This window comes from Prochlorococcus marinus str. MIT 9314 (assembly GCF_000760035.1).
GTDB classification, from domain to species: domain Bacteria; phylum Cyanobacteriota; class Cyanobacteriia; order PCC-6307; family Cyanobiaceae; genus Prochlorococcus_A; species Prochlorococcus_A marinus_B.
In genome coordinates, this window is record NZ_JNAO01000002.1 from 54,591 (window position 1) to 111,110 (window position 56,520).

53 protein-coding genes, 2 tRNA genes and 1 pseudogene (1 of these 56 cut by a window edge) are annotated in these 56,520 nt (G+C 30.6%); 25 read left to right on the top strand and 31 right to left on the bottom strand.

Annotation, left to right across the window (positions count from 1 at the left end; all coding sequences use genetic code 11):
- On the top strand, positions 1–769 hold the 3' portion of the coding sequence (locus tag EU98_RS07715; protein WP_032515048.1) for a 2-isopropylmalate synthase. 872 nt of this gene lie to the left of the window's left edge; only the last 769 of its 1,641 coding nucleotides appear in the window; its start codon lies beyond the left edge, outside the window; its stop codon occupies positions 767–769.
- Positions 770–851: 82 nt separating this feature from the next.
- Entirely contained in the window at positions 852–1,244 is a 393-nt protein-coding gene (locus tag EU98_RS07710; RefSeq protein ID WP_032515049.1) for a hypothetical protein, read from the top strand.
- Positions 1,245–1,253: 9 nt separating this feature from the next.
- On the opposite strand, the gene EU98_RS07705 is transcribed toward EU98_RS07710, so the two are convergent.
- On the bottom strand, positions 1,254–2,726 hold the full coding sequence (locus EU98_RS07705) for an HDIG domain-containing metalloprotein (RefSeq protein ID WP_032515050.1): 1,473 nt from the start codon (positions 2,724–2,726) through the stop codon (positions 1,254–1,256).
- Positions 2,727–2,800: 74 nt separating this feature from the next.
- Here EU98_RS07705 and folD point away from each other — a divergent pair, with 74 nt between their 5' ends.
- Genes folD through EU98_RS07690 form a run of 3 tightly spaced genes read left to right on the top strand, consistent with a single transcriptional unit; the run spans position 2,801 to position 5,129 of the window.
- Positions 2,801–3,697 carry a bifunctional methylenetetrahydrofolate dehydrogenase/methenyltetrahydrofolate cyclohydrolase FolD gene (folD, locus tag EU98_RS07700; RefSeq protein WP_032515051.1) on the top strand — a complete coding sequence of 299 codons (897 nt, stop codon included), beginning with the start codon at positions 2,801–2,803 and terminating at the stop codon, positions 3,695–3,697.
- Between the two features lie 36 nt (positions 3,698–3,733).
- Entirely contained in the window at positions 3,734–4,636 is a 903-nt protein-coding gene (gene crtE / locus EU98_RS07695) for a geranylgeranyl diphosphate synthase CrtE (RefSeq protein ID WP_032515052.1), read from the top strand.
- A 13-nt stretch (positions 4,637–4,649) separates the two neighbouring features.
- Positions 4,650–5,129 (top strand): divergent PAP2 family protein, encoded by a 480-nt coding sequence (locus EU98_RS07690; RefSeq protein ID WP_032515053.1) that lies wholly within the window; start codon positions 4,650–4,652, stop codon positions 5,127–5,129.
- Here the strand turns inward: EU98_RS07690 and EU98_RS07685 are convergent.
- From EU98_RS07685 to EU98_RS07670, 4 genes are all read right to left on the bottom strand, one after another.
- The gene (locus EU98_RS07685) at positions 5,126–6,517 is read right to left on the bottom strand and encodes a cobyrinate a,c-diamide synthase (protein ID WP_032515054.1); all 1,392 of its coding nucleotides are present in this window, start codon (positions 6,515–6,517) and stop codon (positions 5,126–5,128) included. The two genes, EU98_RS07690 and EU98_RS07685, sit on opposite strands and share 4 nt — an antisense overlap.
- 3 nt (positions 6,518–6,520) lie before the next feature.
- The gene (locus tag EU98_RS07680; RefSeq protein ID WP_032515055.1) at positions 6,521–7,822 is read right to left on the bottom strand and encodes a glucose-6-phosphate dehydrogenase assembly protein OpcA; all 1,302 of its coding nucleotides are present in this window, start codon (positions 7,820–7,822) and stop codon (positions 6,521–6,523) included.
- Positions 7,823–7,824: 2 nt separating this feature from the next.
- Entirely contained in the window at positions 7,825–9,348 is a 1,524-nt protein-coding gene (gene zwf, locus EU98_RS07675) for a glucose-6-phosphate dehydrogenase (protein WP_032515057.1), read from the bottom strand.
- 110 nt (positions 9,349–9,458) lie between these two features.
- Positions 9,459–10,586 carry an FAD-binding oxidoreductase gene (locus EU98_RS07670; RefSeq protein ID WP_032515058.1) on the bottom strand — a complete coding sequence of 376 codons (1,128 nt, stop codon included), beginning with the start codon at positions 10,584–10,586 and terminating at the stop codon, positions 9,459–9,461.
- Positions 10,587–10,766: 180 nt separating this feature from the next.
- Here EU98_RS07670 and EU98_RS07665 point away from each other — a divergent pair, with 180 nt between their 5' ends.
- The gene (locus EU98_RS07665; protein ID WP_032515059.1) at positions 10,767–11,309 is read left to right on the top strand and encodes an SRPBCC family protein; all 543 of its coding nucleotides are present in this window, start codon (positions 10,767–10,769) and stop codon (positions 11,307–11,309) included.
- Between the two features lie 11 nt (positions 11,310–11,320).
- Here EU98_RS07665 and EU98_RS07660 read toward each other — a convergent pair.
- Both EU98_RS07660 and EU98_RS07655 read right to left on the bottom strand, forming a co-directional pair.
- Positions 11,321–11,393, bottom strand: a tRNA-Glu gene (locus tag EU98_RS07660).
- A 41-nt stretch (positions 11,394–11,434) separates the two neighbouring features.
- The gene (locus EU98_RS07655) at positions 11,435–12,553 is read right to left on the bottom strand and encodes a histidine kinase (protein WP_032515060.1); all 1,119 of its coding nucleotides are present in this window, start codon (positions 12,551–12,553) and stop codon (positions 11,435–11,437) included.
- Between the two features lie 106 nt (positions 12,554–12,659).
- On the opposite strand from EU98_RS07655, the gene EU98_RS07650 reads away from it, so the two are divergent.
- Positions 12,660–13,199, top strand: a complete 540-nt coding sequence (locus tag EU98_RS07650) for a hypothetical protein (protein WP_032515061.1) — start codon at positions 12,660–12,662, stop codon at positions 13,197–13,199.
- 34 nt (positions 13,200–13,233) lie between these two features.
- Positions 13,234–13,701 carry a Villin headpiece domain-containing protein gene (locus EU98_RS07645; protein ID WP_241466371.1) on the top strand — a complete coding sequence of 156 codons (468 nt, stop codon included), beginning with the start codon at positions 13,234–13,236 and terminating at the stop codon, positions 13,699–13,701.
- 15 nt (positions 13,702–13,716) lie between these two features.
- Here EU98_RS07645 and EU98_RS07640 read toward each other — a convergent pair whose 3' ends face one another.
- Positions 13,717–14,712, bottom strand: a complete 996-nt coding sequence (locus EU98_RS07640) for a ribose-phosphate pyrophosphokinase (protein ID WP_032515062.1) — start codon at positions 14,710–14,712, stop codon at positions 13,717–13,719.
- 246 nt (positions 14,713–14,958) lie between these two features.
- On the opposite strand from EU98_RS07640, the gene malQ reads away from it, so the two are divergent.
- Complete coding sequence (gene malQ, locus EU98_RS07635) at positions 14,959–16,479, top strand: 4-alpha-glucanotransferase (RefSeq protein ID WP_032515063.1); 1,521 nt, start codon at positions 14,959–14,961, stop codon at positions 16,477–16,479.
- A 13-nt stretch (positions 16,480–16,492) separates the two neighbouring features.
- On the opposite strand, the gene EU98_RS07630 is transcribed toward malQ, so the two are convergent.
- Together EU98_RS07630 and EU98_RS07625 are read right to left on the bottom strand one after the other, a co-directional pair.
- A complete protein-coding gene (locus EU98_RS07630; RefSeq protein ID WP_032515064.1) occupies positions 16,493–16,987 on the bottom strand; it encodes a helix-turn-helix domain-containing protein in 495 nt (164 codons plus the stop codon).
- A gap of 103 nt (positions 16,988–17,090) precedes the next feature.
- Positions 17,091–18,746: an ABC1 kinase family protein gene (locus EU98_RS07625; RefSeq protein ID WP_032515065.1), complete on the bottom strand. Its 1,656-nt coding sequence runs from the start codon at positions 18,744–18,746 to the stop codon at positions 17,091–17,093.
- Between the two features lie 64 nt (positions 18,747–18,810).
- Between EU98_RS07625 and EU98_RS07620 the strand changes: the two genes are divergently transcribed.
- Both EU98_RS07620 and EU98_RS07615 read left to right on the top strand, forming a co-directional pair.
- On the top strand, positions 18,811–20,202 hold the full coding sequence (locus EU98_RS07620) for an aminotransferase class I/II-fold pyridoxal phosphate-dependent enzyme (protein WP_032515066.1): 1,392 nt from the start codon (positions 18,811–18,813) through the stop codon (positions 20,200–20,202).
- Positions 20,203–20,217: 15 nt separating this feature from the next.
- On the top strand, positions 20,218–21,075 hold the full coding sequence (locus EU98_RS07615) for a phosphatidate cytidylyltransferase (protein WP_032515067.1): 858 nt from the start codon (positions 20,218–20,220) through the stop codon (positions 21,073–21,075).
- 12 nt (positions 21,076–21,087) lie between these two features.
- On the opposite strand, the gene EU98_RS07610 is transcribed toward EU98_RS07615, so the two are convergent.
- The 4 genes from EU98_RS07610 to rimI form a co-directional block, all read right to left on the bottom strand.
- On the bottom strand, positions 21,088–21,987 hold the full coding sequence (locus EU98_RS07610) for an alpha/beta fold hydrolase (RefSeq protein ID WP_032515107.1): 900 nt from the start codon (positions 21,985–21,987) through the stop codon (positions 21,088–21,090).
- A 7-nt stretch (positions 21,988–21,994) separates the two neighbouring features.
- Entirely contained in the window at positions 21,995–23,086 is a 1,092-nt protein-coding gene (locus EU98_RS07605; RefSeq protein ID WP_032515068.1) for an iron-containing alcohol dehydrogenase, read from the bottom strand.
- Between the two features lie 15 nt (positions 23,087–23,101).
- Positions 23,102–25,627, bottom strand: a complete 2,526-nt coding sequence (locus EU98_RS07600) for an ATP-dependent Clp protease ATP-binding subunit (protein ID WP_032515069.1) — start codon at positions 25,625–25,627, stop codon at positions 23,102–23,104.
- Positions 25,628–25,806: 179 nt separating this feature from the next.
- Entirely contained in the window at positions 25,807–26,247 is a 441-nt protein-coding gene (gene rimI, locus EU98_RS07595) for a ribosomal protein S18-alanine N-acetyltransferase (protein ID WP_032515070.1), read from the bottom strand.
- A gap of 88 nt (positions 26,248–26,335) precedes the next feature.
- On the opposite strand from rimI, the gene lysA reads away from it, so the two are divergent.
- Genes lysA through EU98_RS07565 form a run of 6 tightly spaced genes read left to right on the top strand, consistent with a single transcriptional unit; the run spans position 26,336 to position 31,907 of the window.
- Positions 26,336–27,709 carry a diaminopimelate decarboxylase gene (lysA, locus tag EU98_RS07590; RefSeq protein WP_032515071.1) on the top strand — a complete coding sequence of 458 codons (1,374 nt, stop codon included), beginning with the start codon at positions 26,336–26,338 and terminating at the stop codon, positions 27,707–27,709.
- A gap of 28 nt (positions 27,710–27,737) precedes the next feature.
- Positions 27,738–28,646 carry a diadenylate cyclase CdaA gene (cdaA, locus tag EU98_RS07585; RefSeq protein WP_032515072.1) on the top strand — a complete coding sequence of 303 codons (909 nt, stop codon included), beginning with the start codon at positions 27,738–27,740 and terminating at the stop codon, positions 28,644–28,646.
- Positions 28,647–28,649: 3 nt separating this feature from the next.
- Positions 28,650–29,453, top strand: coding sequence for an isoprenyl transferase (locus tag EU98_RS07580; RefSeq protein WP_032515073.1), 804 nt, complete (start codon positions 28,650–28,652; stop codon positions 29,451–29,453).
- A 5-nt stretch (positions 29,454–29,458) separates the two neighbouring features.
- Entirely contained in the window at positions 29,459–30,466 is a 1,008-nt protein-coding gene (gene bioB, locus EU98_RS07575; protein ID WP_032515074.1) for a biotin synthase BioB, read from the top strand.
- Entirely contained in the window at positions 30,463–31,395 is a 933-nt protein-coding gene (locus EU98_RS07570; protein ID WP_032515075.1) for a rhodanese-related sulfurtransferase, read from the top strand. The genes bioB and EU98_RS07570 overlap by 4 nt, the downstream gene beginning before the upstream one ends.
- A gap of 11 nt (positions 31,396–31,406) precedes the next feature.
- Positions 31,407–31,907: a hypothetical protein gene (locus EU98_RS07565; protein WP_032515076.1), complete on the top strand. Its 501-nt coding sequence runs from the start codon at positions 31,407–31,409 to the stop codon at positions 31,905–31,907.
- On the opposite strand, the gene lipA is transcribed toward EU98_RS07565, so the two are convergent.
- A complete protein-coding gene (gene lipA, locus EU98_RS07560) occupies positions 31,904–32,803 on the bottom strand; it encodes a lipoyl synthase (protein ID WP_032515077.1) in 900 nt (299 codons plus the stop codon). The genes EU98_RS07565 and lipA overlap by 4 nt on opposite strands.
- Before the next feature lie 3 nt (positions 32,804–32,806).
- Positions 32,807–33,406, bottom strand: coding sequence for a recombination mediator RecR (gene recR, locus EU98_RS07555; protein ID WP_032515078.1), 600 nt, complete (start codon positions 33,404–33,406; stop codon positions 32,807–32,809).
- A gap of 103 nt (positions 33,407–33,509) precedes the next feature.
- Between recR and psbP the strand changes: the two genes are divergently transcribed.
- The gene (gene psbP / locus EU98_RS07550) at positions 33,510–34,067 is read left to right on the top strand and encodes a photosystem II reaction center PsbP (protein WP_032515079.1); all 558 of its coding nucleotides are present in this window, start codon (positions 33,510–33,512) and stop codon (positions 34,065–34,067) included.
- Positions 34,068–34,082: 15 nt separating this feature from the next.
- Here psbP and EU98_RS07545 read toward each other — a convergent pair whose 3' ends face one another.
- The 9 genes from EU98_RS07545 to EU98_RS0108720 form a co-directional block, all read right to left on the bottom strand.
- A complete protein-coding gene (locus tag EU98_RS07545) occupies positions 34,083–35,852 on the bottom strand; it encodes an ABC transporter ATP-binding protein (protein WP_032515080.1) in 1,770 nt (589 codons plus the stop codon).
- A gap of 10 nt (positions 35,853–35,862) precedes the next feature.
- Positions 35,863–36,018, bottom strand: coding sequence for a hypothetical protein (locus EU98_RS10080; protein ID WP_241466372.1), 156 nt, complete (start codon positions 36,016–36,018; stop codon positions 35,863–35,865).
- Positions 36,019–36,165: 147 nt separating this feature from the next.
- Complete coding sequence (locus EU98_RS07540) at positions 36,166–37,947, bottom strand: DEAD/DEAH box helicase (protein WP_032515082.1); 1,782 nt, start codon at positions 37,945–37,947, stop codon at positions 36,166–36,168.
- 137 nt (positions 37,948–38,084) lie between these two features.
- Entirely contained in the window at positions 38,085–39,788 is a 1,704-nt protein-coding gene (locus EU98_RS07535) for an AAA family ATPase (RefSeq protein WP_032515083.1), read from the bottom strand.
- 1 nt (position 39,789) lies between these two features.
- Positions 39,790–43,416, bottom strand: a complete 3,627-nt coding sequence (locus EU98_RS07530) for a UvrD-helicase domain-containing protein (RefSeq protein WP_032515084.1) — start codon at positions 43,414–43,416, stop codon at positions 39,790–39,792.
- Between the two features lie 12 nt (positions 43,417–43,428).
- On the bottom strand, positions 43,429–43,902 hold the full coding sequence (locus EU98_RS07525; RefSeq protein ID WP_032515086.1) for a methyltransferase family protein: 474 nt from the start codon (positions 43,900–43,902) through the stop codon (positions 43,429–43,431).
- A 3-nt stretch (positions 43,903–43,905) separates the two neighbouring features.
- Entirely contained in the window at positions 43,906–47,088 is a 3,183-nt protein-coding gene (locus EU98_RS07520) for an exodeoxyribonuclease V subunit gamma (protein ID WP_032515087.1), read from the bottom strand.
- A 17-nt stretch (positions 47,089–47,105) separates the two neighbouring features.
- Positions 47,106–47,423, bottom strand: coding sequence for an MgPME-cyclase complex family protein (locus EU98_RS07515; protein WP_032515088.1), 318 nt, complete (start codon positions 47,421–47,423; stop codon positions 47,106–47,108).
- Between the two features lie 8 nt (positions 47,424–47,431).
- Positions 47,432–48,148, bottom strand: a complete 717-nt coding sequence (locus tag EU98_RS0108720) for a pyridoxine 5'-phosphate synthase (RefSeq protein ID WP_032515089.1) — start codon at positions 48,146–48,148, stop codon at positions 47,432–47,434.
- A 160-nt stretch (positions 48,149–48,308) separates the two neighbouring features.
- Here EU98_RS0108720 and EU98_RS0108725 point away from each other — a divergent pair, with 160 nt between their 5' ends.
- The 4 genes from EU98_RS0108725 to grxD are packed head-to-tail and all read left to right on the top strand — an operon-like array spanning position 48,309 to position 50,052.
- Positions 48,309–48,923, top strand: a complete 615-nt coding sequence (locus tag EU98_RS0108725; protein ID WP_032515108.1) for a lysophospholipid acyltransferase family protein — start codon at positions 48,309–48,311, stop codon at positions 48,921–48,923.
- A 43-nt stretch (positions 48,924–48,966) separates the two neighbouring features.
- Positions 48,967–49,482 (top strand): hypothetical protein, encoded by a 516-nt coding sequence (locus EU98_RS07510; protein ID WP_032515090.1) that lies wholly within the window; start codon positions 48,967–48,969, stop codon positions 49,480–49,482.
- A 12-nt stretch (positions 49,483–49,494) separates the two neighbouring features.
- A complete protein-coding gene (locus EU98_RS07505) occupies positions 49,495–49,725 on the top strand; it encodes a BolA family protein (RefSeq protein ID WP_032515091.1) in 231 nt (76 codons plus the stop codon).
- Between the two features lie 3 nt (positions 49,726–49,728).
- Entirely contained in the window at positions 49,729–50,052 is a 324-nt protein-coding gene (grxD, locus tag EU98_RS07500) for a Grx4 family monothiol glutaredoxin (protein ID WP_032515093.1), read from the top strand.
- A gap of 48 nt (positions 50,053–50,100) precedes the next feature.
- Here grxD and EU98_RS0108730 read toward each other — a convergent pair whose 3' ends face one another.
- Entirely contained in the window at positions 50,101–50,370 is a 270-nt protein-coding gene (locus tag EU98_RS0108730; RefSeq protein WP_032515094.1) for a DUF6761 family protein, read from the bottom strand.
- Between the two features lie 86 nt (positions 50,371–50,456).
- Between EU98_RS0108730 and EU98_RS07495 the strand changes: the two genes are divergently transcribed.
- A complete protein-coding gene (locus EU98_RS07495) occupies positions 50,457–51,194 on the top strand; it encodes a response regulator transcription factor (protein ID WP_032515096.1) in 738 nt (245 codons plus the stop codon).
- On the opposite strand, the gene EU98_RS07490 is transcribed toward EU98_RS07495, so the two are convergent.
- Genes EU98_RS07490 through EU98_RS07475 form a run of 4 tightly spaced genes read right to left on the bottom strand, consistent with a single transcriptional unit; the run spans position 51,191 to position 54,816 of the window.
- Complete coding sequence (locus EU98_RS07490) at positions 51,191–51,697, bottom strand: hypothetical protein (RefSeq protein WP_032515097.1); 507 nt, start codon at positions 51,695–51,697, stop codon at positions 51,191–51,193. The two genes, EU98_RS07495 and EU98_RS07490, sit on opposite strands and share 4 nt — an antisense overlap.
- 15 nt (positions 51,698–51,712) lie before the next feature.
- Positions 51,713–53,257, bottom strand: coding sequence for a carotenoid isomerase (crtH, locus tag EU98_RS07485; protein ID WP_032515098.1), 1,545 nt, complete (start codon positions 53,255–53,257; stop codon positions 51,713–51,715).
- Positions 53,258–53,280: 23 nt separating this feature from the next.
- Positions 53,281–54,693 carry a methylenetetrahydrofolate--tRNA-(uracil(54)-C(5))-methyltransferase (FADH(2)-oxidizing) TrmFO gene (gene trmFO, locus EU98_RS07480; RefSeq protein ID WP_032515099.1) on the bottom strand — a complete coding sequence of 471 codons (1,413 nt, stop codon included), beginning with the start codon at positions 54,691–54,693 and terminating at the stop codon, positions 53,281–53,283.
- Positions 54,694–54,699: 6 nt separating this feature from the next.
- Positions 54,700–54,816, bottom strand: a complete 117-nt coding sequence (locus EU98_RS07475; protein ID WP_002807463.1) for a photosystem II protein Y — start codon at positions 54,814–54,816, stop codon at positions 54,700–54,702.
- Between the two features lie 177 nt (positions 54,817–54,993).
- On the opposite strand from EU98_RS07475, the gene EU98_RS07470 reads away from it, so the two are divergent.
- Together EU98_RS07470 and EU98_RS0108735 are read left to right on the top strand one after the other, a co-directional pair.
- A tRNA-Lys gene (locus EU98_RS07470) sits at positions 54,994–55,065 on the top strand.
- 437 nt (positions 55,066–55,502) lie between these two features.
- On the top strand, positions 55,503–55,610 hold the full coding sequence (locus tag EU98_RS0108735) for a high light inducible protein (protein WP_011132751.1): 108 nt from the start codon (positions 55,503–55,505) through the stop codon (positions 55,608–55,610).
- Between the two features lie 622 nt (positions 55,611–56,232).
- Here EU98_RS0108735 and EU98_RS0108740 read toward each other — a convergent pair.
- Positions 56,233–56,520: pseudogene (locus EU98_RS0108740) on the bottom strand (oligogalacturonate-specific porin KdgM family protein); the annotation flags it as partial.

Sequence of the window (56,520 nt, forward strand, 5' to 3'; positions counted from 1 at the left end):
TAACCTAACTGGAATGACTGTACAACCTAATAAAGCAATTGTGGGTGCTAATGCTTTTGCACATGAGTCAGGTATTCATCAGGATGGTGTTTTAAAAAATAGACTAACTTACGAAATTATCGATGCAAAAACTGTTGGTTTGAGTGAAAACAAAATTTCTTTAGGGAAACTTAGTGGAAGAAGTGCGGTAAGAGCAAGATTAGAAGAGATGGGATATGACTTGAGTCGAGAAGATTTAAATGATGCTTTTGCTCGTTTTAAGGATTTAGCTGACAGGAAAAGAGAAATTACTGATAGAGACTTAGAAGCAATTGTTAGTGAACAAGTTCAGCTCCCAGAAGCTAAATTTCAATTAAATCTTGTACAAGTAAGTTGTGGTAACGCCTCTAAACCTACTGCCACTATTTCGCTTATAAACACGGAAGATAATAGTGAAGACACTGCTGTATCAATAGGGACTGGACCTGTTGATGCTGTATGCGAGGCTTTAAATAAATTAGCTAAAGTTCCTAATGAATTAATTGAATTTTCTGTTAAGTCGGTAACAGAAGGAATTGATGCTTTGGGCGAAGTAACAATAAGAATAAGAAGGGATAATAAAATATATTCTGGTCATTCTGCTGATACAGACGTTGTAGTTGCTGCAGCGAATGCTTACGTTAATGCTTTAAATAGACTTGTATTTTCTGAGAAAAAAAATTCAATTCATCCACAATTTGATAATTTAGAGAATTCTGATAATAAATTTCTATCCAATCCTGCAAATTAAATTATTTTCTTAGGATTATTAAGTAGCATTAAAAGTAGTCTCACAATACTGTAGATTAAATTAATAGTTAAAGCAGTAAATAATGAGAGAAAGGGTACTTGGATATTGGGCACTTTCGTGGATTGGCTTAATCGGCAACATAATTGCACTTCCAATAATCGCATTAATAATAAGTTATGGGCCTCCACTAAAAGTTGCGAATATAACTCTTGCCATAAGTCTTGGATGGCCTGCTGCAATTGTTGGAATAGTTTCTTCAGCAGCTCTTTTAGCAGAAAGAAAATGGGGAGTAACTTTAACTCTAGTATCCTTAGCAATGGTAATTTCTGGTATGGGTCCTTATTCAGTTGTAAGGCTCATAACTCTTCAAGACATTTATGGAATTGGTGGGTTTACCCTTTTAACAACATTATTGAGTACGTTAGCTCTACTTTATTGGTGTAATCCAAAACATCGAAGAAGTATTAGGTTATAAAATTTAAAATTAAGAAAAAGTATTATTCTTGCTAGTTGGATACTGAATTCTTCTATGTCTAATTCTTTTCCACACATTCAAAAATGCCCTTTTTATTAGAAAAATTTCTCCTTTCGATAAATTACTATCATCTAATTGCCCATCTTTCTTTCGCGAGTAGATAATATTAGAGATTGTTGCCAAAGCTTCTTTATCAGATGCATTAATATTCATAGCTCTTAGTGCTGCTTCACATCCATCCGCAAGCATTAAAATAGCTGTTTCTTTTGACTGAGGGATAGGGCCTTTGTATCTAAAATAATATTCATTAATATCGAGATTTTTTTCTTTAGCTTTTTGAAAAAAATAACCCATTTTTAGGGTGCCTTGATGTTCAGGAATAAAATTAGCTATCAGTTTAGGTAGTCTATTTTTTCTTGCAAATTTCAATCCTTCATCAACATGAGCCTGTAATACTTCTGCACTTTTAATCGGATCATCTAATTCGTCATGCGGATTTTTTGAACCATCCTGATTTTCAATAAACCAGTTAGGTGCATGCAATTTGCCAACATCATGATATAAAGCCCCAGTTTTAATTAGATCAATATCACCACCAATCATTCTTGTTGCTTCCTCTGCTAAACCACATATAAGTAAGGTATGCTCAAAAGTACCAGGAGCTTCTAGAGACAATCTTCTAATTAAAGGTTTCTCCTTATCAGCCAATTCAAGTAATCTTGCTTTAGTTAATAATCCGAAAATCGATTCAAAAATGGGAATAAATAAGATCGTAAAAAGCATAACTATTGCCAAAAGCAAGGAATCAGAAAATATATCTCTATTAGCTAAAACAAAATCTTGTTTGTTAATAAGAGATATATTATCCTTACCTATCAATATCCATTGACTAAAGAACGATCCTAAGGGTACAAAAATTGATAGTTGAAGTAACTGAGCTCTACTTCTTATTCTTCCTCCAAGAAGAGATACTATCGAAGCGCAAACTAATAAAATAAAAAATAAATTGTTATTGATAACAATTTCTGGATCAGGCCAAATAAGACTCGCTATTGATACCCAAGTTAAAGCTGTTATGCTTCCCATTCCTTGAGATATTATTAATGCCGGTGGAATTATCATAGATAATGGACTTATGCTTGAAGCTAAGGCTAATTTCGTAACTTGAACTGCTAAAAGAAGAGTAATGATCAAGAAGATCTGTCTTGAAGAAATTGTGGGATTCTCTTTTTTTGAAACTAATATCAAAACTCCGGAACTAATAAGTATTTCAGTAAAGGTCAAAAGCCAAGAAACAATATCTGGGATATTTAAAGGAGAGATAAGAAGTAGTTTATAAGAAGAAATTATTGAAATTAGAATGCATACTAAAAAAATTATGAGATTGTCTATTCTTGAAATTTTAATTGGTTGTTTTACTGGGACTTGACTTCGCCTCCACAGATAAAACAATTTCTTTAAGGTAGTTGTGATGTTTTGCACAGAATATAGATTAATCTATTTGAATAATTTAAAATTATAGGCATGCTAGGTATAAAAAGGAGATGTTTTTCTAAATGTCCTTAAAATTAGATGGTAAAAAATTATCTCTTGAAATAGAAGAAAGATTAAATTACTATATCTCTAATAATAAAAAATTTGCAAAAAGAGTTCCCGGTTTAGCTGTAATAAGAATAGGGGAAGACCCTGCTAGTGGTGTTTACGTCAATAACAAAGAAAAAGCATGTTCAAGGATTGGAATAAAGAGCTTTATCTTTCATTTAAAAGATAGTGTAGAACAAAAAGAAGTTGAACAATTAATAATCAAACTTAATTCTGATAAGAATATTGATGGCATACTACTACAACTTCCCATCCCAAAGAAGTTTGACGAGCAAAGACTGATCAGCCATATTAATCCAAGCAAAGATGTGGATGGATTAAATGAGATAAACATTGGCAAATTAGTGAAAAATGAGCCTGCGATGAGATCATGCACACCAGCAGGAATTATTAATTTATTAAAATCCCAAAATATTACAATTGAAGGTAAGAAGATTGTCGTTATTGGGAGAAGTTTGCTTGTTGGGAAACCTCTATCGCTTATGTTTTTGAATCTAAATGGCACGGTAACAATTACTCATTCTAAAACATTACATTTGAATAAAGTCTGTAAAGAAGCAGACATTCTAATTGCGGCTGCAGGGAAACCTAATCTTGTAGATTCGAGTTTTGTGAAAGAAGGAGCAGTAATTATTGATGTTGGAATACATAGATTAAAAAGTTCTGATAAAAAACAAACCAGATTATGTGGCGATGTATTATTAGAAGATGTAATTTCTAAAGTATTTGCTTACACACCTGTACCAGGAGGTGTTGGTCCAATGACAGTAACAATGTTACTTGTAAATACTATTTTTAGCTGGCAAAAACAATTTGGTTTATCATCAACTCTTAATGATCTTTTGCCATAAAATCTATGATGAAAAATTTTTTACTAAAGGTATAAAATGACTGAAGTTATAAATAGTATTTCTGATTTTGAAAAATATCTTAAAAACACAAAAAAGGTTGTAGAAGAAGCACTTGATTTTTCCTTGGGCCCTGAGAATCCAGAAATATTAAGAGAATCAATGAGATATTCCCTTTTAGCTGGAGGGAAAAGAATACGTCCAATTTTATGTTTAGCATCCTGCTCACTGGCCGGAGGAGAACCTTCTCTTGCTGTTCCTACTGCGGTAGCAATAGAAATGATCCATACAATGTCCTTGATTCATGATGATCTGCCCGCAATGGATAATGATGACTTGAGGAGAGGTAGGCCGACAAATCATAAAGTATATGGAGATGCGATAGCTATTCTTGCAGGCGATGCTTTATTAACAAGGGCCTTTGAAATGGTCTCTTTAAGAAGTCCTGGAGTCGATCCAAATAGATTATTAAATGTAGTTGGCGAATTATCCTTAGTTTCTGGCGCACCAGGGCTAGTCGGAGGACAAGTTGTTGATTTGGAATGCGAAGGCAAAGAAGTCGACCTTGAAACTCTCGAATATATTCATCTTCACAAGACTGGGGCTTTACTAAAGGCCTGCGTAAGAACTGGCGCAATGATCGCAGGCGCTAACGAAAAACTTTTACAAGCTCTCACAACATATGCAGAGGGAATAGGGTTAGCCTTTCAAATCATAGATGATATTCTTGATTTAACTTCCAGCAGTGAAAAGCTTGGTAAAACTGCTGGCAAAGATCTTTTGGCTGATAAAACTACTTACCCTAAATTACTTGGAATGGAGGAGTCAAAGAAAAGAGCATTTGATTTAGTTGAAAAAGCCAAAAAAGCAATTGAGCCTTGGGGTGCAGACGCAAAGTATTTAATATCATTAGCCGACTTTATTACAAATAGAGATAAATAATTGTTTTTAATTTATGTCAGAGTTTTTTTCCTTTTTTAATAATTCAGTTCTTTTCTGGAGCTTATTATCCTGTTTGCTAGCTCAATTTTTTAAAATTGTATTTAATTTCTTTTCAACTGGTGAGATAAGATTTGGAATTATGTTCGAGACAGGTGGTATGCCTTCAAGTCATTCGGCCTTAATAACTGGCGCCACATCTGGTATAGGTTATGAATTGGGATTTGATAGCTCAATATTTGCATTATCAGTTGCTGTATCACTAATAGTTTTGTATGACGCTAGTGGCGTTCGAAAATCAGCTGGAATTCAAGCTGCAGAAATCAATAAAATATCAAAAAGACTAGACCCTCAATCTGAATTACTTTTAAAAGAAACCTTGGGCCATACAAAAATTGAAGTCATGGTAGGGAGTTTCTTAGGACCATTAATCACATTGCCTGGGATGTTTTTTTTAGGTTCTCCTCTCAAAATATTTAATTTGATAATAAATTAAGAATGTTTTGAAGAACTAATTTGGGTGGCATCTATAAAGTTTTTTGCGACTTCTGGAGAACTTGGCAAATGTAAGTGAACCCAACTTGCATGTAACTTTTCATCAAAAAAGCCTTCATTTTTGTATTCAGTTTCCCAAGATTTAATTTTCCATGGGGAAGAAAGTTTCTTCTGATTCTCAGCTTTTCCGAAATCAAGTTCAGATAAATTATTTTCAATTCCCCAATAATGAAATTCATGTCCTCTAATTAATTGATTTTGTTTAATGATCGGAGTATCTTTTAAACCTTCAATGTATCTATAACCTACTGAAAGTTTACTTTTGCTTGATCTAAAAGGCAGGATGCCACTCATTTTATGATTATTACCATTTTCGTCTTTTATATAGTCTCCTAAAATCATCATCCCTCCGCACTCAGCATATATAAATCCATTTTTGCGGAATTTCCTCAATGAATTTAAGCTTTTTATAGAGCTACTTATATGATCAGCATATTTTTCAGGGAACCCCCCAGGAATAATTAAAGAAGAAGCCTCATTAGGTATTTCTTCATCATCATAAATACTCCATGAAATCAATGGTATGCCTATTTCACTCAAAAATTCCTTAGTTTCAGGGTATTGAAAATGAAAGATTTTATCTTCTGCTATTGCAATAGGCTTACTTTTATCTATTTTCAAATCTTTAAAATTGACAGAATTAAATATTTTCTTTTGAGGAGATTTCAGGAATTTAATAAGAGAAAATACTTCAAGATTTCTTTCGGCGAAATTTGCAAAATATTCAACATCAATTTCTTTTCCACTATCCATTGGAGATATCAAACCTAAATTAGCTTTGTTTAAAGTTATTTTTGAATCAGATGGCAAAAATCCAAGAATTTCAATGTCTTCATTTTTAAAAACTTCTTTGATTAATTTTTTATGCCTATCTGAATTAACGTTGTTAAATATAATTCCTGAAATTGACAACTCACTATCAAAATCTCTAAAACCTCGAATGGTTGCCAAAAGAGAGGCTACTTGACCTCTAGCATTAACAATAAAAATTATTGGAGCATTGAGAAGTTTAGAGATATTTGCTGTACTGGAATAGGTTGTTGAACCTAATCCATCAAATAGACCCATTGCGCCTTCAATTAATGAGTATTCATATTTCAAAGAATGTTTAAAAAAACTTTCTTGAACCCATTCCTCACCACTTAAAAAAATATCTAAATTCCTACAAATAGGTTGGCCAATTGAACTAAGTTGTTGTTGATCAAGATAATCAGGGCCTACCTTGAAAGTTTGTATCTTTATACCTTTTGAGAACGCCCAACAAGATAGTAAAAGGGATAATGTAGTTTTCCCACTATCAGTTGAAGGAGAAGATATTACACAAGGCATCTATTAGTTATTAAAACCATTAAATATTTGAAGGGCTATTTTAATAGAATTTTCAAAAAGAGGGCTGGTATTTCCTCTACTACTTCCCAATAATTTACTAACATCGTATTCTGATGTAGAAAAAGAATTTGGAACAACTTGTTCTATTAATTCCATATTAGCCATTCCCCCTGCTTCAAGTCTCATACATTCCACTGATTCACAGCCAAGTATTACACAAGTGTTATTTTTTTGAACCTCACTAATTTTTGAAATCAGCCTCAATCCAATAACTTGTCCTAAATGTATACTTGGATTTCCCAAAGATAAGGGATTAATTGATGCAGAAATTATTTCGCCATTAATTCTTTCAAACTCTATTTTTGTTAATTCTCTATCCCTTTCAACTCTTAGAAAAGACCACCCAAGTTTATCGCTAATCCAGGCAATCAAAAACAAAGCTTGAATCATATGATCTCCTGCGATATCAATGTCAATATCAGTAATATGATCTAAAATTGGTCTCCTAGAAGGCGGATCAAAAATCATTGCCAATGATTCCCTCCAATTTTTCAATCTAACCCAATTCAAATCATTAATAGCTTTATTTGAATTATCTAATTGATCTAAAACTTTTAAACATCTTTGAGGCGATCCAAGAGCAGTATCAATTATCAGCCTTATATCATAATTAGTAAAATATTCGAAGATTTCAGGCGATTCATCTAAGCTTCCATTCCACCATAACCATGAAGGCAATTCATCAAAAGTTAATTCATCAATTATTTTTAATCCTTTATTAGATATTGAGGCCGAGTCCCCTCTAATTACGACTAAATCCCCACATATAGGTTGCATTGATGGAGTATCACTTAATGGACAATAAGCGGATACAAAAGTTTTGATATCTGAATTTTTATTTAATGTTGGCGCTAGAGTTATTAATCTTCTTGGATTCAATGTACTTATTGATGATTCAAAAAATTGTCCTCTAAAATCTTCAAAGTCTTTATTAGATAAATTTTCCTTCAACAAATTCAATAATTCTTCACTATTAAGGGAAGTAGTGATAGGAAGTCCTTGATCTAACATAAATTTTTTTGCAACTTCAATTATCTCTGGACTTAAATTCCCCGTAATTGGTCCATTTACTAATCCTTTTTGAACCAAACATTGTTCTAACCAAGCAGGCTGCCAGACCATTAATGTAAAAGTATTAGCTCCACTATTATCTTTATCTTCTGATATCCATAATTTATTGAGGTAATCTGAAATTTCCTGATAAGGCAGCTCTAAGGGGGTTTGGAGTGTTAGTTGAGGTTTCATTTTTAAGGTCTACGCCAGAAAATATTATCTTTTGAAATTAATTGATCAGACTCAGGAGGTCCCCACGTCATAGATTCATAATTATAAATAGGTAACTTCCAAGGAGAATTATCCATCAATTCTATTAAAGGCGTATAAAGTTTCCAGGCTGCCTCTACTTCATCACTTCGCGTAAATAAGGTTGGGTCAGAAAGCATTGCATCAGCTAATAATCTTACATAGCCTTCATCTGAGGGTTCTCCAAATGATTCATCATAAGAAAATTCCATCTCAACAGGTCTTGATTTCATACCAGAACCTGGAGATTTTACCTCAAATTTGAATGTAGCACCTTCATTTGGCTGAATTCTAAGGATAAGTTGATTTGGGGCAGGATTTATTATTGTTGATTCAAATAAATGTACAGGAACGTCTTTAAAAGTCAAGACTATTTCTCCAAGTCTTTTAGGTAGTCTTTTACCTGTTCTCAAATAAAAAGGAACCCCTTGCCAACGCCAGTTATCAACGAAAACTTTTGTCGCAATATAAGTTTCTGTCGTACTATTACAATTAACACCATCTTCCTGCCTATATCCTTTGAGTCGATTTGAAATATTTCCTCCCTCTCCATATTGACCTCTTATGCAACAATTCCACGGTTCATTTTCGTCAGCAAGCTTTGAAGCTTGAAGGACCTTAGCTTTTTCATTTCTTATTGCTTCTGGTTCAAACTTTCCAGGAGGTTCCATAGCAGTAACAGCAAGCATTTGAGTCATATGATTTTGTAGCATATCCCTTAAAGCACCTGAGCTTTCGTAATAACCTGCTCTATCTTCGACACCCACTGTTTCAGATGAAGTAATTTGAACACTTGATATATAGTTTCTGTTCCAAATTGGTTCAAAAATTGTATTAGCGAACCTCAAAACAAGAATATTCTGAACTGTTTCTTTACCTAAATAATGATCAATCCTATAAATCTGACTTTCTTCAGCGCAACTTTGAACGATCTTATTCAATTTTTTTGCACTTGAATAATCTCTTCCAAAAGGTTTTTCAATCACTAAACGACTTTTCTTCGGGTCATCTAAAAGGCCAGCTTCTTTAAGAGCTTTACATCCACTTGCATAGAAATTCGGAGATACTGATAAATAGAATGTTCTATTTCCATGAGTAGCTTGTGTTTTATCAATTTCATTTAATCTTCTAGAAAGCCGTACGACATGATCACTTTGCTGTAAGTCAACTGGTTCATAGAAAAGATAATTAGAAAATTGTTCCCACTCTCTTTCTTTACCAGAAATTTGATTTGATAGCTTTACTTTCATCTTTTCTCTAAACTCATCATCAGTCCAAGGTCTTCTCGCACAACCAACTATTCCAAATTCACTCGGAATTCTTCTTTGCATGTAGAGTTCAAATAAGGCTGGTATTAATTTTCTATGAGTAAGGTCCCCACTAGCACCAAATATTACTAAGCATTGTGGAGATATGACTCTTTCTTGACGTAAACCTAATCTTAGAGGATTACTTAAAATTGAAGGCATATTTTTAGTGTTCTTTATTTAAAATCCTCTTTTTTTCAAATATTAGCTACAAATTGTGTCTAAACCAAAAAGTATTTAGTAGTTAAAACTTAAATCTAAATATTAAAGATTTAGTAAGTTTCTACGTGCCATCTTCCTGCTTTTTTTAATTGAGGTCTTAATTCTGACCAATTCAAGCCTTTTTCTTCTGCTGCCTTAGTCATTGCTTCATCTATTCCAGGTTCCATACCCTTTAATCCACAAAGATAAATGTGTGTCTTTTCATCTTCAATCATATTGAAAAGTTCATTGGCTGACTCTAAAACTCTGTCTTGAATGTACATTCTTCCACCTTTTGTATTTTGCTGCTCACGACTAATCGCTTTTGTATATTTAAAATTATCTGGATTATCAGCGAGGTATCTTTGAAGATCTTCTTCGTATAACAAATTAGCCGATTTTGGTGCACCCATAAATAACCAAGCTTTACCCTTGAAATTCCATTTATTTTTTTCTTTTTCAGTTGGTTCGAACATTCTTCTTAAATAAGCCCTCATTGGAGCTATTCCAGTTCCAGTGGCCAACATAACAATATTCGCATCCTCCTCATCAGGGAGAAGCATTTCTTTACCTACAGGACCCGTTATTTTTACTTTATCTCCAGGCTTAATATCGCATAAGTAAGTGGAACAGACACCATTAATTGTTTCACCATCTTTTTCATATTGAAGCTGTCTTACACAAAGAGAAACTGTATTCCCATTAAAGTTATCTCCATGTCTGGTACTAGCTATTGAGTACAGTCTTAATTTGTGAGGTTTTCCATTAGCATCTTCACCAGCAGGCATGATACCAATACTTTGACCTTCTACATAATTTAAAAATGGATCACTATCTTTAAGGTCGAAAGTTATGTGATTAACTCTACCAATTGCTCCTTCTTTGAGAAGACTATAATTTTCAATGACTGTTCCTTCGAATGGTGTCTTAGGACGATAAATATTGACTGGAACATCTGCATGTTTTTTCTTTGTCACTTTTGGAGTTTCTGTTTTCTGAGCTTCTATTTTTGAATTTTCTGCTTTCGAAACAACCGGTTTTTTTGGTTCCAAAGCTTTTGATTCAGGTTTTTTTGTTTTTGCTTGTTCAACAAATTTTAAAGCTCTTTTATTAAAAGTTGTGAGTATAAAATAAAAAACAGCTATTACCACTGGTATATGAGCTAATCCCCCCGCGATTACTTTTGCTTGTGAATACATTTTTTAAATTTCTTTAATAAAAGATTATCAATTTGTAGTTTAATTTGTAGTGATTTTACAAAAATGGTTACGTTTTGAGATCGGAATAAATAGGTGAAATTATTTTTATTTTTCAGTTTTTATTGTTTTTATCAGTATAGTTACACAGAAATAATTTTTATCTAATTAAAAATTTATTGTATGAACAACCCTCAAGAATCAATGAATCATTGCAAAGACAATGATATCAGGACAATTGAGCAGACGATGGAAAAGCTTTCTGGCGGAACAAGACGTCTGGCAGCTCAACTAACAACTTCTGCAAGTTTCGATTCTTTGTGGAGTGTTTTAACAGATTATGATCGACTAAATCTTTACATACCAAATCTCTTATCGAGCAAAAAAATATTTCAAAAGGACAATAATGTACACCTTAAACAAGTAGGTGCTCAGGATTTCCTAGGCATGAAATTTTCAGCTGAAGTAACTATAGACTTATTTGAAGATAAGGAGCTTGGCCTATTGAAATTCAATTTGATAAAAGGAGATTTCAGGAAATTTGAAGGTAGTTGGCAAATACGAAATATTAAAAATACTTCAAAAATTTCACTAGTTTATGATCTTACTGTTCAAGGTTGTCAGTGGATGCCGATAAGGATGATAGAAAAAAGACTGAAAAAGGATCTTTCAGAAAATTTAATTGCCGTAGATAGGCAAGCAAAATCATTAAAAAGATCGTTATAAATTTAAATTAATAGCCCCAAGGGGATTCGAACCCCTGTCGCCTCCGTGAAAGGGAGGTGTCCTAGGCCTCTAGACGATGGGGCCAGGAAATTAGCATGACAGCTTATTAAAAACTAAGAGTAAGGCTAGCCTTTCGTCAAGTATTGTTGCTCTTTGTTTTGTCCTTGCCACACAGGAACTGTGAAATGGAAGCAGGAACCTTCACCAATTTCAGATACGACCCATATTCTTCCTCCATGGACTTGTACTATTCTTCTACATACTGATAACCCTATTCCAAATCCTGAAGTTCCTTCAGAAGTCTGGGGAAGTCTTACCCTATCAAGAAAAATTCTTTTTTGTTCGCTCAAAGGAATGCCTGCACCTTTGTCACAAATTGTTATTTCTACCCATTGATTTGTCTTATGAATCATAGTGATTTTTATAGATCCAGAGTCTTTAGAAAATTTAATAGCATTTTCAATTAAATTTAAAAAAACTTGCCTCATTCTTCTTTGATCTGCAAATACACTTGGCAGATCAGATGGAATATCAGTATCAATTTCAATATTTCTTAATCTCCAGAATTTTTCTAATTCGAGTATTACTTCAGCACTAATATTACCTAAATCAATTTTTTGAGGATTAAATAATGCTTCCCATTTAGTTGTTCCAACCTCTAAAAGATCCTGCGATAAGAGTTCGATCTCTTCAAGACGTCTTTTAATTACCTCCTGCAATTTTGAAATATCTATTTGTCCTAGTTTTTGACTTTGAACAGCCAACGTTGCAGCAGTTAAAGGAGTTCTTAATTCATGCGCGACCATTCTTAATAATCTTTCCTGAGATTCTATTCTTTTTGTTAATGTCTCATTTTCTTGTCTTAAAACAAGAAGTTCGTCTTCCAATAGAAATTCTTTTTGAGTTCTTATTGAATCAATTTTGGATGGTTGCAAATTAATTCCAAGATTTTTTGTTAAGCCTTCCTGAGTCCACCTTGGCAACCATTTTTGCAACTGAGAAAAAATATTACTTCCAGCAAATATTTGCTTTGGAGCTGGGGAAAGCTTTATAAGAGCAGGAATAGCGACTAATCTATGTAATTCAAGTAATTCTGGCTGTTCTGTTGGCTCAGAGATCTGAAGAGATATCTCAAATTCACAATCATCTGATTCCAAATAAGATATTAGGGACTTAATATCATTACTAGAAAGTTGATTTCTAGCTGCCACAAGTATTAATTTTAACTGTTTTTTATCATTCAAAAGAATTCCTCTGAAGTGTTGAAAAGCTGTTAATCCTTATAAACACCTTAAGATATTTTTTTTTATTTTACAGATCGGCTATTAAATAAATAGGACTTTTTTATAAATGGTTGCTATTAATCCAAAGAAAAATTTACATTTTGGTGAAAACTCTCCAGAAATCAATTTAAATAGTAATTTAAAAAGGTGGTTTTCAAGGAATATTGGATTTTGGCAATCTAATAGAACATATTTTCTCGATGAAGCACAAAAAACTTATAATTTAATCATGAATATAAATATTCAAGCTCTCGAGAGTAAATCTGAATGGGAGTCTCACTATAAATTTACTTGGTTCCCAGAAAAAAAATATAATTTCTTTGACGAAAATCCCCAGTACAAAGAAAGTGGAGAAATGCTTGCATTTTTAAAAGGCCATCAACTTATGAGGGAAAATTTTTATTTAAGTAATGATGAAGGGATTTCAAATATTAAGCAAGTCGACGAACACGAAATGATTTTTGAATCTTCTTATAAAGATTGGTATATAATTGAACATACAAGGCTTGTAGATTCTGATAATTATAGATTTAGGGTTATATATTCATGGAAAAAAAATAAACTAAAAATAGTTGAGAATCATCACGAAATTAAAATTATTAAATAACTTCTGTAAGCAGATTAAGTTTAAAAAATAAATAATGTTATCTTTAATATTATTAACTAATAAATCAAATATGGGTTTTAAGATATCAAGAGTTTTTCTAATTCCTTTAATTTTTTCATTTTTTTTGTTTGATATAAATAAAACTAATAATGCAAGTGCAAATGTTAAAAATTCCCCTGCTAACAAAAATGATTTAGATTTATATCATGGAATGGGAGTTTCATTCCTATGTAATGCAACAAGAAAAGGATTTGATTTGGATTTCCCAAAAACATTAAACGTTGCTTCATCAACTTTCGCATCAGTAGTTTCACAAAAACATGGAGGGAAAATAATAGAAAAAAAGAAAGAACAAAAAGTTGATATTAAGCAATTACAATTTATTGCATCTCTGCAATTAGTAGAATCTGCTCTTCAAGTCTGTCCTGATAACGTTCCTGAAAAAATTGAAAACCAATTTAAGATTGAAACTGAGAGACTCAAGAAATTACAAGGATTGTAAAATAAATAATTCCTTTTATCTAAACATTGAACTAACGGAACTTTCTTCGTGGATTCTCCAAATAGCTTCCCCCAACATATTTGCGACAGAAAGTATTTTTAACTGTGGAAAATCATCTTTATTTTTAACTGGTATGCTGTTAGTCACAATAACCTGTTCGAAGAGATCCTTAGTGCTTAATCTTTCATAAGAAGGAGGGGAAAATACAGCATGTGAGGCACATGCAAATATCCTATTAGCTCCTTCCTTTTTTAGCAAATGAGCTCCAGAACAAATTGTGCCTCCAGTGTCTATCATGTCATCTATAAGAATGGCCGTTTTACCTTTGACTTCACCAATAACCGTTAGACTTTCAGCGATATTATGCGCAGATCTCCTTTTATCAATGATCGCCAACGGCGCATCCTTCATTAATTTTGCAAATGCTCTAGCTCTCGCCACTCCTCCTACATCAGGGGAGACTACAACTATTTCTTCTAAATCTAAAGTTTCTAGATAATCAATTAACACAGGTGAACCATAAATATGGTCGCATGGTATATCAAAATAACCTTGAATTTGAGCCGAATGTAAGTCCATAGCAAGAACTCTATCAACTCCTGATTTCTCTAGTAAATTAGCAGTTAGTTTTGCAGTTATAGACTCTCTTCCAGAGGTCTTTCTATCTGCCCTTGCATATCCAAAATAGGGGATGACAGCCGTTATTTGTCTTGCTGAAGCTCTCTTACATGCGTCAACCATGATCATAAGCTCCATTAAACTATCGTTTACAGGAGCGCATGTAGGTTGTATGAGAAATACATCACAACCTCTAATAGATTGCTGGATCTGGACATAAAGTTCTCCATCTGCAAATCTTTTAGATATTAAAGGTACATTTTCAATTCCTAAGTATGATGCAATTTCTTCAGCTAATTTAGGATTTGTTGTCCCACTTACTAATCTTAATCTACTATTAGTAAGATTAAAGTTAGATTCTTTATTCTGCATTGCCGTGATAAAACTTGTCACGTAATTTGCAACATAGAACTATATTCTTATCGTAGTCGTTTATGTGAATTTCGCAAAAGATAATGAATAGATGTTTTTAAAAGTCAAATCCAATTAAGAAAAAAAATTTTTGATTAAAAATTAGAATTTATATTTATTCATACTAAAAATCAGGTAATGATATTTGTCAATTAAAAAAAATTTGTATATGGTTGAATTTAGAGAATTAAAAACACGTTAAGTGTAAAAAATAAAATATATTTAAACATGCCTATAGAGTCAATTATTCCAAGAAAATCATTAGGCGTACTTATGCATCCAACATGTATTCCAGGAGGAAGAGTATGTGGAACTTTTGGAAGAGGAGCTAAAGATTGGATAAAAAAACTTCATAAGCATGGAATTGAATACTGGCAATTTTTACCTCTTACTCCTACTGACTCGACAGGTTCTCCATATAGTTCCCCATCTAGTTTTGCACTAAACCCATGGTTTTTGGATATAGATAATTTAATCGAAAAAGGTTTTATCTTCATTTCAAATAAAGATAATCTAGGTCCAACAAATCAAGATAAAGATCATTTTGATTTTAATATCGCGGAAGACTTAACAAAAAAAATAGGTCTTCTCCTTTTGCAAGGTTGGAGTTCACAATCTGAAGAAAGAAAAATTAATTTTAACCAATGGGTCAGTAGGAATTCTTGGGTTGAGGATTATGCAACATTTGTTGTTATCAGAGAGGAATTTAATATGTTGCCTTGGTGGGAATGGCCTCAAGAATTTAAAATAAAAAATAACAAGTTCTTAGAATCATGGATAAAGAAAAAAAGTGAAGAGATACTTATAAAAAAATTAATACAGTGGCATCTTGATGAGCAATGGAGCGTCATTAAAAACTTTGCAAAATCGAGAAATATTAAGTTAATAGGAGATTTGCCTTTTTATGTTTCCAGAGACAGCGCTGACGTATGGAGTAATAAATCATTATTTTCAATTTTTAAAAATGGAGATTTAATCTTTCAAAGTGGTGTACCACCTGATTATTTTTCATCAACAGGACAATTATGGGGTACCCCAACTTACTTTTGGTCAAAGCATAAAAGAACTAATTTCAATTGGTGGAGAAAAAGATTTCAAAGACAATTTGAACTTGTTGACATATTGAGATTTGATCATTTCAGGGGTTTAGCCGGTTACTGGAGGGTTAATGGCAGTTCTAAAACGGCAATTAATGGAAAATGGATAAATTCTCCAGGTAAAACACTATTAAATAAAGTGAAACAAGATCTAGGGGGTAACTATCTACCAGTTATTGCAGAGGATCTGGGAGTAATAACTCCAGATGTGGAGAAATTAAGAAAAAACTTCGAACTGCCTGGCATGAAAATATTACAATTCGCTTTTGATGGCAATGAAGATAATCCTTATTTACCTAAGAATATTGAAGGAGAAAATTGGGTTGTTTATACAGGTACTCACGACAACTCTACTTCTGTTTCCTGGTGGAAATATTTAGATTATGAATCCAAAAAAAGAATAAAAGATGAGTATAAATTTTCAGAAAATCCTTCTTGGGATTTAATAAAAATTGGCATGAAAACTAATGCTAATCTTTTTATTGCTCCATTACAAGATCTATTATCTCTAGATGATTCAAGTAGATTAAACAAACCTGGTACCACAAAAAATAACTGGAAATGGAAGTTAAATCGTCCTTTAGAAGAAATAGATGATAATATGAGAAGCTTTAGTGAGCTAGGAAATAATTTTGGAAGAACTCCAAAGTAAAATTTATTAAAAATTATTTATCAACAACATGATTTTCAATATTTTCAATCTCAATAACATTTACATTTAAAATAAAGTATCTTTTTAAAATAAATATAGTAAAAACTAATATAAAAAAATACAAAAAGCTTCCTTGCCATGTATTGATAAGATCGAATTTCCTGAAAAGAAAATCCTTTCCCTCTTTCCTTAAAATTTTTCTTTCTTCAACTGCTAAATTTAATAATGTATTTTTTTTTAATACTAAGCATTCCTCTAATTTAATTAATATAGATCTTATAAAAGGATACTCTGGCCTAATATTTTTATTATTATTTTCAATAGAGTTTATTATTCGTTCAGGAATTTTTGAAATGTATGACAATTCTTTAATTGTAAGGTTTTGTTGCGTTCTTGCTTCTTTTACCAAATTTGCAATTTCAATATATTGGTCAACAAGTTCATAACTATAGTCTTTATTTTTTTCAGATTTTTTGTTAAGTAAAAAGAGATTTTTCAAAATATTCATTTAATTTCCAAAAATAAATAATACTTTTTACTTCTTATTTTTAAAACATTACAACCAATTCTAATCGAATTACAATCATAAGTAAGTTAATTAGATATAAAAACTAGACTGTAGAGATAATATTTTGTACTGCACTTTTTGCAATATTCAGAGGGCTAAAAGTATCTCTAATTAAAGCTAAGAGCTTTTTTGCATCATTTAATTCTAATTTTTCATCTTTTATAAGACTTAAAAGAAGATTCTTCCTAACTTCGGATCCTTTTTTACTGACAAATAATTTCAATCCAGCATTCGCAACTGGTATGAGATCTGAATTAATATTCTCTGAATCTCTAAATAAAATGTTTAATAAACTTTCAACTTTTTCTATTTGAATATGACCTTTTTTATCAAAAACGACTTCTATAAGTATGTCTAAAATCTCTTCAGAATTATCAGTCAGGAGTTTTTTAGCAATATATGGATAAGCTATTTTTAAAATTTTAAATTCAGGATCTAACCTTAGTGCTAAACCTTCTTGACTAACAACGGCTCTTATTATTAAGGCAAACCTACTGGGAACTCTGAAGGGATAGGAATACATTAGTTTTGAGAATTTGTCAGTTACATTTTTAAGATTAAAATTACCAACCTCAGCGCCAAAAGATCCTCCCAGAACTTCTTTTAATGGTTCAACAAGTTTTTGAAGATCTTGCTCTTTGGTTAAAAAACCTAATTTCTGAAAATCTTCTGCAAGAAGATAATATTCTTCGTTTATTATGTGAACAATTGCCTTAATAAGAGTAAGTCTATCTGAATTTGTGATTGTATCCATCATTCCGAAATCAACATAAGCTAAATTCCCACAATCTGAATTGCCTCCTTTTAGAGCAAACATATTTCCAGGATGTGGGTCTGCATGAAAATATCCAAATTCAAATAATTGCTGAAGACCACTAATGACACATGTTTTTATAAACGATGCAGGTATTAAGTTATTTTCCTCCAGTAAAGCTCGATCTCTTAACTTAACTCCATCAATCCAAGAAGTTGTGATTACCCTTTTGGATGAAAACTGTTTTTCTAGTTTAGGGATAAATATATTTGGGTTTTCTTTAAATAAATTTGCAAACTTCAAGGCATTTTCGGCCTCTTTTTCATAGTCAATTTCATCAAAAAGTGCATTACCGAATTCATCAATTATTTCTCCAATTCCAACACCTATATTTAATGGTAAGAGTGGTGATAAAAAACTTCCTAAAAACCTTAAGATTACAACGTCCCTTCTTATGAGAAAGTACAAATTTGGCCGCTGTACTTTCACCGCTAAATAAGAATTATTTATCTTTGCTTTATAAACTTGACCTAAACTTGCTGAAGCAATAGGTCTATCTGGAAACTCTTCAAATAATTCATTAGCTGGTGATCCAAGTTCCTCCTCAATGATTTTTAAAGCAATTTTGTGGTCAAATGCAGGGAGATTATCTTGTAAGTTTGTAAGTTCTGTAAGCCAATCTTGTCTAACAAGATCTGGCCTAGTTGAGAGTGCTTGGCCTAATTTGATAAAACAAGGTCCTAAATCTGTTATTACATCAAAAAGATATTTCGAGAGATTTTTTTGTACATTTTTATTTTTACTGTTACCTTGAAAAAGTATTCTTAAAAAAAGAAAAATAAAAGTTAAAAGGATATATAAAACTCTTGGGATAAAAATCCATGGTCTCAAAATCAACCAAAGTAAGTCATCTTTTGCTGAATATTTCGAATAAGATCTTTTCATTAAAGTTAAAAAAATCAAAAAAAGATTGCCATGTAGTCCATTCTATATATGTCAATAATACTTTATGAGCATTTCATCTTTTCTTACTAAAAAGTTTTTAAAGTCTTTATTCTTTCCCGCTCATAACAGAGGGGCAGCTTTACCAAAGAAATTAGTAAAGCTATTAAAAAATCACCCTGGGTATTGGGACTTGCCCGAGCTACCAGAGATAGGTTCACCACTATCCCAAAGCGGATTAATTGCTAAATCTCAAAGAGAATTCTCTGACAAATTTGGGGCTAAAGGATGTTTTTTTGGAGTTAATGGGGCTTCGGGATTAATACAATCAGCAGTAATTTCAATGGCAAATCCAGGCGAAAATATCCTGATGCCTAGAAATGTTCACATAAGTGTTATAAAAATCTGTGCGATGCAGAATATAAATCCAATATTTTTTGATCTAGAATTTTCAACCGTTACGGGACATTACAAACCAATTACAAAAATTTGGTTGGACAACGTATTTAAAAAATTAAATTTTGATGAGAATAAAATTGCAGGGGTGATTCTTGTAAATCCCTCTTATCATGGTTATGCCGGAGATTTAGAGCCTTTAATAGATTGTTGCCATCAAAAAAATTTACCTGTTTTAGTTGATGAAGCCCATGGTTCATATTTCCTTTTTTGTGAAAACCTTAATTTACCAAAACCCGCCTTATCATCAAACGCTGATTTAGTCGTTAATTCATTACATAAGTCGCTCAATGGATTAACTCAAACGGCGGCACTTTGGTACAAAGGGAATTTAATAAATGAAGGCAATTTAATCAAAAGTATAAATTTGTTGCAAACTACTAGTCCAAGTTCCTTATTACTTTCTTCTTGTGAAGAGTCTATTAGGGACTGGCTTAATAAAAAAAGTTTATCAAAATATCAAAAAAGAATTTTAGAGGCAAAAATTATTTACAAAAAATTAATTCAAAAAAATATTCCTCTCATAGAAACTCAAGATCCCTTGAAAATTGTATTAAATACCTCCAAGGCTGGGATTGATGGTTTTACTGCTGATAAATTTTTTTATAGAAATGGCCTTATTGCTGAATTGCCAGAAATGATGACTCTCACTTTTTGCCTAGGATTTGGTAATCAAAAAGATTTTCTTAATTTATTTGAAAAGTTATGGAAAAAATTACTATTAAATTCCAAAAAATCAAAAAGTTTAGAAGTACTTAAATCGCCCTTTAAATTTATTCAAGCCCCCGAAATCGAAATTGGAATTGCTTGGAGAAGTGAGACTAAGAGTATTCCTTTCTCAGAATCATTGAATAAAGTATCCGGAGATATTATTTGCCCTTATCCTCCAGGGATACCTTTACTAGTTCCTGGAGAAAAAATTGATTTAGATAGGTTTAATTGGATAAATAATCAAAGTTTATGTAACAAAGATCTGGTAAATTTTAATATAAAGGTCTTATAAACATAGCAATTTCATATGAGATTAAAAAGCGGATTGATTATAGGAATTTTTGGTTTAATTGTTGTTTTGTTGGGGGGATGGTTTTTTACATTAGCAACTGCGTTGCTTACATATTTAGCATTATTAGAATTTTTTAGAATGGCAGAATTCAAAGGAATAAGACCAGCTACAAAAACCACATTATTTTCATCCTTTATTATTATAGTATCTACTTATCTTGAGACCATTGGTGTGCTTGAAGGAGAAATTTCAAATTCAATTTTGCCCATCTGTTCAGTTGGGATATGTACTTGGTTACTTTTGCAACCAAAACCTGGGACGATTTCAGATATCGCAGCATCTATTTTTGGATTATTCTATTTAGGTTTTTTACCTAGTTACTGGATTAAGTTAAGGGGATTAGATTCAGTGATAATAGGCTCAAATCAGGGTTTTATGTCTCTTGAGAACTTATCAAATACTACGGGTCTACATTTAACTTTAACTTCTTGTTTTTTAATTGTGGCTAGTGATATTGGTTCTTATTTTATTGGGAAGTCATTTGGTAAAACATCTCTTTCTCCAATATCTCCGAGCAAAACTATAGAAGGTTTAATTGGAGGAATATCCTGTTCAATTTTACTAGCAATATTTTTCGCATTTTTAATGAATTGGGAAAACCCATTAATTGTTGGAATAATTTATGGAATTTCAATTTCTCTTATGGCATTAGTTGGAGATTTAATTGAATCTATGATGAAGAGAGATGCAAAAATAAAAGATTCCGGAACTTTTTTGCCCGGACATGGAGGGATTCTTGACAGAATTGACAGTTACATCTTTACTCCATCTGTTTTGTATTATATTTTTATAATTCTCAAGTATCTAAATTAATTAAGAAATCTTTTATTCCAAAAAATAATCTTGGATAATTTTACTAGATAATGATGGAAGATCTATATGCGGAAGATGACCACAATTTTGTAACCCTACAAAATTTAATTTTTCAATATTTCCTATTTTTTTAAGCTCTTTTTTTCCAAGAATTCGATCATTTTCTCCACATAATGTTTTGATTGGTATATTTTGGATATATTTTTGAGTTCCTGCAAACCCACCACTTTTTGCAAATGATGCAAGTGAATTCCTCCATCCTTTACAACCTAGATGAATTGAAGCAATTTGCTCTTCCATCTTACCAACGCATTCATCTGGAAAAGCAAATGCTTGCCTACAAAGACTTTTTCTGACCTGAGGCAATCCAAGAAATGAGGCGCCAATTTGGTTAAGAGGAAAAGGGACACTCTTAGGTTCTCCAAATAATCCGGCTGGGGACAAAAGGATAATTTTATCAATAGAATCAGGAATTTCATAAGCAAGTTTTAAAGCTGATGAGCCTCCCATAGAGGCACCTATAATTTTTAGATTCTTTGTTATTTTTAATGTCTTAAGGAGATCAATTAAATGCGAAATTATTTTCGAGGAATTGTATTCATTTGTTGCGCACCTCGGACTAAAACCAAAACCCAAAAGATCAGGAACGATAACTTTAAAATTTCTTTTTAGTGATTTATATATTCTTCTGAATTCTAAAAAACTACTATCAAAGCCATGTAGAAGAAGTATAGGTTGACCTTTTCCTCCGATAACTACTGGAAATTTTAAGGAGTTCCAATTTTGGTTGAGTTTTATCCACTTAACATCATTTGCCAAATAAAGACCTAAAGGATCTAATAGTGACAATTTGGCACTTTCGAAAAATTCTGCATTTAAATCACTTAGTTGTTCAAAATTGTTTTTAGTCAAAAAATATTTATGTTTTAATTTTTTGTTGTTCAAAATTTGAAATAACCTCTATTATGTCTCGTTTATTAATTTCAAAAGGCAAAAAGTGAATCTCAGATTTATCTCGAAAAGTAAAATCGGCAATTTTCTCTAGATTATTATTTTCAAAAACATTTATTCCAAGTTGTCCGATAGTAGTTGGCAAATTCAATTCTTTCATAAGTACAAATAATTGTTTAATTGATTGATCAGCTAATTTATTATTATTTTTCATTTCTTCTAGTCTTAATTGCAATAATAATCCAACCCCAACAATCTCACCATGTAAGAATTTATTAGGGGTGATTATCTGAGTAATTGCATTATGAATAGCATGTGCTGCTGCTGTCCTACATTTTTCTCCACCAATACCACCAACTAATCCTGCTGTAAGTCCACATGCCTCTACAGTATTTTGCCAAGATGGATTATTTTCAAATTGCCCCTTAAATGCTTTTCCTCCATCTATTAATAGTTGATCTCTTAAAACTCTGGATATCTGAATTGCTTGTTGAACAAGGCCATCATTTATTTTTGAACTTGTTACTGAGGATTCGTACCATTTTGCCAAGGCATCTGCTATGCCACTTGCTAGAGTTCTTGATGGAGCTGTTTGAATAAATTTATGATCAAAAACTAGTATTTTCGGGCAAGATCCTAATGCAACATCTTTTATAAATTGACCATCCTTTGTATAAATATTCGATAAGGCTGTCCAACCAGCACATGTAGAGGCGCTAAGGGGAACTGTAATACAAGGGATATTAAGAGACTCGGCTATATATTTTCCAGAATCTAGAACTTTGCCTCCTCCAGCCGCTATAACACAATCATTATTATTATTTGAAATAATATTCTTAACTCTTGAAATATCTTCGTAACAACAATCAAATTGTAAATTAGCAGAATTTACATTGAGTTTTTGATTTTTTAAATCATTAAAAATATTATTTCTCAAATTATTCGTTTGAATACCTCTACCTAAAATTAATGGACTTTTAGTTAATTTAGTAATTTGAGGTAAAGATTTTTCCCAAGCAGAATTTCCCCTGTATATAGTTTCTGGAGAGATAGACTGCATATTTACTTTGAAAGATTAGAAGTTAGCACCTGCTAATTCTTGAGAAGATTCTTCAGAAGAAATATTTATTGTAACTTTTTTATTATCATCTATGTCAACTAAAGCATTATCTCCATCTTTTATTCTCCCAGAAAGAACTTCTTCAGCCAAACTATCTTCTAGTAAGCGCATAACTGCCCTTCTCAAAGGTCTTGCTCCGTAAGAAGGATTGTAACCTTCTTCAACGAGTCTTTCTTTGAAAGCATCGGTGACATTTAATTTAATACCTTTATCCTGTAGTCGGACAAAAACTTCTTGCAACATTATTTCAGCAATTTCTTTAACTTCATTTTTAGTTAATTGTCTGAATACAATTATTTCATCAAGTCTATTTAAAAATTCAGGCCTAAAGTATTGCTTAAGTTCTTCATTAACTAGTGATTTAATTCTGTTATATTGGCTATCTTCAACTGAATCACCTGAGAATTCGAATCCTAGTCCGCCCCCACCTTTCTCAATTACTTTTGAACCGATATTAGAGGTCATTATTAACAATGTATTTTTAAAATCTACAGTTCTACCTTTGGAGTCAGTTAGTCTTCCGTCTTCAAGTAGTTGCAATAATAAGTTGAAAACATCTGGATGCGCCTTTTCAACCTCATCAAATAAAACAACAGTATAAGGACGTCTTCTAACAGCTTCAGTAAGCTGACCACCTTCATTAAAACCAACATAACCAGGAGGTGAGCCTATAAGTTTACTGACTGTATGTCTTTCCATAAATTCTGACATATCTAATCTAATCATTGCTTCTTCACTACCGAAGAAATATGAAGCCAATGATTTAGTCAATTCAGTTTTACCAACACCGGTAGGACCAGAAAAGATAAAACTTGCTATTGGTCTATTAGGATTTTTTAATCCAACTCTTGCTCTTCTTATGGCTCTTGAGACAGCCTTTACAGCTTCATCTTGTCCAATTAGCCTTTGGTGAAGTGTTTCCTCCATATTAAGAAGCTTGACTGATTCAGTTTCTGTTAATTTCTGAACAGGAACGCCTGTCCATGAAGCGACAATATGAGCTACATCCTCTTCGCTAACAAGGGGGCTTTGTAAAAGTTTTGAATCACTTTTTACAGAATTATCAGCGTCAGCTTGATCTTCAGCTATAGATTCTTTTTTATTGTCCAAAACCTCTTTAATTTTTGCAGACAATTCCATCTCTTTTTCGCGTAATTGGCCAGCTTGATCGAAATTTTGGTCTCTTACGGATTCTTCCTTCTGTTTTTGGACTTGTCTTAGCTCCCTATCTATTTGTTTTGCTTCAGGCGGAAGCTTAGAGTTTATTAAACGTACTCTACTTCCTGCCTCGTCAATGAGGTCAATAGCCTTATCAGGTAAAAACCTGTCAGATATGTAACGATCTCCTAAATGTGCGGCGGCCTCAAGCGCATCATCAGTAATTTTTAGACGATGATGTTGTTCGTAACGCTCTCTAAGACCTTTTAAAATTTCGATTGTATCTTCTATAGATGGCTCCCCTACCATTACAGGCTGGAATCTTCTTTCTAGAGCAGCATCTCTTTCGATATGTTTTCTATATTCATCTAGAGTTGTTGCTCCAATACATTGGAGTTCCCCTCTAGCTAATGCTGGCTTTAGTATATTTGCTGCATCTATAGCTCCTTCAGCAGCTCCAGCACCAATTAAAGTATGCACTTCATCTATAACAAGAATGACGTTACCTGCTGATTTAATTTCTTCCATAATTTTTTTTAACCTTTCTTCAAATTCACCTCTATATTTTGTTCCTGCCACCAAAAGACCTATATCAAGAGTCAAAACTCTTTTATCTTCAAGTATGTCTGGGATATCCCCTGTTTGTATTCTTTGAGCTAGACCTTCTGCTATAGCTGTTTTGCCTACACCTGGCTCCCCAATAAGAACAGGATTATTTTTTGTCCTCCTACCAAGTATTTGGACTACACGATCTATTTCTGAATGGCGTCCAACGACTGGATCTAATTTTGACTCACTCGCTAACTTTGTTAAATTTGTTCCGAATTCATCAAGAGTAGCAGTTTTTAAGTTACCCTTAGTTGTACTAGTACCTGTGCCAACTTCGGCGGTTTCACCAAGCATCCTTATAACTTGAGTTCTAACTTTTGTAAGGTCAATATTAAGATTTTCAAGAACTCTTGCAGCCACACCTTCACCTTCTCTTATTAGACCCAACAATAAATGTTCTGTACCAATGTAATTGTGGCCAAGTTGACGAGCCTCTTCTAGAGATAGTTCTAAAACTCTTTTAGCCCTGGGAGTAAAAGGTATTTCTACAGCAACAAACCCTGAACCTCTACCTATTATCTTTTCAACTTCTATCCTTGAATCTTTTAAATTAACTCCAAGTGATTTAAGTACTTTCGCTGCGACACCAGTTCCTTCTCCAATCAACCCCAAAAGAATTTGTTCTGTTCCAACAAAATTATGACCAAGTCTTCTAGCTTCCTCTTGAGCAAGCATAATGACTTTTATAGCTTTTTCTGTAAATCTTTCAAACATTAGAAGATTAAATTCCTATTAATAACCTACCAGTAATATGTCAATTTTGTGTTCAGAATGAGCTTTTGTGAATACCCAAAAGTATAATTTATCGAATTAAATTTAAATTTTTTAGTGATATGACAAGAAATTATAGTAATTTCAGGGATTATGGTTATCCGAACATTTAAATTTTTACATTATTTTGTTGTTAATTTTTTTTCTTTTAAAAGAGCATTTGAACCATCTTTATAATAATTTTTTCTTATTCCCACAGTAGAAAAATCAAAGCGACTATAAAATCTTTCAGCAGTAAAATTGCTCTGAGAAACCTCCAATAGTAATTTCTTTAAATTTAATTTTTCACATTTTTTTATTAAATAGCTCATAAGATAAGATCCAAATCCCTTTTTTCTAAATTTCTTATTTACAACAAAATAATTTATTTGAGCTTCATCAAGAACAACTTGAAAAACACATATACCAATGACTAAATTTTTAATTAATAACCCCAAGATTTTTGTGTCATCTTTTTTGAATTCGTTAGCCCATTGTTCTTTACTCCATAGACAAATCGTATTTGAATCCAATTGATAACATAAATCAATATCTTTCTTATTTATTTGTTTAATAGATATCATTTATTATGTATTTATATTTATAAAATTCAAATCTATAGTCATTATAAAATATGACAGTTTTGACTAAGGCTTTATTCGAAGTTCTCCCATGGAAGAAAAACAATCTTTTTTAAAACAAAAAATTGACTTGGAAAGTCCTAACAGAAATATTATGCCCATTACTACATCCATTGAAAGAGATGGGAAATTGTCAGTTGGTGGATGTTCTATTGAAGAACTAGTTAAAAAATATGATTCTCCTCTTTATATCCTGGATGAAATCACTTTAAGAAATTCTTGTAAAGCGTACAAAAAAGCATTAGACAAATATTACCCAGGAAAATCCTTGCCCATTTATGCCTCTAAGGCAAATAGTTCCATTTTCATGAGTAGTCTTGTTTCCTCGGAAGGTTTAGGACTTGATGCTGTTTCAGAAGGAGAACTATTAACTGCTATTAAAGGTGGGGTTCCAAATGAAAAAATTGTTTTTCATGGTAACAACAAATCAGACAAAGAATTAGAATTCGCAGTTAGAAATAATATTAAAGTTATTGTAGATAATGATTACGACTTAGAAAGATTAGATGAGATCTCAAATTCATTTAATCATGATTTAGAAATAATGATTCGCTTTACTCCTGGGATAGAATGCCATACACATGAATATATTAGAACTGGATCATTCGATAGCAAATTTGGTTTCGGAATAGAATATTTAAATACTCTATTTAACAGAATCAGCAATACAACGCACCTAAAATTAAAAGGCTTACATGCTCATATTGGTTCACAGATTTTTGAACTTGACCCTCACAAGGATCTGGGAGAAATAATGGTAAAAGTTATCTTAGACGCCAAAAAATTTGGTCATGATATTGAGGAACTAAATGTTGGAGGGGGTTTAGGTATCAGGTATACAGAAAGTGATGATCCCCCTTCAATTGATGAATGGGTAAAAACAATTTCTTATTCCGTTGTTGAAGCTTGTAAAAAAAACAACTTAGATTTTCCCACATTAATGTGCGAACCAGGTAGATCTATTGTTTCTACAGCAGGTATAACCATTTACAAAATTGGGGCTTTTAAAGAAATTCCTGGTATCAGAACATATTTATCTGTTGATGGTGGTATGAGTGATAATCCAAGACCCATTACATATCAATCAAATTATTCTGCATGTTTAGTAAGTAATCCATTTAATATTAATTCCAAAAATAAATATACTATTGCTGGTAAGCACTGCGAATCGGGAGATGTTTTGTTTAAAGAAATTGAACTAGCAGAATGTAAAACGGGAGATCTTATATGTGTTTTCGGTACTGGTGCATATAATAATTCAATGAGTTCTAACTACAACAGAATTCCAAGACCTGCTGCTCTTTTAGTTAAAGATGGAGAGGCAGAAATTATTCAAAAAAGAGAAAGCCCATTGGATCTTTTAAAATATGACGTATTACCTGATCGCTTTATCAAACAAAATTAGGTACATTTAAATTAATTTTGTTTTTAGTGTGAATTTCTGGGGGATTATAAATTTAAAGCTTTTATTAGATGTCTTATTTGCTGTTGGTTTCGGACTATTATTATTCTCTAGAGTAAAAGAACAACGGACATTATGGCTTCTAAGAGGATATTTGTTTTTAGTATCATCCGCATGGTTTATTCAAAGATATGCATACTTACCACTTACATCAAAATTAATTGATGCTGCAGTCCTTGCTTGCTCTCTCTCATTAGCGATCCTTTGGCAAGGAGAGTTAAGAAGATTAATGGAATTACTAGGCACTGGGAGGCTAGCTGTATTACTAGGTAATCCACCAAAGGAATTTAGAGCTACTTCAACTACCATTACCCAGTTAGTTGATACTGCCGGTAAACTCTCTCAAAATAGAAGAGGTGCTTTAATCGTTGTAGATTTGGGGAGTGATTTAAGACCTGAAGATTTTTTATATTCAGGTACCAATATTGAGGCACAATTATCAACTGACCTTTTAATAAATCTTTTTGCTACAGATACGCCTTTACATGATGGAGCAGTTCTCGTGAAAGGAAATAAAATAATTTCTGCAGGCGTAATACTTCCTCTCTCAAGACAAGGAATAAGTAGATATGGCACAAGACATTTAGCAGCATTAGGTATTACAGAAAGATTTGACAGATGTATTTGTATTGTTGTTTCTGAAGAAACAGGTACATTATCATTAGCAAACCAAGGCAAACTTGAAAGGCCAATTACCAGCAGCAGGTTACAAGAACTTCTTGCAAAATTGATTGGGAATCAAAACTCTATGGGAGCAAATAAAGCATCTTTAAGTAAAAATGTTTCATCCCAAAAGAATGACTCGAGTGATAATATCATCAGTGGTATTAATAAAAAAGAGTCAGAAAAATCAGAAATTTTTATTAACAAAAAGGATTAACTAATGAATTTAGAAAAAGTAATAGACGATAAAATTTCTGACTTATTAGTGAAAATAGATAAGCAAAAATTGCCCAAGCATATAGCAATAATTATGGACGGCAATGGGAGATGGGCGACTAAAAAAGGTTTACCCCGATCATTTGGACATAAACAGGGCGTAAGTGTATTAAAAAAAATTCTCAAATCTGCAAAAAATTTAGGTTGTAAAGTAATTACTGTTTATGCTTTTTCAACTGAGAATTGGACAAGACCAACAAAAGAAGTTGATTTTCTTATAAATCTTTTTAGAGAAGTTTTAAAAAACGAAATTAAAGAAATACATGAAGAATCAACAAAAATAAAATTTATTGGAGATTTAACTCCTTTCCCCAAAAATTTGAGAGAAATAATATCTAGTTCAGAATCACTTACTAAAAACAACAATAAATTTTTATTCAATGTTTGTGTTAATTACGGAGGCAGACAAGAAATAGTAAAAGTTGCAAAAGAACTAGCAATAAAATCTTCTTCTGGAGAAATAAAACCAAGTGAAATTAATGAAGAATTATTTAATTCAGAGTTATTAACTAGAGGAATTAAGGATCCAGAATTACTAATAAGAACTAGTGGTGAAAAAAGGATAAGTAATTTTTTATTATGGCAATTAGCATATTCAGAAATTTATATATCTGACGTACTTTGGCCAGAGTTCAATGAGCATGAATTTCTTAAAGCAATAATTGATTACCAATCAAGAAATAGACGTTTCGGCGGTATAGAATCATTACCAAATGAATCTCTTGAAGATTCTCAATATATTTCCTAATAAAAATGGCTAATTCAAATAATCAGTTATTAAAAGAAATTAGGTTTGATTGGAATAAAGCGGAGATTTTAAAAATACTTAATATGCCTCTTATTGATTTAATGTGGGAATCACAAAACGTTCACAGGAAATTCAACAAATACGATATTCAATTAGCATCATTGCTCAGCGTAAAAACTGGTGGATGCGAGGAAAATTGTTCGTATTGTAGCCAATCAATTTATAGTGCTAGCGAAATCAAAAGTCATCCACAGTTTCAAGTTGAAGAGGTTTTAGCAAGAGCTAAAGTAGCAAAAAATGAGGGTGCTGATAGGTTTTGTATGGGTTGGGCATGGAGAGAAATTAGAGATGGGAAATCTTTTAATGCAATGTTGGAGATGGTTAGCGGTGTAAGAGATTTAGGGATGGAAGCATGCGTTACTGCTGGGATGCTTACAGAAGAACAAGCTTCCAAACTTGCTGATGCAGGCTTGACCGCGTATAACCACAATCTTGATACTAGTCCTGAGCATTATAAAAATATTATTACGACTAGAACTTATCAAGACAGACTAGAAACTATCAAAAGAGTAAGGAATGCAGGAATAAATGTTTGTTGTGGAGGAATAATAGGCTTGGGTGAAACTAATGGTGATAGAGCATCTCTATTGGAAGTGCTTTCAAACATGAATCCACACCCTGAAAGTGTTCCCATAAATTCATTAGTAGCTATTGAAGGCACTGATTTAGAAGATAATCAAGATATTGATTCTATTGAAATGATAAGGATGATCGCTACAGCAAGAATTCTTATGCCTAAAAGTAAAATAAGACTAAGTGCAGGGAGAGAAAAGCTCTCAAAAGAAGCCCAAATATTATGTTTTCAATGTGGGGCAAATTCAATTTTTTATGGAGATGAGTTACTCACAACTTCAAATCCATCTTTTCAATCAGACAGAAAACTTCTTAAAGAGGTTGGAGTATCATTTAACAAAGATTTTGAAACTTGTGAAAAAACATTATCTTCTTTATGAAAGGCAAAAATTATAAAATTGTTTCTCTTTACTCTTTCTTCCCATTTCAAGAAAACTTAATTCTTGATCTAAAAAATAAATTATTAGAAATCGAAAATGAAAACGATCTTTCAGGTTTATTTATCTTTGCTAGTGAAGGCATTAATGGAACTATTTGTGCTGAGAAAAATGTAATTGATATTGTTATCAATTTACTTAATAAATATACAGATAATAGAAATTTAAATATTAAAGTAAACTTTTCAAAAAACAAAGTCTTCAAAAAATTAAAAATAAAAATCAAGAAAGAAATAGTTACAATGGGTGTCCCTGAAATAAACCCTTCAGAAGATAATGGGAGCTATATTGACTCAGCTGATTGGAATAAGTTAATTAAAGATCAAAATACAATAATCATTGATACTAGAAATCATTATGAGGTGTCTATAGGAACATTTCAGAACTCTATAAACCCAAATACAAAAAATTTTAGCGAATTCCCCAAGTGGGTAGATGATCATTTAGATACCCATTTAGAAAATAAAGAGTCTACAAATATAGCAATGTTTTGTACCGGAGGAATAAGATGTGAAAAAGCTACTACTTTGCTGAAAAAGAAAGGTTATAAAAATATATATCATCTACAAGGGGGCATCCTTCAATACCTTGATGATAAATCAAAAGAAAAAAACTTATTTGAAGGTGAATGTTATGTTTTTGATAATAGAGTTGCTTTAGATCAAGAATTAGAAAAAGGCTCCTACTCCATTTGTCATGCATGTGGAATGCCCGTTTCAATTCAAGATCAAAAAAGAAAAGAATATAGAAAGGGTATCCAATGTCATTTCTGCATAGATCAATTCAGTGATGATGATAGGAAAAGGTTTGAGGAAAGACAAAAACAGATCGACAGATTAAAAGTTGCAAATCATAAAATCCATAAGAACTAATTTTCAAAATCATGAAGGTTGAAGAATTAGAAAAATTAGCAAGTAACATTGGATTATTAATTAAAATTCAAGTTAGAGAAACTCTCGGATTATGTTTCTTTAGAATAGTTATCGCAGAACAGAAAGATAACATCATTAAGATTTGGGCCGAAATGAAAGGTTGGACTTATTTAAATAAACAAGGTATTCAGCTTGATACATTAAGAATCCTTAGTAAGGCTCCTGCTTTTGTTTCTGAATTAATATGGGCAACAACTATGGCTTGGGCAATTGAAAAAAAATCTAGCAACAAAGCAAGACTTTTAGCTATTTTTGATAGTGAAGGATATAGCAAAAAACTTGTAAGATATTTCAAGTTAATAGGATTCAAAATTGTAAAAGAAGTTGGTTCTAGCCCAGTAGATCTTTTATTAAGATTGATTTGGGGAGGTGCAGGTACACTAATGAACGGGAATTGTATTTACATATTGAAAAAACTTGAAAAGAAACTTTCTTCAATTGATGAAATTTAACTCGCATGATAACTACTTCTAACTAAAGGGCCAGAAGATACTTTTTTAAATCCTAATTCCTTACTGAAGCGATATAAATATTCAAACTCTGATGGATCCCAATATTTCTTAACTGCCAAATGATTGAATGAGGGCCTTAAATATTGGCCAATTGTAATTTGATCACAATCTATTTCTTTAAGATCATAAATTAAATTTTTTATTTCATCCAATGTTTCACCAAGACCTAACATAATGCCTGATTTAGTTTGAATATGAGGAGCAATATCTTTTGACTTTTTTAATAAACTAAGAGATTTTTTGTAATTTGCACCCCTCCTAACTTCTTTCTGCAGTCTTTCAACAGTTTCAAGATTGTGATTAAAGCATATTGGATCTTTTTCTAAAATCATCTTCAATCTCTCAGTCTGAAGGTTATTAGTTTCATCAAAATTTTTGCCCCCGCCCCATAAATCAGGAGTTAAAACCTCTATTTTAATTGTTGAATCAATTTTTCTAATCTCATCAATTGTAGATATAAATAAATTTGCACCATGATCAGGGAGATCGTCTCTAGCTACAGATGTCAAAACAACATATTTCAAATTTAGTACTTTCACTGCTTCAGCGACTTGAGTACATTCATCAACATTGATAGAACTAGGTCTACCTTTATTTACCTGACAAAAAGCACATGAACGAGAACATATTGATCCACCAAGTAAGAAAGTAGCTGTTCCTGAGGCATAACATTCTGCTCTATTTGGACATCTTGCTTCTTCGCAAATAGTATGAATATTTGATTTTTTGATGAGTGTTTGTATTTTTTCGAATTCTGAAGCTTTACTAATAGGAAATTTAATCCAAGGGGGAAGTCTTAAGATTTTTTCTTTCTTAATTAAATTATTGTCCCTCATTGTCTAATTTAGTGTTGTTCTTCCTTCTAACGCCCTTGCAAGCGTAACTTCATCAACATATTCAAGTTCACTTCCCATTGGGAGGCCATATGCAATCCTCGTAACTTTAGTAAAAGGGGCTAACAATTTTCCAATATAAAGACTTGTCGTGTCTCCTTCAACACTGGGGGTCAATGCCAATATGATCTCATCTATTTCAGACTTACTAACTCTTTCTACCAAGCTTCTTATTTCTAAGAGTTCGGGGCCAACAGAATCCATTGGAGATATTAAACCACCAATAACATGGTAAACACCTTTAAATTCTCTGGCGCGCTCCAAAGCGAGCAAATCTTTAGTTTCTGCTACTACACAAATTAGTTTTTGATTTCTTTCAGTATTTTTACAGATTTCACATTCATCTTCTGAAGTCAAATTGAAACATTTTTTGCAACGACCAACATTACTATGTGCTTCTAACAGAGCCTTTGAAAAATCTTTTATTGTACTTTCAGGTTGTTTTAAAATAAACAGGGCTAATCGTTGCGCTGTTCTTGGACCAATCCCTGGGAATTTCTCAAAATGACCAATTAATTTTGAAAGCGGTTTGGTATAAGTAATCAAAATTAAACTATTTCTAGGGATAATTTAGACGCAAAATTCTGAATTGCCATAATTGTTTGCTTTTAATGTCTTATTATGTTTTCAGTTAGTAATTTCAAACAAAATGAAACATATTAAATTTAACCCTTTCAAATATTTATTTTTAATTTTTTTGTGTTTAACACTTAGTGCTTGTAGCGGCGGACTAAATGCGGGATTAGAAGCTTATCAAAGTCCAGATGGAAGATATGCCTTTTTGTATCCAACAGGATGGACCAGAGTAAAAGTCGATGGAGGGCCTGAAATTATTTATCATGATCTAATAAATAGTAATGAGACATTAAGTTTAGTTATTTCTGATGTTAATAAAGAGGTTCAATTAGAGCAATTAGGAAGCCCAAGTGAAGTAGGTCAAACATTAATTGATAAAGTTATTGCTCCCGAAGGTTCAGGTAGAGAGGTAAAACTTATAAATACCAATAAGAGGGAGGCATCCAATCATATTTTTTATGATTTAGAATATGAATTAAATCTAAATGAAAAGGCCAGACACGAATTAGCTACTGTGGTAATTGATAGAGGAACACTTTACACTTTCGCTGTCGGAACAAATGAAGAGAGATGGAATAAAGTTGACGGTATGTTTAGTAATGTAATTGAATCATTTAACTTTTTAATATAGTTTAGAAATTCCATACTAGATTCCTACTTGAACATTCCATAAATCAGCATATATTTTGTTCTGATCTAATAATTTTTCATGTTTTCCTGTTTCAACTATTTTACCTTTATCAATAACAACAATATTATCCGCAGTTTTAATAGTGCTTAATCTATGAGCTATTACTATTGTTGTTCTTTTTTTGGTGATTTTAGATAATGACTTTTGAATTAAAGCTTCTGTTTCATTATCAACTGAGGCCGTAGCTTCATCTAATATTAATATTGGAGCATCCTTTAAAACAGCTCTCGCCAAGGCAATTCTTTGACGTTGGCCCCCTGAGAGCCTTTGCCCCCTTTCCCCCACTATAGTTTTATAACCATCCGGCAATTGTTCAATAAATTTATGAGCTTCCGCAATCTTAGAGGCTTTAATGATATCTTTGAGACCTGGGTTGATTGAGCCATAAGCAATATTTTCTTGTACACTGCCATGAAATAAATAAGTTTCTTGACTTACTAAAGAAATAGACTTTCTTAGATCCCTCAAATTTATTTCTTTAATAGAAACTCCATCCAAGGTTATTGACCCATTGTTACTATCATAAATCCTAAGGAGTAATTTTATTATTGTACTTTTCCCAGAACCTGTTAAACCAACGATTCCTAATGTTGAGTTATTTTCAATTTTGAAATTTATGTTTTTTAAAGTTAAATCTCGTCCAGGATAATTAAAATTTACATTATTAAAAATAATTTCTCCTCTGATATCTTTAGGTTCAATTTTTATTTTTCCATCTTTTATTTTTATAGGCGTATCTATGAGATCAATTACCCTATTTATTGAAGCCATAGATCTCTGAAAATCATCTAAAACATGCCCCAAAGTAGTTAAAGGCCATAATAGTCTTTGTGTAATAAACACTAAAAAACTATAAGTTCCTACATCAAGTGTCTTATTCCAAGTTTGGAAACCTCCTATTAATAGAATCGCTATAAAAGCAAATAAGATTGCGAATCTTATAAGAGGGATAAAAGCAGAAGATAATTTTATTGCAGCCTTATTACTTCTTTGATAATCGAGACTTTCTTTATTTAATCTATTTAACTCCCATTTTTCTTTAGTAAAACTTTTTATTGTTAAAATTCCACTTAAATTATTATTAAGTCTTGATGCCAACAGTCCAGCTTTATTTCTTACATCTCTGTATTTTGGAGCAAGCTTCCTTTGAAATTTAATTGATCCTAAAAATATAATTGGAATAGGAAAGAAAGCAAATAAAGCAATTTTTGGAGCGACAAAAATCATGGTGCCCCCAATTATTAAGACAGTTATAAATAACTGAATAATCTGATTAGCCCCTTGGTCTAGAAATCTCTCTAGTTGATTTATATCATCATTCAAAATGGATAATAGCCTTCCTGTATTATCATTTTCAAAAAAATCCATATCTAATTCTTGGATATGCTCATAAGCTTTTATTCTTAATTTATGTTGGGATAGCTGAGCCAAATTTCTCCATAAAATCGAATATAAATATTCAAAGGAGGATTCACCAGACCAAACTATTCCGGAAGCAAATGCAAGGAAAATCAATTGTGCTGGAACTTCTTTTATACCAAAACCAGCAATCCATGAATTCTGTTCCTTTACAACGATATCAACTGCAAGACCTATTATTACTGGGGGAGCTAAATCTAATATTTTATTAATTATCGAACTAAGAAAAGCAAAAAATAGTAACCTTCTTTCTTCAATCAGATTTAAATAAAGTCTAATTATTGGATTTTGATTTTTAGAACTCATAAAATAACAATTAAATTTTTCTATTATGATTTAAATTTTCTCTAGTTTTTAATTTACATTTTGTTTTCGCATCTTGATGACTTGCATTTCGTTTAAATTCTTCGTAGTAACAATCACAAGTTTCATTCGCAATTTCATCACTATATAATATTTCTGCTTTCAACATCTCCTCTTTGACACTCTGAAGACAAAATAATTTTATTATTGAATTTTGTTGCGTTTGAGCTAAATAATAACTTTTAAAAGAGCTGAATAGTATTATCAGATTCACAAAAATATAGAATTTATATTTGCTAGCTTTCATTCTCTATACCTAGTTTCTGACTTTAATTTTTTTTAATTTATTTTTAGTTTCTCTATGCAGATCTCGGGGTAAATCTACCAAACTATAATCATTAAAAATCTGTATCTTTCCTATGGATCTACCATTTATATTAGTTGAATTGCAGATTGAGGATATAATATTTGCAACTCTAACCCCGTCAAATTTACCAAAGTTAAATTTATAGGTTTCAAAAGAATCATTTTGATAATTATTTCTTCTATTTGAATTTCTCATACGATTATTAATATTTCTATTTGATCTATTTCGATCAGTATTATTTTGTTTATGAATCCAAGAATCATCTTCATTAACAAAAAATGATTTATTACCTATTACTAAATTAATCGCCGCCATTGCAATATTTGAATCATCCATAGAATATTTTTCTTTTAAATTATCTAGTACATCAATAATCAAAGCTTTATTGTCTTCATTTTCATCTATAGCTAAAGAACTCTCATTAACATTCTCTATAAGTTTCTCCATCCTTTTTTCATTTATTATTTTATTACTCGGTATATTAATTTCTTCAATCTTAGTTCTTGTTGAGTTTTCTAAGTTTCTTAGAAAATGTTTTTCTCTTTGGTTAACAAATAAAATTGCTTCTCCTGATCTGCCAGCCCTGCCAGTCCTTCCAATTCTATGAGTATATGTTTCCTTATCAAAAGGGAAATCGTAATTAACAACAAGTTTAATCCTCTCAACATCTAATCCTCTAGCTGCGACATCAGTTGCAACAAGTATATTAATAAATCCTTTTTTTAATCTATCTACAGTATTTTCTCTTTGGTTTTGAGGTATATCTCCATTAAGTACTGCCACAGTATGACCTGAATTCTCTAGAGCTTCAGCTATTGAAGTAGTAAGTAGTTTTGTCCTCACAAAAATAATAACTCCCTCGTTATTAATTTCTAATATTCTTTTTAAGGCATCTAACTTATGATGCCTTTGTATATATATAAATTTTTGCGAAATTAATTGAGTTTCTTTTTTGATACTTTTGATTAATATTTCGGCGGGATCATTAAGATATTTTTTTGCTATATTTCTTATTTCATTAGGCATTGTTGCTGAAAATAACACCATTTGTTTATTTTCCGGAAGTTGATCTATTATCCATTCAATATCTTCAAGAAAACCCATATTTAACATTTCATCTGCCTCATCTAAAACAAGACAATTTATGTCTTTAGTTTTAAAAGTTCCCTGCCTGATATGATCCATTATTCGGCCAGGGGTCCCAACTACTACGTCAACTTTTCTTTTTAATGCAGAAATTTGATTTCGATAGTCAGTACCTCCATATATTGCAACCGTCTTAAAATTACTAGATTCTGAACTATAACTTTTAAAAGATTCTGCCACTTGAGTTGCTAATTCTCTTGTAGGAGTCATAACTAAAACCTTGGCATTTAATTCTTTATTATCTGCAAGTTTTTGTATTAATGGTAATGCGAAAGCTGCAGTCTTTCCTGTTCCTGTTTGTGCTTGGCCTAGTAAATCTCTGCCTAACATAAGTTCTGGAATTGCAGCTTTTTGGATGGGTGTTGGATTTTTATATCCTTTATTTCTTAACGAATTTAAGATCGATTGATTAAACCCAAAATCGAGAAATCCATTCTCATTACCATTTCCTTTCGATACTTCTAATGGTTGAGATTCAATTTCTTTTTTGTTCTCTAAGTTCTTTAACTCAAGCAGGGAGGCATCTTCATTCTGAGATTTTTCCTGCTCACCATGAAGAGAGTTACTATCTTTTTTTAAAGCCATTTTAAATGCCTAATAATCTTCTGATTAGGCATTCAACAAATATCTAAATTGACTTTAATTGTTGACTAGCCTTACAGAGCCGAATTATTAATCTAACATCTTGAGGTTAAGATCTTACAAATTTTTCAAAAATAAATTTAATTTAAATAATATATATTTAAAGATTTTTTCGCTCTTGTAACAGCAGTATAAAATAACCTTCTTTCAAAATTATCTCTGCAAAATATATTTTGATTTTCTTTTTTTTCTTTTACAGCATATTGTTTTCTTCTATAGTTTTGGGACCACAAAATATTTACTTTTTCAGATTCACTTCCTTGAGATTTATGAATAGTAATGGCTATTGCAGGTACAACATTTTCTAAATTAGATGGATCAATTAATGCGACAATTTCTTCGTTATTATCATTAAATTTTCTAAAAAGATATTTTCTTTTATTTTTTAAACCTATAAGTACTCCGATATCCCCATTTGACAATCCAAGTTCATTATTATTTTTTGTACACATGATCGGAACACCCTCTTTAAGAATTTTAAGGTCATAGGGTTTTTTTTGACCAAAAACAATTTCATTCAAATATTCAACACTCCATATTCCAGAATTTTTTTCGCATAAAATCAAGTGACTTTGTAAATCCAGAAATATCTTATCTACTAAATCTTTTTCATTAAGCAATAAATTATCAATACGCTCATCAAATATATATTTTTTTTTACTTAAATTTGAAGTTGAAATATTTAACTTTTTTAGATGACTTTTAATCGAAAATAATAGATCTTTTGGAATATCTTTTTCTCTACTCTTTGAAATAGTAATTTCATTTGAATTATTATCTTTCTCTAATTCTTTTATCTTTTGATTAAGTAAAGAAAAATCATTATTAAATATTAAACTACTAATTAATGCTATATCTCCAATATTTCTATAAGTTTTTTCTAAATTTACTACACAAGATTTAATTGAACTATTGTCGGAATATTCAAACAAATAATTCCATATAGAACAGTTATTTACTGGAGACAATTGATTTTTATCTCCAACTAAAATAATTTTACAGTCCTTTGCTAGTAAATTTAAAACTGATTCAATCAAATCAATATTAACCATTGACATTTCATCAATTATAAAAATATCAAGCTCTTTTAGTTTAAATTTCAACTTAAGAGATTTATTTTGAGAATTTAAAATCCATCTATGTAAAGTTTGAAATTCTATTTGGTCTAGAAATTTGCTAAAGGAAATATTTTTTTTATCATTAAGAGCTTCTTTTAAACGCGCTGTAGCTTTACCTGTTGGAGCAGACAAACCAATATTTAAAAAGTTATCAATTTGAAGGAGTTCTAGTATTAACTTTATTATTAGAGTAGTTTTACCAGTACCTGGTCCTCCTTGAAGGAAAACTAAATTCGAATTTTGAAATATATTTTTAATTTGTTCAATTTTATTATCATCTTTATAAATTATTGAGTTCATAAAATTATCGATATCTATTTTTTTTAGAAATGAATTAATAACTCTTTCTATCTTTTTTGACCATTTTGATAAGGATAATTTTCTATTTACTAATACGAATGGAGAATGAAGAGAACCAATCAAACCTATATTTTGTAGAACATCTATATGTTTATTGGGCCAGCCATCTTCTAATAATTCAAAGATTATTAAACTATTATCAACATCAATAATAGTTTCACCATTTTTTTCAAACTCTAATAAAATTCTTATTACATCTTTTACGAAATTTCCATATTTTTTTTCACTAAATTTGAAGATGCCTAATATTAAATTAAATATATGATCATATTGGAACTTTTCAATATCTTTAGTAGTTTTAGTCATTCTAAAAAAGTTTATCTAAATAATTAATTCTTTTTAAAGGAGCTTTGCTAATAAAAATACCTGGAGATGTTTCTCCAGACTTAGATTTTTCAAATAATTCAAAATCTGGCAATCCCTTTAAAAACAAATAAATATATCCTCCTAGATGTTTATGTGGTTGATAATCTTTAAGTCGCCACTTTAATAATCTATGCAATCCTAATAAATAAAGATGAGATTGCAATGGATAATGATGTTTAATCATTTCATTTCTCATGTTTTGATAGTTATAGTTTCTTGGTAAAGAATCACTATTATCACTATCAGAAATCAAATTACTTTTCCAATCAATTACCCACCATTTACTATCTTCTAATTTATTTCCTACAGGGAAAACACAATCAATACATCCTGAATGAAAGCCTTTATTCATAATTTGAAGATCATTTATTTTTTTTGCATATTCTTCACCAAATTCATATTCCTGATCTAAAAAAAAGCAATTTGATATATCATTAGAATTAATATTTCTACCTTCATAAGATAGGGTTAAATCATATTTGAGTTCCTTAATTAAGTATTCATTTGGAATATCAACTAGTTTCTTATTTTGTAATTCTCTTCCTAAAGATATATTTATGATTCTTAAAATAGCATCTTTTACTTTAAAAGCTAAAGAAGTATCGATTTGATGAAAGTTCAATTCCTCAATAATTAAATCAATTAATTCTTGATTATTATCGTTTCTAAATTCAAATCTTTCAATTATTTTGTGCAGGCAAGTCCCAGCAATAGTTCCTTTTGGAAATTCACTTAAGGGATTTGGATAAGAAAAATAATTAGGATAATTCTTTGAATTCTTAAAATTAGAATCTTTGATAATTGATATATTATCTTCATAATCCTTATATTGATTAATGACTGCATTAATATTTTTATCTTTACGTATCCAAGAAGAATAACTTGAATAAGAAATAAATTGATCTGAATTAAAAACATTAGATATTTTTTTATTAACATTATCGATTTTCCAAAGAATATTATTCAATCGTTTGGTTTGGAACTTAGAAAAAATTTCTTTTATTTTCTCTTTTTCTAGCCTGACTTCAAAAGTAGACTTAAAAATATTGATATTTTCCAAATTATTAAGTAAATCATTATTTAAAATATTATTTGTATCCTCTAAATCATTAAAAACAATAAGTTTATATTTGCTCCTTGTAAGTGCTACATAAATTAACCTCTCACTCTCTTTAAATAAATCTTCTTGTTCTATTAATTTAAATTTTTCAACCTTCGCGTAATTATTAGAAATATTTACGTATATATTTCTATCAATATTTGATTTCCAAAGAGGTCCCTTAATTTTATTTGACTTATTTGAAATAATTGAGAGATATGGACATAGGACTATTTCAAATTCGAGTCCCTTACTACTATGAATGGTAGAAAGATTTATTCCATTCTGAAGATTATAATCTTTCGTCAAAAAATCTTCTCCATTAGAAATCCTTAAAATATGATCTAACTGATTTTTATACCAGTTGAAGACTATATTGAGGTCAAAATCATTATTTATTAATTCTATTTCAACAATTTCTGAAAGTTGAAATAAATTTGAATTTAAATCTGAATCTTGAATAATCGAGGATGACTTATAATTACTAAGTAGTTCATTAACAATGTTTAAAAAACCTTTTTCTCTTAGTTCTTGGGACCAAGTAATACATTTATTAATTAAGATTTCTAAATTATTACTAATTCCATGATCAAGTAAATCTTCTAATTTTATTTCTATAAACTTTGAAGTAGCAAGCAAAGTTATTTTTTTTAAAGACCTAGGATTTAATAAACATTCAATGAATAAAAATAGTAGAGAACTTGCTTCTGTATCAAAAATATTTTGTTTATTTTGAATTTTGCATGGGAGGTTAAACTGATTTAATTTTTTTTTAAAATCCAAGCATTGCGAATTATTTAATGTAAGAATCGCAATTTTATTAATATCAATTTCTTTATTATTTAAAATAAAGTTAACTATGTAATGAGTTACAGTATCTTCAATATCAGTCTCTTTTTTTGAAAATTCTACAATTTCAAATACATCCTTAAATTTAAATTCACGATTAATATTTTCATTAATTCTTGAGGTTAATTTACTATATTTTAGTTTTGATTGTTTAAGTCCATTCTTAAAAAGTTTATTAAGAACATCTATTAACTTTTTTGAGGATCTATAGTTATCTGTAAGACTAAAAACTTCGATTGCTTTAGATCTTGCATCTAAGTAGGTTTCAATATCTCCACCTCTAAATTTGTAAATCGCTTGTTTTGGATCACCTACGCAAAGTAAAAAATGATTATTTGTATTAAAGAACTTTTTTATTAAATTCCACTGAGTAATATCAGTATCTTGGAACTCATCAACTAAGACACATTTAAATCTTTTTTGAATTTTAGATAGAGTATTACTATTATTAATTTCCGAATCTAGAAATTTATTTTCTACAGTATTTATAAGATCATTGAAGTTGAAAATAGAAAAACTTTTCTTTAATTCAATTAATTTTATATAAGCTAATTGGGTAAATATTCTAACAAACTCAGTAAAGAAACCTTCTTTTATTTTATAAATTTTATCTTGTAGTAAATTAAATTTAGTAAAATCTAATTTTAGATTATATTTATTGATTTCTTTAGATATATTTTCAATGTAAAAATATTTAGATAAAAGATCATCCTTAGAAATATCATATATAAAATTAATAACATTTTTAGAATTTAGCCTTTTGTTAATCTCTTCAATCCAAGAATTTATTTGATCAAACTTATCATTTCTTGGTTTTGCAGCATATATTTGACTTTTTCCACCACTCTCCTTAATTAATTTTCCCAACTCTATGAGTTGGAAAAATAAGTCCTTACCATTCTTATTCCATTCAAAACAAAACTCATTCCAATTTAAATAAAAAAATTGATTAAAATAATTATTTAAATCAATAATCTTATATTTATTATTTATTTGAAATTTACAGATATTTTCTTGATCAATATTTTTTAAAATTTCCACAAAAAATGACTTATTGATCCTACTTCCAAATCTAGAACTTATTTTTTTTTGGTTGACTGCTGAAATTAGCTCATGATTAAGATTCAGAAAATCATCAATCCACAAATTATCTATTACATCTTTATACAAATTATCAATATTATTATCAATATTTGGATCTTGAGTTACACCTATTTCAATACTATATTCATCAATAATATTATTACAAAAAGCATGGAAAGTAGTTACTTTTAACTTATAGAATTGATTTATAAAATTATCAATTTCGGAAATTATTTTTTCCTTAGAATTATCTTTATTCTTAAAATTTAGATACCAATCCTTAAGAGTATTATCTATCTTACTTTCATTTTGACTTTGCAAATATAATTTTAAATTATGAAATCTCGAGAGTATTTTATCTCTTAATTCAGAACAAGTATTTTTTGTAAAACTTAGCAGGAGTATCTCATCTGGTTTAACTTTTTTCTCCAAAACATTTCTTAAAACTATGTGAGCTAAAGTAAAACTTTTACCAGTTCCTGCACTTGCTTCTACTAATTTAAAATTATTATCTAATTTAATTTGATTAATATCCATTATTTTATTAAATTAAAATTTGACCTCATTTTTATAAAGTAAGTAATTCTTGAATTTATTAATTAAATATTTCTCTTCCAAGGCAATCTTAAATTTAATTATTAAAGCTAAAATTATTGTCAAAAATAAATAATAAATCGATAATTTTATTATAAAAACTCCAATGGAAATTAATATTAAAGAATAGTACATAGGATGACGCGTAAATCGATAAATACCTGTAGTAACTAAATTACTTTTGTTTATAGGTCTTGGGAAAGGGGATAAATTTCTACCTAAGTCTTTTATTGAAACTAACATCATTATGAAAGCGATTATGATAATTAAAATACCCAGGGAATAAGAAAAAGGACTTACTTGGATTATTTGTTTTTGTGCAAGAAAATCAAATTGAAAAAAATAAAGACTAATAATAAAGAACTGTAAAAAAACAAGTATTAGATCATAAGCAGCTTTAAAAAAATATTTTAATTGAAATTTAGACATTTTTTATTTCTTTAATGCTTTAATTAGAGGACCATATAATCTGTATGATAATTGATCAAAATTATTATTTCCAAGAAAGAAATCTGGTTCTTTTTCATTACCAAAACACAATTTCATTTCGATATTATCTCTTTCTCCTTTAGAAAAATTTTTATTACCAATCCATTTATCTGTAAAAGCTTTTTTTTCATTTTTTGATTTTATTTTTGCTTCTACATATTTATAAGCACTTTCTGGAGGAAGAGGTAAACATTTTTCAGAACAATTTTTAAAAATATTTATGTAATCCTCCAAAATTAAATTTGATTCAGTTGCTCCGGGTGATTGAATAATTTGCGATTTATAATCATTTTCTGTTCTAAAAATTACTTTAGTCCTTTTTATATTCTTCTTTAAAGAAGAAATAAAGATTAATTTTATCCAAGCCTCAGTCAAACGACTAAAACTTAACTTCGCGTTAATTAATTCAATTACGGTGTCATCTGCGATTAAATATTCTTCTTTATTCGCATTTAACTTAACATAGATTTTATTAATCTTATTATGTTGACGCAAACTTGCAGATAGACTGCCTAATAAGTCTTTGATTTCTTTTTCTTTTGTAAAAATACTATTTTTGGGCATAATAATGCCATTTTCAGCCAATTGATCATTAATATTTAATTCATTTAAATCATCAATAATATTATGATTATCAATCTCTACTTGCTGTATTATTTTTGTAATTAGTTGCGACTTTTGCAGATTGCTTACACACTCCTCGTCTGGATGATGAATAAATATTTCCTTGGGAGAAATATTGTTTTTATTAAGCCAATATTTTTGCGGAGTCTTGAACCAATAAATCAATTCTGATAATTTATAATTTTTAATATCAGATTTTTTTTCATTCCAATTTATATCTTCTATTAAAGAATAATTACACTTAACAATCTTAGATTTATCAAGATCAATTATTTCATTTTTATTTAAATAAGAATCTTTAATTATTAATTCTCTTTGGCTTTGGTTTAAGAAACTATCAAAAAAAGAAATTAACTCTTTTATAGGAAAAGAAACATCTAATTTTTTATTGTCTTTATCATTTTTTACCCAAGTAACTATAAATTTATCTCTGCAGGCAATTAACAATTCCAGAAATGCATATTTCTCTCTTTCAAAAACAGATGGATCACCCAAATGATATTTGTTTTTTAATAAATTAACGTTTTCACTCTTTGGTAGTTTTGGATAATTAACACTATTCATGTCTATTAGAAAGATAACCTTATGTGGAATATGCCTTGAATTCTCAATATCACTTACAAGGATCTTGTTAACTCGTGACTTGCTTTGATATTTAACTTTATTTATGCAAGAAATTAATATTTCTCTAAAAACTTTTAACAAGATAAGATCATCAGGTATTAAAGGTATTGCGTAATTATCAAAAATTCTATTTATTTCACTTATTTCTAAATTGAAATTTGCATTGGAATCAGCAATACTTTTTAATATAAACTTTATCTTTTCAACCCAATTCGAGTAAGAAAAAGATCCCCTCAGCAAATTAATATATTTTTTTAAATGAATTAATATTTTAACCCATTTATTTAAATCCAAACTTATATTTTTATAGCTAAATGGTTTTAAATTAAAAGTACTTAAATTTACTTCTTTGTCATAAATTAAGCCTAAAGTAATTCTATTTATACACCAATCTAGAGTATTTTTCTCTTCGCCTAATCTTTCTTTATCATCTAATCCCCAATGAAACCCCACTTGGGTAAGTAAGAAAATAATTTCATCCTTCTCAGTAATATTAAAATCAAAAATGTTCTGAGTTACTTTTTTCGAAAGAATATTATCTATTTTTTCAAGTGTAATTTTTTCACTTGCTATTTCAGTGATGTTAATTAGAAATTCATAAATACCTGAGGAGTCATGATTATCCTCATCAATAAATAAATAAGGTATCTTTTCACCATTAATTAACTCATTATTAAAGATGTACCTTAGATAAGGTTTAATTAAATTAGTTTGTGGAGATAAAATAGCAATATCACTATATTTAATATTCTCGCAAGAATTTATAATTTCTATAATTTTATTTCTTAAATATTCAAATTGGCTATTCTGATTAAAATGCTCACAAAGTAATATCGAATCATCCCTTTCACTTACTATAAAATCAACGCTATTATTATCAATTAGTCTTTTTTGTATTTGATTAAGAAGAGGAATATCTTTCTTATTATGAAAATTAGTTGTTGGATCGAGATAAATAAGATTATTTTTTAAATTTATACCTTCTTTATAAATATTTTCATCAATTAATTTCTGAAAGTTTGCTCCAAATTTTCCAAATATTTCCTCTAAATTTGTATTATTTGAATTCACTTTACTTTCATTATCATCAAATTCCAACTGACCTTCAAGACAATTTATTCTATTCCATAAATTTTCTCCAGGAGATAATAAATACAAATTTACCTTAATAAATTTTGAAAGTTCTGAATAAAAATTGATATGTAGTTTAGATAAGTTATTATCTGAAAAAATATAAATTTGATTTGGTACTTGAAAATGAACGTTTTTAATTTTTCTTAAATTCTTTATTACTTCAATCATGTATAAACATGATGGCTTTTCAGATATCTTTTCCTCTAGTAGTTTATATAAAATAGGTTGCCAAAATTGATCTGAGTTTAAATCTTTAAATAGATTAGATGAATTAATTTCATATCTATTCCATTGAGCAATCATTTCAGGCCTAAAAATCAAATAATCAATAAAATTATTCGTGATCTTTTTTGAAAGATTATATATGTCTCCATCAATTGTCTTTTTATTATCCATATATTTATTAATCCAATTTCTAAGCGGAAATGATTCTTTATAGCTATTTAATTCTTCCAAGGAATCAATAATACCCCATTTAATTGACTCAAAATTCCATGCGTTCATATCAATTGCAGGGAAAAAATTTGTCAATAAAGATTCGGTATACGTTGATATTGTCTTTAATTCATAAAGAGCACTTATTTTGTTTTTGATAGTTATTTGTTCACGTAACCAATTCCCCAAAAAGTAATTGGGGACTACTATTTCTAATTTCTCATTTATAGGCGGAGGACATATTTTTAATTCCTCTGCTAACAGCTCACTAATTACTTCAATTTTATTTGACTTATAAAGATTGAGCAATTTACTAAATGGTTATATTACTCAACTTTAAATGGATCAATTATTTCTGCATTAGGACATTCGAATTCCCCAACAGCAACAAACTCTAAACGCAGTTTTAAGAAAGTTATAAATTTTTTATCCGTCGATAAAATAGCTGCTGGAGGTGTTGGAATCTTTGCTTTTAGATCAACAAATTGGGCGGTTTGCAAAAATGATGGATTTTTTAGAAGCCAAAAATCTATTTCTTTATTATTTTCTTTATAGTTCCTCATCCTCTCTTTCAAAATCTCCTCAATTGGTTCTTCAATAGTTAAAAACTTTTCACTTGCCGCAACGAAAAAGTATGTTTTCATTTTGAAATTTAATTTGATGTGATAAGGGACTTCATTTCACGTACAGACTTTTCTAATCCTATCGCTAAAGCCCTTGCAACAATACTATGACCTATGTTTAACTCGTTCATATTGTTAATTGCTGCAATTTCTTTAACATTATTATAGTTTAGGCCATGACCAGCATTAACAACTAATCCAAGGTCATTTGCTAAATGTGTGGACTCTATAATCCTTTGAAGCTCTTTGTACTTTTCAGATCCCGATAGTTCAGCATATTTTCCAGTATGTAATTCTATAAAATCAAACCCTATTTCTTTGGAATAATTTATCTGTTCACTAAGAGGATCAATAAATGCACTTACTTCTATATTTGAATCCTTTAATTTCCCTACAGCCTTTTTAAGGTATTGCACATTACTTTTTAAATCCAACCCGCCTTCAGTAGTAACTTCCTCCCTTTTCTCAGGTACAAGCGTTACATAATCGGGCAGAATTTTTTTGGCAATTTCTAACATTTCTTCTGTAGCAGCCATCTCTAAATTGAGTTTTGTTTTTATTGTCTCTTTCAGAAGGAATACGTCCCTATCTTGTATATGTCTTCTATCTTCTCTTAGATGGACTGTTATGGAATCTGCCCCTCCTAATTCGGCTAAAAAAGCAAATTGCACAGGGTCTGGCTCGACAGTTTTCCTTGCTTGCCTTACATTTGCAATATGATCAATGTTTACTCCTAAAGTAGCCATAATTTTTAAAATCTTAGTTTCTAGACAATCTAGTAACCGCCCAATAATAGCTAATAAAAAAAGGCAAAGACTTAAATTATTAATATATAGTAAATAGAACTTGAAGAAGAATTCCTTAAATATTTGGCACAAAATCAACCCTCTATTGGGATTTATTGCAATTTTCGTTACTCAGGACGTTGTTTTGAGATTCTTTTTTAGAAAAAAGAAAATATTAAAAAATAGTTTTTCGATTCCCATAAATTCCTCTGTCATTTTGGCTCCAACCCACAGATCAAGATGGGACGGCTTGATACTCACAATGGCAATGGGTAGAAGAGTAACAAAAAAGGATTGCAGATTTATGGTTACTAAATCCGAAATGAGAGGAATACAAGGTTGGTTTTTAAAAAGACTTGGATGTTTTTCAATAAATCAATTATCGCCATCTCTCTCAGCCTTAAGATATGCTATTGATCTTATAGAAAAAGGCGAACAACTGGTTGTTTTCCCCGAAGGAAAGATTAATAGATATGGAAAAAAATTAGTTCTCAAAGAAGGACTATATAGATTAGCTAGATTAGCTACCAAAAAAACAAACTCTATTACTATTATTCCAATTGGAATTGCTTACAGTAAAATACCTCCGAACTTTAGGGGCGAATTTTGTTTATCCTTTGGAAAACCAATACCAATTAATGATTACTCAGACTTTACGATCAAGGACTTTAATAAATTTCTAAATGAAAAAATGACTGAAGAGGAAGAAAAAGCATTAAAAAATGTAGGTAGATGAATCTGCTATAAGTTACTATGAAATTTAATAATTGCAAAAGAAAATGAAATTCTTAAAGTTAATCCCAATTTTATTTATATTTTTTGGAAATGTTCCTTACAAAAATGAAGTTCATGCAGAAATAAAGAATCCAGAAGACTTCAGAGTCCTCTCAAATGAGAGTAAGAAGCTTTCCATCTCAAACGTTGTATATTTTATAAAAGAAGGTGATAAATATATTAAAAGCGGGGATTTTGAAAAAGCTAAGGAATTTTATGTAGACGCTAGAAAATTAGCAAAGCAACTTGCCTCTTTTTATTCTGATCTAAATTCATCGTTCAAAGGAATTGATGCCAGAATACCAAATGAAATGCAAAGAAAAGGTAAGCAAACATTACAAATTTTGGCGGAATCAAATGAGAGATTAGCCTCTTTGTACATAAAAACTGAAAAGCCAGAGGTTGCAGTACCCATACTTGTTGAAACAATTAGAATAATGTCACCAAATAGCCCTGAAGGTAAAGAAGCTTATGAAAGATTGATCCAACTAGGATTTGTTGAGACAAAATATAAAGGTTAATTAAAATTTACTATGATTACTAAAGAGGAAGTTATTAAATTAATCTCTAAAAAAATCCCAAGTTCCCAAGTTTTTGTTGAAAACCTCAAGGGAAATGATCATTTGCAAGTAACTGTAATTGCATCTGCTTTCGATGGATTATCATTAGTTAAACAACACCAGTTAGTATATTCTGCTTTGAAGGAAGAATTAGCTTCAGAGGCTATCCATGCACTGGCATTAAAAACAGAAACTCCAAATTAAATTATGGACAACCTAACAAAAGATAAAATACAAAAACTGATTAAATCTAATCCAGTTATGGTTTTCATGAAAGGGACAAAATTAATGCCTCAATGCGGGTTTTCCAACAATGTAGTTCAAATACTAAATTCTTTAGGGGTAGAATTTGGTACTTTTGATGTTTTAAGTGATTTCGCTATAAGAGAAGGTATCAAAGAATATTCAGATTGGCCAACAATTCCACAAGTTTACTTAAAAGGAGAATTTCTTGGTGGATCAGACATTCTTATTGAAATGTACAACTCTGGATCTCTTAAAGAAAAAATAGAAATTGAATTAGCGTCTTAAGACAATTAGTGAGTATAAATACTGTATTGGTTAATAAATATTAATATTTTAAATTCTTTTTTTATCAAAAAAGCCTTTGTTTCCATCACCTTCTGGATCAATAAAACTTGAAGGATCTAAAATCCATCTTTCAATTAATCTTTCTAATTTCTCTTGATCCTTTTGCTCTAAACTATTGCAATTCCTCAATGCTTGGAGATAACCATCACTATATAATTTAAGATCAGATGGCGAATGAAAACGAGTAACTAAGTCCTGGCAACTATCGCAAATTGACTGAAAGTGACGAATTGCTCTGGGGTTTTCAAATGATGTCATAATTCGATAAATTCTGATTTTTATTTTGCATTTGTTATACCTTATTAAGAACGATCAAAAATTGCCCGGCCAAACAGTAATTAAGAATGCAATCAACTGAGCAAATCTTAGCTTCAACTCCTGGCAGTTCACAATTGCCTACGAGCTCTCAGACCCCCTCTAGAGTTCTAGTTGTTGAACCTCACCCCACACTTAGAACAGTGCTTGTGCAAAGGCTTCGCCAAGATGGCCATTTAGCTGCAGCTGTAGGTACAGCTGCAGAAGCTATTGACTTATGCAGAGAACAATCACCTGACTTATTAGTTAGCGCAGAAATTCTCGAGCAGAATACTGCAATGAGACTAGCTCAACAACTAGGGTCTTCAGTTATAGTTTTAACGGCAAGAGCAGGTGTTGAAGCTTTAGTAAATCTTTTAGATGAAGGGGCAGATGATGTTCTCAGAAAACCTTTTGGACTTGAAGAGCTTGCTGCACGATGTAGAACACTCCTTAAAAGGGGAAGGATAGGATTACAAGAAAAAGTTGAGGTTGGACCTTTAGAAGTTCACCTTCTTTTAAGACAAGTTACCCTAAGCGAGAAGCCTGTAGAATTAAGCCCTAGGGAGTTTGCACTGCTTTGCGCTCTATTGATGCCCCCTGGAATGGTAAGAAGTCGTCAAAAGCTCTTAAGGATGGCTTGGCCGCCCTTCAGTGGTGGCCCTAGGTCTGTAGATACTCAGGTATTAACTTTGCGGAGAAAATTAGAACAGGCTGGATTGGGAGAAGGTGGGGGAATAACCACTGTAAGACAACAAGGTTATAGATTTAGTATTGATAATATTTAATTTAGAAAAGCAAAAAGTTCACAAATAATCATTAAAGCTGATAGTAATGTCAGTAATTTATATGTCCAAAGTGGTGATATGTAAGATATTTCATTAATATCAATCCCAGTTTTACTCGAGACGATTAATAAAAATTTTTCAAATTTTTCCACTCTTTGTGGGACAAGAAAATTATCACCTTGAAAAGTATTAAAATAATAAACTTTACTACCCTGACTGGTTGGCAAAGATTTGATTAATTTAATATCTTTCCAAGAAATCTCCCAATTTTTTTTTCCTAGTAATTTAGAAATAAAGCTACTTTTAAATGAAATTTTATTACTGCAAGTTTCTAAATAATCACTGGTGATATTGATTATCAAATAAAGTCCTAGGGCAAAAATTATAATAGAGGGGATTTTTAATTTTTCGATTGAAATAAATGGTAAAGGAATTGTGAGCGCTAAATAAAGAGAAATTAAAGAGCATTTCACAAAAAAAAGAGTTTTAAATTTTTCTATCATTTCAGAAGGGTCCTTTTAATCGGGCAATTTAAAACTGTTTATGTTTAACTTTGCACCTATTTTGTGAGCGCATGCGTATCCACTAAAAGCAACTGCATTTAGGCCTTGACCAGGGAAGCATGAATCCCCTACACAATAAAGGTTTTGAATTTTTGTAGTATTGAAAGGCATTGGCAAAAGTCCAAGCAACTTTTTACTAGGAATTGGCCCATAACTACCTTCATATCTTCCAAGAAACTTTTTATGAGTTTTGGGAGTACCAATTTCTTTGTGATCAATATATTGTTCAAGATTAGGAAGAATAGTTGATATTTTTTCAACAAGGAAAGAAAAATATTTTTCTTTCTTTTGTAAATATTCTTTCCTTGATAGGCCATCCCATTCACTCATCGATGAAGGAGTAAATGCATGTACGATATGTTTACCTTCTGGAGCCAAAGACGAATCAAGCAAAGTAGGTATAGAAACAAAAATAACTCCCTTTTCGCTTTCTAATTCGTCCCAATTTTCAACGATTATATGATGACAATTAAAATTATCGGATATTAGATTTTTTTCTACTCCAAGGTGAATCGAAACAAAAGAAGGTGAGGGTTTATAAGTTTCTGACCACTTATATTCATTTTTTGGCACGTTTTTGCTAGAAATTAAACCTTTAGTCTTGTCTTTTAATCCAAATGTATCCCATCTAGTGGAGTTGGATACAATAACATTTGAATATATCTCTTCCCCATTTGAGAGCTTAACTCCTACAGCCTTCGCATCCTTTAAGAGAATTTCAGTCACATTGGCTTTATATCTAACTTTTCCTCCTAATTTTTCAATGCCAGAAACAAACTTCTCTGCTATCGTTCCAACTCCCCCTTTTGGATAATTTATCCCTCCAGCATGCCTATCTGTAAATACCATTCCCGCATTAATCATAGGGGTTTTTAGAGCTGGCATTACAGACCAACAAAAACATTCGATATCGATAAATTTTAAAAGTTCAGGATCTTTTATAAACTTTCTTGCAACATCTCCCGCATTTGCTGGTAACCATCTAGCTAACCCTAGACAGGATAATGGAGATTTAAAGAAAACTTTAAAAAGATAACTTGGATCCTCTATTGATAAAAGAGGCATTGAATCTAAACAATTAAATACACTTGTACAAGTATCATAGAATTTCTTGATACCTTTTTTTTCCTTGGGGAAACTAGCTGATAATTTGCTTATAAATTGCTCATAATTTTTATCTACAGAAATATTAAAGTTATGTGGTAAGTGATATTCTAGTTGAACAGGATCGGGAATAGTTTCGCATTTTTCATTTACATCTTTCAAAGCACGAGTTAATAAATTGGTATAACCTTTCTCTCCAAATCCAAAAATCATTGAAGCCCCTACATCAAAGGTATAGCCTTTTCTCTTAAAAGAGCCTCCACTCCCTCCTGGAATAATATATTTTTCAAGAACTAATACTTGAGCTCCTTTCGCCGCCAATTGTGAAGCAGTTACTAACCCTCCTATTCCTGAGCCAATAATAATTGCATCGAAATTTTCCTTATTAAATTCCATTTTTGGGTCTTTGATAATTCATTTTAGTGAATTTTGCTAAGTAAGTGGTCTTTTTCAAAACAAGAATCTAGTGTATTTTTAAAGTCATTCAAGGCCCCTGTAGATCTTTCTTGATAAACTTTATATCTTAATCTTTTATCTTTTATTCTTTTAGTTAATTCTGGGACTAAACCAAATGAAGCAGGCATTGGTTGGAATTTATTCTTTTTTTGATTAGACAATATTTGATTTTTGTTACTAATGAAATTTATTAGAGAACCAATCATTGATTCCCTAGGAAAACTTACTGGTTTCTTACCCTTAGCTAATAAAGATGCATTTATTCCTGCAAGCAAGCCTCCTGCTGCTGCTGCTGCATAACCTTCCGTCCCCGTTATTTGACCCGCAGCAAAAAGATTTTCCCTTTTCATAAATTGCAATGTCGGTAAAAGTAATTTTGGAGATTCTAAAAAAGTATTTCTATGCATTACTCCAAAGCGTACGAACTCAGCCTTTTCTAAACCAGGAATCATCCTAAATATTCTTTTTTGCTCAGACCATTTAAGGTTAGTTTGAAAACCTACCATATTTAGTAATTTCCCTTCTAAATCTTCTTTCCTTAATTGGACAATTGCATGAGGTCGTTTTTTCAATCTATTTTCTCTATCAAATAAATCTCCCCATTTTGGATTCCACAACCCAATAGATTTCAATGGTCCGTATCTCATTGTATCAATTCCTCTTCTAGCAATTTCTTCAATTGGTAAGCAAGCTTCAAAGAAATTAGCTGATTCTTTCTCAAATTCTTTTAAATTAGCTTGTTCTCCTTCAATTAGTTCATTTCTGAAATGGATATAATCATTTTTATCCATGGGGCAATTTAGATAAGCCGGATCTCCTTTGTCGTACCTACTAGCTTTAAATACAATCTCTTGATTAATAGTATCTCCATAAACAATAGGACTAGCTGCATCAAAAAAATGACATTCATCGATACCTGTAAAAGATTGAATTTTATAAGACAATTCATCTGCAGTTAATGGACCAGTAGCGAGGATCGTTATATTTTCTTTGCTTGGGAGATCCAATTGTTCAAATCTCTTAATTTTAATTAAAGGATGACTAGATAAAGCATCAGTTAAAGCAATACTAAATTTAGATCTATCAACCGCCAAAGCACCACCAGCTGGTACAGCAAATTTGTCTGCTGTCTGAATTATCAAAGATTTAAAAATTCTAAGTTCCTTTTGCAATAAACCTGCAGCTCTATCAGGACTTAAAGCACCAAAACTATTACTACAAACTAATTCTCCAAATTCACCAGTATGATGAGCTGGAGTTGATTTGATAGGTCTCATTTCAACTAGTTTGACTGGTACACCAGAATTTGCTATTTGCCATGCAGCTTCTGATCCTGCAAGACCCGCACCAATAACTATTACTTCTTTATCAAACAAATTGGATTAATCCTTCCCTAAAAAGTCCCTATTGAATTGCTCTCTAGCTGGTTTTTGTATATTGAACACAACCCAAGCTAAAGCAGCGATAATGGGTGCAAAAACTACAATTGTTCTAAGCATTTTAGAAATCCTAATGTTAATTAGAATATTTTAACTTTTAACTGTAAATTTAGAGAGAAATTTTAATTTTTTATTTCATAAGTTAAGAATTGTTTTTCTATTGTTTAACTTGAGATAAAAAGTTGTTTTTTTTGCCTTAAAAAGGGATAATTCGTTATGTACTCAATTTTACAAAATGGGTCGCTAGCTCAGCGGTAGAGCATCCGGCTTTTAACCGGCTGGTCCTGAGTTCGAATCTCAGGCGACCCACATTTTTATTGAGTTCATCTTCTTAAAATTGAAATACGATAGATCCCAAATTTAAAATTTACTTTTTTAATAATGTTGCTTTAAATTATTCAATTTACTTAGTTGTATTTCAAGCAAATTGATCCAAAGATATATCTAGAATTATTATTAATGCGATCGAAATATAAAGAAGTTTTAAATTTCATCAATCATCAAAGAATAATATTCAAATTTATTAAAAAATTTTTATTAACTTAATATGAATTATCTAAGATTTCTTCTTTCAATGCTTATTGGAGAAAAATTAAATAATCAACGCATTTTTGTAACAAAACTGTAAAGAAAAGGCATAATTTCTAATTAATTATGAATTCTCGCAAAAAAACTAAAAATTACTTTACAAAGCTTCATAATCCCTGTTACAATAATACATATAAATTCCTTAATTTTTTTAAATCATGACACCTGAAGCAGAACGTTTTAATGGTTGGGCAGCAATGTTAGGTTTCGTTGCAGCAGTAGGCGCATACGTAACCACTGGACAAATCATTCCTGGTTGGTTTTAAACTCTATTTATACAGATTTTAGAATTTAGCTTTTAGCATCAATATTTTGATGTAACATATCTTTTCCTTAAACTCTCTTCAAATAACTTAAAAAAAGTTATTTGGGGGGATTTTTTAATATTTTAAAATAATTTAATGCACAAAATTATTTGATCAAAGCCTAAAGAACTAAAGGAAGAATAATCATGATAGATTTTATAAAAATAATTTAAGTTTTATTTAACTGGGTACGTCCAAACTCCTACAGAAACTAGATAAGGAAATTTTATTAATTCTACAATTCAAAATTTCTTTTTATCTATATTGTCCAAGCATGTAGAACATAATAGGTGACCTTTTTTATTCCAAAATGTTTTTGTTGATCTTTCTATATCCTTTCTACATATTAAACATTTAAAAATTGGAACCATTGAATTACAAATTTCCCAGTTAAATTTTTTATTAATATTAATAGTTAAACTAAATTATAGAAATATTAAGGCTTAAAACAATACAAGTAAATTAAAAGAATCATTATTTTTAATTTCCTATTTTTTAAAAATAAAATATTTAAATTAATCCACACAAAAAAAGACCTGCTGTTAAGCAGGTCTTTCTTTGTGTGTAAGATTTTCTAATTCTCTTAGAAAGAGAATGAAGATTTAACCATGACTCCTGTTAGATCATCACCAGATTTTTCTTCTATAAATACACCTGGAGTGATTGTCATGCCATCATTAACTGGATAAGAGTAAGATGCTTCATAAATCATGTATTCTGTTTCGGCATCAGTAAAGTTAGCTGATGTACCAGCACCAAGACTTACAGAACCAGGACCAACTTCAGGGAAAGTTAAACCAACGAAGTATCCAGTCTTATCTGTTCCAGATGTTTCTTCAGTTTCAAAACCAACACTTATGTCTGCTATATC

What these genes read in the sequence shown, in the direction of transcription:
- EU98_RS07710 (WP_032515049.1), top strand. Translation starts at nt 852, where the DNA reads ATGAGAGAAAGGGTACTTGGATATTGGGCACTTTCGTGGATTGGCTTA.
- folD (WP_032515051.1), top strand. Translation starts at nt 2,801, where the DNA reads ATGTCCTTAAAATTAGATGGTAAAAAATTATCTCTTGAAATAGAAGAA.
- crtE (WP_032515052.1), top strand. Translation starts at nt 3,734, where the DNA reads ATGACTGAAGTTATAAATAGTATTTCTGATTTTGAAAAATATCTTAAA.
- EU98_RS07690 (WP_032515053.1), top strand. Translation starts at nt 4,650, where the DNA reads ATGTCAGAGTTTTTTTCCTTTTTTAATAATTCAGTTCTTTTCTGGAGC.
- EU98_RS07685 (WP_032515054.1), bottom strand. Translation starts at nt 6,517, where the DNA reads ATGCCTTGTGTAATATCTTCTCCTTCAACTGATAGTGGGAAAACTACA.
- EU98_RS07680 (WP_032515055.1), bottom strand. Translation starts at nt 7,822, where the DNA reads ATGAAACCTCAACTAACACTCCAAACCCCCTTAGAGCTGCCTTATCAG.
- zwf (WP_032515057.1), bottom strand. Translation starts at nt 9,348, where the DNA reads ATGCCTTCAATTTTAAGTAATCCTCTAAGATTAGGTTTACGTCAAGAA.
- EU98_RS07670 (WP_032515058.1), bottom strand. Translation starts at nt 10,586, where the DNA reads ATGTATTCACAAGCAAAAGTAATCGCGGGGGGATTAGCTCATATACCA.
- EU98_RS07665 (WP_032515059.1), top strand. Translation starts at nt 10,767, where the DNA reads ATGAACAACCCTCAAGAATCAATGAATCATTGCAAAGACAATGATATC.
- EU98_RS07650 (WP_032515061.1), top strand. Translation starts at nt 12,660, where the DNA reads ATGGTTGCTATTAATCCAAAGAAAAATTTACATTTTGGTGAAAACTCT.
- EU98_RS07645 (WP_241466371.1), top strand. Translation starts at nt 13,234, where the DNA reads ATGTTATCTTTAATATTATTAACTAATAAATCAAATATGGGTTTTAAG.
- malQ (WP_032515063.1), top strand. Translation starts at nt 14,959, where the DNA reads ATGCCTATAGAGTCAATTATTCCAAGAAAATCATTAGGCGTACTTATG.
- EU98_RS07630 (WP_032515064.1), bottom strand. Translation starts at nt 16,987, where the DNA reads ATGAATATTTTGAAAAATCTCTTTTTACTTAACAAAAAATCTGAAAAA.
- EU98_RS07625 (WP_032515065.1), bottom strand. Translation starts at nt 18,746, where the DNA reads ATGAAAAGATCTTATTCGAAATATTCAGCAAAAGATGACTTACTTTGG.
- EU98_RS07620 (WP_032515066.1), top strand. Translation starts at nt 18,811, where the DNA reads ATGAGCATTTCATCTTTTCTTACTAAAAAGTTTTTAAAGTCTTTATTC.
- EU98_RS07615 (WP_032515067.1), top strand. Translation starts at nt 20,218, where the DNA reads ATGAGATTAAAAAGCGGATTGATTATAGGAATTTTTGGTTTAATTGTT.
- EU98_RS07605 (WP_032515068.1), bottom strand. Translation starts at nt 23,086, where the DNA reads ATGCAGTCTATCTCTCCAGAAACTATATACAGGGGAAATTCTGCTTGG.
- EU98_RS07600 (WP_032515069.1), bottom strand. Translation starts at nt 25,627, where the DNA reads ATGTTTGAAAGATTTACAGAAAAAGCTATAAAAGTCATTATGCTTGCT.
- rimI (WP_032515070.1), bottom strand. Translation starts at nt 26,247, where the DNA reads ATGATATCTATTAAACAAATAAATAAGAAAGATATTGATTTATGTTAT.
- lysA (WP_032515071.1), top strand. Translation starts at nt 26,336, where the DNA reads ATGGAAGAAAAACAATCTTTTTTAAAACAAAAAATTGACTTGGAAAGT.
- EU98_RS07580 (WP_032515073.1), top strand. Translation starts at nt 28,650, where the DNA reads ATGAATTTAGAAAAAGTAATAGACGATAAAATTTCTGACTTATTAGTG.
- bioB (WP_032515074.1), top strand. Translation starts at nt 29,459, where the DNA reads ATGGCTAATTCAAATAATCAGTTATTAAAAGAAATTAGGTTTGATTGG.
- EU98_RS07570 (WP_032515075.1), top strand. Translation starts at nt 30,463, where the DNA reads ATGAAAGGCAAAAATTATAAAATTGTTTCTCTTTACTCTTTCTTCCCA.
- EU98_RS07565 (WP_032515076.1), top strand. Translation starts at nt 31,407, where the DNA reads ATGAAGGTTGAAGAATTAGAAAAATTAGCAAGTAACATTGGATTATTA.
- lipA (WP_032515077.1), bottom strand. Translation starts at nt 32,803, where the DNA reads ATGAGGGACAATAATTTAATTAAGAAAGAAAAAATCTTAAGACTTCCC.
- psbP (WP_032515079.1), top strand. Translation starts at nt 33,510, where the DNA reads ATGAAACATATTAAATTTAACCCTTTCAAATATTTATTTTTAATTTTT.
- EU98_RS07545 (WP_032515080.1), bottom strand. Translation starts at nt 35,852, where the DNA reads ATGAGTTCTAAAAATCAAAATCCAATAATTAGACTTTATTTAAATCTG.
- EU98_RS10080 (WP_241466372.1), bottom strand. Translation starts at nt 36,018, where the DNA reads ATGTTGAAAGCAGAAATATTATATAGTGATGAAATTGCGAATGAAACT.
- EU98_RS07540 (WP_032515082.1), bottom strand. Translation starts at nt 37,947, where the DNA reads ATGGCTTTAAAAAAAGATAGTAACTCTCTTCATGGTGAGCAGGAAAAA.
- EU98_RS07535 (WP_032515083.1), bottom strand. Translation starts at nt 39,788, where the DNA reads ATGACTAAAACTACTAAAGATATTGAAAAGTTCCAATATGATCATATA.
- EU98_RS07530 (WP_032515084.1), bottom strand. Translation starts at nt 43,416, where the DNA reads ATGGATATTAATCAAATTAAATTAGATAATAATTTTAAATTAGTAGAA.
- EU98_RS07525 (WP_032515086.1), bottom strand. Translation starts at nt 43,902, where the DNA reads ATGTCTAAATTTCAATTAAAATATTTTTTTAAAGCTGCTTATGATCTA.
- EU98_RS07515 (WP_032515088.1), bottom strand. Translation starts at nt 47,423, where the DNA reads ATGAAAACATACTTTTTCGTTGCGGCAAGTGAAAAGTTTTTAACTATT.
- EU98_RS0108720 (WP_032515089.1), bottom strand. Translation starts at nt 48,148, where the DNA reads ATGGCTACTTTAGGAGTAAACATTGATCATATTGCAAATGTAAGGCAA.
- EU98_RS07510 (WP_032515090.1), top strand. Translation starts at nt 48,967, where the DNA reads ATGAAATTCTTAAAGTTAATCCCAATTTTATTTATATTTTTTGGAAAT.
- EU98_RS07505 (WP_032515091.1), top strand. Translation starts at nt 49,495, where the DNA reads ATGATTACTAAAGAGGAAGTTATTAAATTAATCTCTAAAAAAATCCCA.
- grxD (WP_032515093.1), top strand. Translation starts at nt 49,729, where the DNA reads ATGGACAACCTAACAAAAGATAAAATACAAAAACTGATTAAATCTAAT.
- EU98_RS0108730 (WP_032515094.1), bottom strand. Translation starts at nt 50,370, where the DNA reads ATGACATCATTTGAAAACCCCAGAGCAATTCGTCACTTTCAGTCAATT.
- EU98_RS07495 (WP_032515096.1), top strand. Translation starts at nt 50,457, where the DNA reads ATGCAATCAACTGAGCAAATCTTAGCTTCAACTCCTGGCAGTTCACAA.
- EU98_RS07490 (WP_032515097.1), bottom strand. Translation starts at nt 51,697, where the DNA reads ATGATAGAAAAATTTAAAACTCTTTTTTTTGTGAAATGCTCTTTAATT.
- crtH (WP_032515098.1), bottom strand. Translation starts at nt 53,257, where the DNA reads ATGGAATTTAATAAGGAAAATTTCGATGCAATTATTATTGGCTCAGGA.
- EU98_RS07475 (WP_002807463.1), bottom strand. Translation starts at nt 54,816, where the DNA reads ATGCTTAGAACAATTGTAGTTTTTGCACCCATTATCGCTGCTTTAGCT.
- EU98_RS0108735 (WP_011132751.1), top strand. Translation starts at nt 55,503, where the DNA reads ATGACACCTGAAGCAGAACGTTTTAATGGTTGGGCAGCAATGTTAGGT.